At 44.0% G+C, this 57,671-nt stretch carries 51 protein-coding genes, 2 tRNA genes and 1 other RNA gene (1 of these 54 running past the window's edge); 45 read left to right on the forward strand and 9 right to left on the reverse strand.

The genetic code is table 11. The annotated features are described in order from the left end of the window. The 10 genes from EXA13_RS14910 to luxS all read left to right on the forward strand — a co-directional run bounded on the left by EXA13_RS14910 (nt 1) and on the right by luxS (nt 10,589). Nucleotides 1–77 (forward strand) — tRNA-Arg (locus EXA13_RS14910). A gap of 70 nt (nt 78–147) precedes the next feature. Beyond that, nucleotides 148–224: transfer RNA gene (locus tag EXA13_RS14915), tRNA-Arg, on the forward strand. Between the two features lie 367 nt (nt 225–591). Beyond that, nucleotides 592–846 (forward strand): oxaloacetate decarboxylase subunit gamma, encoded by a 255-nt coding sequence (locus tag EXA13_RS14920; protein WP_238133860.1) that lies wholly within the window; start codon nt 592–594, stop codon nt 844–846. Nucleotides 847–868: 22 nt separating this feature from the next. Continuing rightward, on the forward strand, nt 869–2,650 hold the full coding sequence (oadA, locus tag EXA13_RS14925) for a sodium-extruding oxaloacetate decarboxylase subunit alpha (protein WP_238133861.1): 1,782 nt from the start codon (nt 869–871) through the stop codon (nt 2,648–2,650). 9 nt (nt 2,651–2,659) lie between these two features. Beyond that, the gene (locus EXA13_RS14930; protein WP_238133862.1) at nt 2,660–3,790 is read left to right on the forward strand and encodes a sodium ion-translocating decarboxylase subunit beta; all 1,131 of its coding nucleotides are present in this window, start codon (nt 2,660–2,662) and stop codon (nt 3,788–3,790) included. A 110-nt stretch (nt 3,791–3,900) separates the two neighbouring features. Then, a complete protein-coding gene (locus tag EXA13_RS14935) occupies nt 3,901–4,851 on the forward strand; it encodes an NADP-dependent oxidoreductase (protein WP_238133863.1) in 951 nt (316 codons plus the stop codon). A gap of 2 nt (nt 4,852–4,853) precedes the next feature. After that, nucleotides 4,854–5,306 carry a YqaA family protein gene (locus EXA13_RS14940; RefSeq protein ID WP_238133864.1) on the forward strand — a complete coding sequence of 151 codons (453 nt, stop codon included), beginning with the start codon at nt 4,854–4,856 and terminating at the stop codon, nt 5,304–5,306. A 9-nt stretch (nt 5,307–5,315) separates the two neighbouring features. Next, complete coding sequence (locus tag EXA13_RS14945) at nt 5,316–8,168, forward strand: M16 family metallopeptidase (RefSeq protein WP_238133865.1); 2,853 nt, start codon at nt 5,316–5,318, stop codon at nt 8,166–8,168. A gap of 220 nt (nt 8,169–8,388) precedes the next feature. Then, the gene (gshA, locus tag EXA13_RS14950; protein WP_238133866.1) at nt 8,389–9,957 is read left to right on the forward strand and encodes a glutamate--cysteine ligase; all 1,569 of its coding nucleotides are present in this window, start codon (nt 8,389–8,391) and stop codon (nt 9,955–9,957) included. Nucleotides 9,958–10,070: 113 nt separating this feature from the next. Then, on the forward strand, nt 10,071–10,589 hold the full coding sequence (gene luxS / locus EXA13_RS14955) for an S-ribosylhomocysteine lyase (RefSeq protein ID WP_238133867.1): 519 nt from the start codon (nt 10,071–10,073) through the stop codon (nt 10,587–10,589). 67 nt (nt 10,590–10,656) lie between these two features. Here the strand turns inward: luxS and EXA13_RS14960 are convergent, their stop codons facing one another. Next, nucleotides 10,657–11,934, reverse strand: coding sequence for an HlyC/CorC family transporter (locus tag EXA13_RS14960; RefSeq protein ID WP_238133868.1), 1,278 nt, complete (start codon nt 11,932–11,934; stop codon nt 10,657–10,659). A gap of 49 nt (nt 11,935–11,983) precedes the next feature. Further along, nucleotides 11,984–12,778 carry a cytochrome C assembly family protein gene (locus tag EXA13_RS14965; RefSeq protein WP_238133869.1) on the reverse strand — a complete coding sequence of 265 codons (795 nt, stop codon included), beginning with the start codon at nt 12,776–12,778 and terminating at the stop codon, nt 11,984–11,986. A gap of 212 nt (nt 12,779–12,990) precedes the next feature. Here EXA13_RS14965 and ffh point away from each other — a divergent pair, with 212 nt between their 5' ends. From ffh to rplS, 5 genes are all read left to right on the forward strand, one after another. Beyond that, a complete protein-coding gene (gene ffh / locus EXA13_RS14970; RefSeq protein WP_238133870.1) occupies nt 12,991–14,367 on the forward strand; it encodes a signal recognition particle protein in 1,377 nt (458 codons plus the stop codon). Nucleotides 14,368–14,600: 233 nt separating this feature from the next. Beyond that, nucleotides 14,601–14,849, forward strand: a complete 249-nt coding sequence (gene rpsP, locus EXA13_RS14975; RefSeq protein ID WP_078925563.1) for a 30S ribosomal protein S16 — start codon at nt 14,601–14,603, stop codon at nt 14,847–14,849. An 18-nt stretch (nt 14,850–14,867) separates the two neighbouring features. Beyond that, nucleotides 14,868–15,422, forward strand: a complete 555-nt coding sequence (rimM, locus tag EXA13_RS14980) for a ribosome maturation factor RimM (RefSeq protein WP_238133871.1) — start codon at nt 14,868–14,870, stop codon at nt 15,420–15,422. Between the two features lie 26 nt (nt 15,423–15,448). Further along, nucleotides 15,449–16,192 carry a tRNA (guanosine(37)-N1)-methyltransferase TrmD gene (gene trmD / locus EXA13_RS14985; protein WP_238133872.1) on the forward strand — a complete coding sequence of 248 codons (744 nt, stop codon included), beginning with the start codon at nt 15,449–15,451 and terminating at the stop codon, nt 16,190–16,192. A 41-nt stretch (nt 16,193–16,233) separates the two neighbouring features. Beyond that, complete coding sequence (gene rplS, locus EXA13_RS14990; protein ID WP_238133873.1) at nt 16,234–16,587, forward strand: 50S ribosomal protein L19; 354 nt, start codon at nt 16,234–16,236, stop codon at nt 16,585–16,587. Between the two features lie 101 nt (nt 16,588–16,688). On the opposite strand, the gene degS is transcribed toward rplS, so the two are convergent. The 3 genes from degS to zapG all read right to left on the reverse strand — a co-directional run bounded on the left by degS (nt 16,689) and on the right by zapG (nt 19,956). Then, nucleotides 16,689–17,750, reverse strand: a complete 1,062-nt coding sequence (degS, locus tag EXA13_RS14995) for an outer membrane-stress sensor serine endopeptidase DegS (protein ID WP_238133874.1) — start codon at nt 17,748–17,750, stop codon at nt 16,689–16,691. A 235-nt stretch (nt 17,751–17,985) separates the two neighbouring features. Beyond that, entirely contained in the window at nt 17,986–19,353 is a 1,368-nt protein-coding gene (locus EXA13_RS15000) for a Do family serine endopeptidase (protein WP_238133875.1), read from the reverse strand. Between the two features lie 150 nt (nt 19,354–19,503). After that, a complete protein-coding gene (zapG, locus tag EXA13_RS15005) occupies nt 19,504–19,956 on the reverse strand; it encodes a Z-ring associated protein ZapG (RefSeq protein WP_238133876.1) in 453 nt (150 codons plus the stop codon). 151 nt (nt 19,957–20,107) lie between these two features. On the opposite strand from zapG, the gene zapE reads away from it, so the two are divergent. The 8 genes from zapE to sspB all read left to right on the forward strand — a co-directional run bounded on the left by zapE (nt 20,108) and on the right by sspB (nt 26,442). Further along, nucleotides 20,108–21,211 (forward strand): cell division protein ZapE, encoded by a 1,104-nt coding sequence (zapE, locus tag EXA13_RS15010; protein ID WP_238133877.1) that lies wholly within the window; start codon nt 20,108–20,110, stop codon nt 21,209–21,211. A gap of 221 nt (nt 21,212–21,432) precedes the next feature. Then, nucleotides 21,433–21,861 (forward strand): 50S ribosomal protein L13, encoded by a 429-nt coding sequence (gene rplM / locus EXA13_RS15015; RefSeq protein ID WP_238133878.1) that lies wholly within the window; start codon nt 21,433–21,435, stop codon nt 21,859–21,861. Nucleotides 21,862–21,876: 15 nt separating this feature from the next. Continuing rightward, nucleotides 21,877–22,269: a 30S ribosomal protein S9 gene (gene rpsI, locus EXA13_RS15020; RefSeq protein ID WP_238133879.1), complete on the forward strand. Its 393-nt coding sequence runs from the start codon at nt 21,877–21,879 to the stop codon at nt 22,267–22,269. Nucleotides 22,270–22,653: 384 nt separating this feature from the next. Further along, nucleotides 22,654–23,247 carry a ubiquinol-cytochrome c reductase iron-sulfur subunit gene (gene petA / locus EXA13_RS15025; protein WP_238133880.1) on the forward strand — a complete coding sequence of 198 codons (594 nt, stop codon included), beginning with the start codon at nt 22,654–22,656 and terminating at the stop codon, nt 23,245–23,247. Further along, on the forward strand, nt 23,247–24,512 hold the full coding sequence (locus tag EXA13_RS15030; RefSeq protein WP_238133881.1) for a cytochrome b: 1,266 nt from the start codon (nt 23,247–23,249) through the stop codon (nt 24,510–24,512). Before petA ends, EXA13_RS15030 begins: the two co-directional genes overlap by 1 nt. Continuing rightward, the gene (locus EXA13_RS15035) at nt 24,509–25,246 is read left to right on the forward strand and encodes a cytochrome c1 (protein WP_238133882.1); all 738 of its coding nucleotides are present in this window, start codon (nt 24,509–24,511) and stop codon (nt 25,244–25,246) included. Before EXA13_RS15030 ends, EXA13_RS15035 begins: the two co-directional genes overlap by 4 nt. Before the next feature lie 100 nt (nt 25,247–25,346). Beyond that, nucleotides 25,347–25,982, forward strand: coding sequence for a stringent starvation protein SspA (gene sspA / locus EXA13_RS15040; protein ID WP_238133883.1), 636 nt, complete (start codon nt 25,347–25,349; stop codon nt 25,980–25,982). Nucleotides 25,983–25,992: 10 nt separating this feature from the next. Beyond that, nucleotides 25,993–26,442, forward strand: coding sequence for a ClpXP protease specificity-enhancing factor (gene sspB / locus EXA13_RS15045; protein ID WP_238133884.1), 450 nt, complete (start codon nt 25,993–25,995; stop codon nt 26,440–26,442). 73 nt (nt 26,443–26,515) lie between these two features. Here the strand turns inward: sspB and EXA13_RS15050 are convergent, their stop codons facing one another. Genes EXA13_RS15050 through EXA13_RS15065 form a run of 4 tightly spaced genes read right to left on the reverse strand, consistent with a single transcriptional unit; the run spans nt 26,516 to nt 29,858 of the window. After that, nucleotides 26,516–27,100: a BON domain-containing protein gene (locus EXA13_RS15050; RefSeq protein WP_238133885.1), complete on the reverse strand. Its 585-nt coding sequence runs from the start codon at nt 27,098–27,100 to the stop codon at nt 26,516–26,518. A gap of 3 nt (nt 27,101–27,103) precedes the next feature. After that, complete coding sequence (locus EXA13_RS15055) at nt 27,104–27,694, reverse strand: phosphoheptose isomerase (protein ID WP_078925579.1); 591 nt, start codon at nt 27,692–27,694, stop codon at nt 27,104–27,106. Nucleotides 27,695–27,697: 3 nt separating this feature from the next. After that, on the reverse strand, nt 27,698–28,066 hold the full coding sequence (locus tag EXA13_RS15060; RefSeq protein WP_238133905.1) for a YraN family protein: 369 nt from the start codon (nt 28,064–28,066) through the stop codon (nt 27,698–27,700). Next, nucleotides 28,053–29,858 carry a penicillin-binding protein activator gene (locus EXA13_RS15065; RefSeq protein WP_238133906.1) on the reverse strand — a complete coding sequence of 602 codons (1,806 nt, stop codon included), beginning with the start codon at nt 29,856–29,858 and terminating at the stop codon, nt 28,053–28,055. Before EXA13_RS15065 ends, EXA13_RS15060 begins: the two co-directional genes overlap by 14 nt. A 69-nt stretch (nt 29,859–29,927) precedes the next feature. Between EXA13_RS15065 and rsmI the strand changes: the two genes are divergently transcribed. The 22 genes from rsmI to EXA13_RS15175 form a co-directional block, all read left to right on the forward strand. Next, nucleotides 29,928–30,791: a 16S rRNA (cytidine(1402)-2'-O)-methyltransferase gene (gene rsmI, locus EXA13_RS15070; protein WP_238133886.1), complete on the forward strand. Its 864-nt coding sequence runs from the start codon at nt 29,928–29,930 to the stop codon at nt 30,789–30,791. Nucleotides 30,792–30,881: 90 nt separating this feature from the next. Beyond that, nucleotides 30,882–31,278, forward strand: an RNA gene (gene rnpB / locus EXA13_RS15075) — RNase P RNA component class A. A 185-nt stretch (nt 31,279–31,463) separates the two neighbouring features. Beyond that, nucleotides 31,464–32,414, forward strand: coding sequence for a 16S rRNA (cytosine(1402)-N(4))-methyltransferase RsmH (rsmH, locus tag EXA13_RS15080; protein WP_238133887.1), 951 nt, complete (start codon nt 31,464–31,466; stop codon nt 32,412–32,414). Nucleotides 32,415–32,422: 8 nt separating this feature from the next. Then, a complete protein-coding gene (gene ftsL / locus EXA13_RS15085; protein ID WP_238133888.1) occupies nt 32,423–32,740 on the forward strand; it encodes a cell division protein FtsL in 318 nt (105 codons plus the stop codon). Continuing rightward, complete coding sequence (locus tag EXA13_RS15090; protein WP_238133889.1) at nt 32,737–34,476, forward strand: penicillin-binding transpeptidase domain-containing protein; 1,740 nt, start codon at nt 32,737–32,739, stop codon at nt 34,474–34,476. The genes ftsL and EXA13_RS15090 overlap by 4 nt, the downstream gene beginning before the upstream one ends. 41 nt (nt 34,477–34,517) lie before the next feature. Next, a complete protein-coding gene (gene murE, locus EXA13_RS15095) occupies nt 34,518–35,996 on the forward strand; it encodes a UDP-N-acetylmuramoyl-L-alanyl-D-glutamate--2,6-diaminopimelate ligase (RefSeq protein WP_238133890.1) in 1,479 nt (492 codons plus the stop codon). A 2-nt stretch (nt 35,997–35,998) separates the two neighbouring features. Further along, a complete protein-coding gene (gene murF, locus EXA13_RS15100; protein WP_238133891.1) occupies nt 35,999–37,360 on the forward strand; it encodes a UDP-N-acetylmuramoyl-tripeptide--D-alanyl-D-alanine ligase in 1,362 nt (453 codons plus the stop codon). Further along, entirely contained in the window at nt 37,357–38,439 is a 1,083-nt protein-coding gene (gene mraY, locus EXA13_RS15105; protein ID WP_238133892.1) for a phospho-N-acetylmuramoyl-pentapeptide-transferase, read from the forward strand. The genes murF and mraY overlap by 4 nt, the downstream gene beginning before the upstream one ends. A 23-nt stretch (nt 38,440–38,462) precedes the next feature. Beyond that, entirely contained in the window at nt 38,463–39,797 is a 1,335-nt protein-coding gene (gene murD, locus EXA13_RS15110; protein WP_238133907.1) for a UDP-N-acetylmuramoyl-L-alanine--D-glutamate ligase, read from the forward strand. 5 nt (nt 39,798–39,802) lie between these two features. Further along, the gene (ftsW, locus tag EXA13_RS15115) at nt 39,803–40,993 is read left to right on the forward strand and encodes a cell division protein FtsW (protein ID WP_238133893.1); all 1,191 of its coding nucleotides are present in this window, start codon (nt 39,803–39,805) and stop codon (nt 40,991–40,993) included. After that, complete coding sequence (gene murG, locus EXA13_RS15120) at nt 40,980–42,050, forward strand: undecaprenyldiphospho-muramoylpentapeptide beta-N-acetylglucosaminyltransferase (RefSeq protein WP_238133908.1); 1,071 nt, start codon at nt 40,980–40,982, stop codon at nt 42,048–42,050. The genes ftsW and murG overlap by 14 nt, the downstream gene beginning before the upstream one ends. Nucleotides 42,051–42,060: 10 nt before the next feature. Next, nucleotides 42,061–43,524: a UDP-N-acetylmuramate--L-alanine ligase gene (gene murC, locus EXA13_RS15125; RefSeq protein WP_238133894.1), complete on the forward strand. Its 1,464-nt coding sequence runs from the start codon at nt 42,061–42,063 to the stop codon at nt 43,522–43,524. Between the two features lie 189 nt (nt 43,525–43,713). Next, on the forward strand, nt 43,714–44,460 hold the full coding sequence (locus EXA13_RS15130; protein ID WP_430794495.1) for a cell division protein FtsQ/DivIB: 747 nt from the start codon (nt 43,714–43,716) through the stop codon (nt 44,458–44,460). A 14-nt stretch (nt 44,461–44,474) separates the two neighbouring features. Further along, on the forward strand, nt 44,475–45,737 hold the full coding sequence (gene ftsA, locus EXA13_RS15135) for a cell division protein FtsA (protein ID WP_238133896.1): 1,263 nt from the start codon (nt 44,475–44,477) through the stop codon (nt 45,735–45,737). A gap of 29 nt (nt 45,738–45,766) precedes the next feature. Further along, nucleotides 45,767–46,975 (forward strand): cell division protein FtsZ, encoded by a 1,209-nt coding sequence (gene ftsZ / locus EXA13_RS15140; RefSeq protein WP_238133897.1) that lies wholly within the window; start codon nt 45,767–45,769, stop codon nt 46,973–46,975. A 95-nt stretch (nt 46,976–47,070) separates the two neighbouring features. Further along, nucleotides 47,071–47,988 carry a UDP-3-O-acyl-N-acetylglucosamine deacetylase gene (lpxC, locus tag EXA13_RS15145; RefSeq protein ID WP_238133898.1) on the forward strand — a complete coding sequence of 306 codons (918 nt, stop codon included), beginning with the start codon at nt 47,071–47,073 and terminating at the stop codon, nt 47,986–47,988. 350 nt (nt 47,989–48,338) lie between these two features. Beyond that, a complete protein-coding gene (gene secA / locus EXA13_RS15150; protein WP_238133899.1) occupies nt 48,339–51,050 on the forward strand; it encodes a preprotein translocase subunit SecA in 2,712 nt (903 codons plus the stop codon). A gap of 156 nt (nt 51,051–51,206) precedes the next feature. Then, on the forward strand, nt 51,207–51,605 hold the full coding sequence (gene mutT / locus EXA13_RS15155) for an 8-oxo-dGTP diphosphatase MutT (RefSeq protein ID WP_238133909.1): 399 nt from the start codon (nt 51,207–51,209) through the stop codon (nt 51,603–51,605). A 95-nt stretch (nt 51,606–51,700) separates the two neighbouring features. Continuing rightward, entirely contained in the window at nt 51,701–52,510 is an 810-nt protein-coding gene (gene dapB / locus EXA13_RS15160; protein ID WP_238133900.1) for a 4-hydroxy-tetrahydrodipicolinate reductase, read from the forward strand. Between the two features lie 481 nt (nt 52,511–52,991). Then, nucleotides 52,992–54,131 carry a glutamine-hydrolyzing carbamoyl-phosphate synthase small subunit gene (gene carA, locus EXA13_RS15165; RefSeq protein ID WP_238133901.1) on the forward strand — a complete coding sequence of 380 codons (1,140 nt, stop codon included), beginning with the start codon at nt 52,992–52,994 and terminating at the stop codon, nt 54,129–54,131. A 16-nt stretch (nt 54,132–54,147) separates the two neighbouring features. Then, a complete protein-coding gene (carB, locus tag EXA13_RS15170; RefSeq protein ID WP_238133902.1) occupies nt 54,148–57,378 on the forward strand; it encodes a carbamoyl-phosphate synthase large subunit in 3,231 nt (1,076 codons plus the stop codon). A gap of 163 nt (nt 57,379–57,541) precedes the next feature. Beyond that, nucleotides 57,542–57,671: the 5' portion of a TSUP family transporter gene (locus EXA13_RS15175; RefSeq protein WP_238133903.1), read on the forward strand. 650 nt of this gene lie beyond the right edge of the window; only the first 130 of its 780 coding nucleotides appear in the window; the start codon lies at nt 57,542–57,544; the stop codon falls past the right edge of the window.

A 57,671-nucleotide genomic window follows, 5' to 3' on the forward strand; every position in this document is an offset into this window, starting at 1 on the left:
GCGTCCTTAGCTCAGCTGGATAGAGTACCTGGCTACGAACCAGGCGGTCGGAGGTTCGAATCCTCCAGGACGCGCCACCTTTAAGGTAAGTGATTACCCTGATGATTTAAGACTTTGTATTAAAGTTTAGAATGATCAAAACCCTGCGCGCTCATAGCTCAGCTGGATAGAGTACCTGGCTACGAACCAGGCGGTCGGAGGTTCGAATCCTCCTGAGCGCGCCATTTTATAAAACCTCGCAATTTAGCGAGGTTTTTTTATTTACAAATGCGTAGCATTTTTCCCATTTTAAATTTACAACTTATTGTTTTTATTCGTCAGTTCTCCTTTTATTAGCTTCATCTCAAATTTCATATCAAATTCCGATTAATCTATTCATATTCACTAAAAACGTATGAGTTTTTTAACTCAATTACATGACATTTTGTGATTTGTATGACGGTTCTTTCACTTGATTGCTCTGATTTGTCTAAAGACTCTTAAACAAAATTGACAATTTTTCACAAGTCGAGATAATCCTCTTGGCTTTGTCTAGATCGTAATTTTTTATCTCAGACAATTGCTGTCAGGATGACACAGAAAGGAAGCAACATGACAAATATTGGAAGCCTGCTTGTAGATGCGGCAACCCTGATGATTACAGGGATGGTCGTCGTATTTCTATTTTTAACCATTTTGGTTTATCTCGTTCGGTTAATGTCTAAATTGGTGCCGCAAGAAGTACCTCAACCGATAGCCAGTCCTAAAAAATCGATTCAACCCACCTCTGCTGCAGTTCACCCACGGGTAGTGGCAGCTATTTCTGCAGCTGTACATCAATACCGACATTCAGCTGCTAAGTCGTAAGAATTAAAAGGAGTTAATGAGCATGTCTAAAGCACTTGCTATTACCGATGTGGTGTTAAGAGACGCCCATCAGTCATTGTTTGCGACGCGTATGCGTCTTGAAGATATGTTGCCTATTGCGGCAGAGTTGGACAAAATCGGCTATTGGTCGCTAGAAACATGGGGTGGTGCAACCTTTGATGCGTGTATTCGATATTTAGGTGAAGATCCATGGGAGCGTTTACGTGCACTGAAAAAAGCAATGCCAAATACCCCGATGCAGATGTTATTGCGAGGGCAGAATCTGCTGGGATATCGTCATTATGCCGACGATGTGGTTGAGAAATTTGTTGAACGTGCGCACGCTAATGGTATGGATGTCTTTCGTATTTTTGATGCAATGAATGATGTGCGTAACTTTGAGCAAGCGATCAAAGCCACGGTCAATGTTGGTGCGCATGCACAAGGAACGCTCTCTTATACGACGAGCCCTGTTCATAATACTGAAACTTGGGTTGATTTAGCAAAACGACTAGAAGATCTCGGTTGCCATTCTCTTTGTATTAAGGACATGTCTGGGCTTCTGAAACCTTATGAAGCAGAAGAGTTGGTGTCACGCATCAAAGCATCGTGTGATGTTCCTTTGGCTCTGCACTGCCATGCAACAACCGGATTATCAACAGCAACGGCAATAAAAGCGGTAGAAGCTGGGGTTGATATTCTGGATACGGCTATTTCGTCCATGAGTCAAACCTATGGCCATACTCCTACGGAAACCGTGGTTGCTATGTTGCAGGGAACAGAGCAGGATACGCAACTTAACCTTGAACAACTTGCTCCTATCGCGGCTTATTTCCGTGAAGTTCGTAAGAAATATGCCAAGTTTGAAGGTCAACTGAAAGGTGTCGACTCACGAATCTTGATCGCTCAAGTGCCAGGTGGAATGTTGACGAATATGGAAAGTCAGCTGAAAGAACAAGGTGCTGCCGATCGTCTTGATGATGTATTGCAAGAAATTCCTCGAGTACGTCAAGATCTTGGTTATATCCCACTGGTGACACCTACTTCACAAATCGTCGGTACTCAAGCGGTCATTAATGTTTTAACTGGCGAGCGTTATAAAAGTATCACGAAAGAAACGGCAGGTGTTCTTAAAGGGGAATATGGTGCAACTCCAGCGGAAGTCAATCCAGCATTACAGGCTCAAGTTTTAGATGGTAGTGAGCCCATTATTTGCCGTCCGGCTGATTTGCTGCAAGCGGAAATGAATCATTTAACCGCGGAATTGTTAGAAAAAGCCAAGGCTGAAGGGATTTCATTAGCGGAAGATACGGTGGATGATGTCCTGACTTATGCTCTTTTCCCTCAAGTCGGACTTAAATTTCTGAAAAACCGTCATAACCCCAATGCATTTGAACCCGCACCGGGATCTGAAACGGTCGAATCTGCCGAAGCTCCAGTAGTAAAAGGTTCTGTACCGAGTATCGAAACCTACAGTGTCAAAGTTGACGGACAAGTTTATCAAGTAGAAGTGGGTCCCCAAGGCCAAATTAGCTCGGTGACCGCTAGTCAGTCTACAGCGACAACCTCTGCTCCTGTTCCGGCCTCAGCAGCTGAAGCTGTGCCCGCTCCTCTTGCTGGAAATATTTTTAAGGTTCAAGTTCAACCTGGAACTGAAGTGGTTGAAGGTGATGTGCTGGTTATTTTAGAAGCGATGAAGATGGAAACAGAAGTTCGGGCTGCGCGTAGTGGTGTTGTTCAAGAACTGCATGTTAAGGAAGGGGATGCAGTGACAGTCGGTGCGCCGATCTTAAGTTTGGCATAAGGGTGTAACATGGACGGATTATTGACCCTGTGGCAGGAAACAGGGATTGCTAACTTTGAGCTTGGCCAAATCATTATGATTTTTGTCGGCTGCGTATTGCTATTTTTAGCGATACGCAAAGGTTTTGAGCCTTTATTGTTATTACCGATAGGGTTTGGGGCCATTTTGGCAAATATTCCTAATGCTGGTTTTACTGAACCGGGTGGGTTGTTGTACTACGTGTACTACATTGGTATCGAATCGGGGATTTTTCCTTTGCTGATTTTTATGGGCGTGGGAGCAATGACTGATTTTGGGGCCTTAATTGCCAACCCTAAAACCTTGTGGCTAGGAGCCGCTGCGCAGTTTGGTATTTTTGCCACATTATTTGGTGCAATTATGCTTAACTATGTGCCTGGAATGGAGTTTTCGATGGCTGATGCTTCGTCGATAGCAATTATCGGTGGTGCTGATGGCCCAACTGCAATTTTCTTAGCGAGCCAACTTTCACCGAAGTTGCTGGGAGCGATTGCGGTGGCCGCATATAGTTACATGGCATTGGTTCCTATCATTCAGCCACCGATCATGAAAGCGTTGACGACACCACAAGAGCGACAGATCAAAATGGCGCAATTACGCCATGTTGGCAAAGCAGAGAAAATTATTTTCCCTATGTTGGTATTATTAATGGCGATTTTGTTTTTGCCATCGGCCACTCCACTGGTCGGGATGTTCTGCTTGGGGAATTTGATGCGTGAAGCGGGTGTGGTCGATCGTTTATCAAAAACGGCGCAGAATGAACTGATTAACATCGTGACTATCTTTTTAGGTCTTGGGGTGGGGTCAAAACTTCAAGCGGATCAATTCCTCAATATTTCTACTTTAGGTATTTTATTGCTCGGTGCTGTTGCCTTCAGTATTGGGACTGCTGGTGGTGTCTTAATGGCGAAGGTTCTGAACAAATTTTCTAAAGAAGATATTAACCCATTAATTGGCGCTGCTGGAGTTTCGGCTGTGCCAATGGCTGCGCGTGTTGTCAATAAAGTTGGTTTGGAGGCTAACCCACAAAACTTTCTATTGATGCATGCCATGGGACCAAACGTTGCTGGGGTTTTAGGTTCAGCTGTTGCGGCTGGGGTTTTATTGGCCTTAGTTGGTTAACTGGGCGTTAATTTTAAGGCTTATGGTTAACGACTAGTAATAAAATGGTATATATTCAAGGGGATGCTTCGGCATCCCTTTTTTCATTGCCAGCAATAGGGACCTAGAATATGGACAATAAGCAGATCGTCATTACCCAATTTGGTGGGCCAGAAGTGCTCGCGATTCAGTCATCCGTGATTCCTGAGCCTCTGGAAGGCGAAGTTCTGGTGAAGGTGGCTTTTGCGAGTATTAACCCTATTGATGTGAAGACTCGCGCTGGGCTTGGCTGGGCAGCGGCACAAAATAAAGATAAATTGCCATGGGTGCCAGGGTATGACATTGCTGGACAAGTGATAAAAGTTGGATCAGGTGTGACGACGTTAGCCGAAGGGATGAATGTGGCTGGGTTCATTGGATTTCCGATCCGTGGTGGTGGCTATAGTCAATACCTTTCTCTTCCGGAAAAAGAGCTCAGCATAGTTCCTGATTCCGTCACATTAGAAGCAGCGGCAGCATTACCTCTTGCAGGGCAAACGGCAGCACAAGCACTGAGTAAAGCCCAAATTAAAGAGGGTGAGCGAGTTCTTATTTTAGCTGGAGCTGGCGGTGTTGGGCATATTGCATTACAAATTGCATTGGCAGCGAAAGCGGAAGTATATACAACCTGTAGTGAAGCGAACCTTGATTATCTAGCGACTCTTGGGGCGCATGCGATAAACTACCAATTTGCACCAGTATCACAACGGTTAGAAGCTGTGGATGTCTTGATTGATTTGGTCGGAGGTGAGGCCGCATTAGATGCACTTAAGTGCCTTAATGATCATGCTCGTGTTGTGAGTGTGCCAACACTCAGTGCGGAATTGATCTGTGAAAAAGCGAAGATGTTAGGTTTTGAAGCTACAGGTATGCTGGTTGATCCTAACCCTGAACAACTGGATACCATGCTATATATGGTGAGTGTTGGGTTATTAAAGGTGGAAATTCAGCACATTTATTCTATGGATCACATTTGTCAAGCTCATGAGCAGATGGAAACTGGGCATACACGCGGTAAAATTTTACTTGATATGCAGAATTAGCCTTGTTTGATCTTTATTTTGCCCAAGGGGCTCAGTTTTTTTCAGATTCTGCGCTTTGGGTTTTATTTTCTGTCAGTTTTCTTAGTGCCACTCTTTTACCGGGTGGCTCTGAGGCGGCATTGATCGCCACTTTTGCGATTCAGACATTCTCTCCTATTACTATTATCGCTATTGCTACCTTAGGTAACACACTGGGGGGAATGACGAACTATTGGCTAGGTCGGTTGTTACCTAATCGAACTCAACAAGAAAAACAGGGTCATAAAGCATTACAATGGCTACATAAACATGGCTATTGGGCATTATTATTGAGTTGGTTACCTTTGATTGGGGATCCTCTTTGTTTAGCAGCTGGGTGGTTAAGAATGAAAAGCTTACCGGTATTGAGCATGATTATGCTTGGGAAGGCTTTTCGTTATGCCACGTTGGGTGCCTTTTTTTATGGTTTTTTCTAAGGAGTTGTGATGAAAAAACTTTGGGTAGGTGTGGTTGCACTTCTTACGCTATACGGTTGTTCATCTTCAAGAACATTACCATTTTTCTCATCTTTACCGGCGGGCGTCACGTTAATAGAGCAAGTGGATGCTAAGCCAGATAAGGTGATGATTCCTTATAGTAAATATCAGCTTGAGAATGGCTTGACGGTTATTCTATCACCGGATCATTCCGATCCTCTTGTGCATGTGGATGTGACTTATCATGTCGGTTCGGCAAGGGAAGAAGTGGGTAAATCAGGATTTGCTCATTTTTTTGAACATATGATGTTTCAGGGCTCTAAGCATGTTGCGGATCAAGAACATTTTCGTTTGATCACAGAAGCGGGTGGGGAGTTAAACGGAACCACGAATCGTGATCGAACGAATTATTTTCAAACGGTGCCATCGAACCAGTTAGAAAAAGTATTGTGGCTAGAGTCGGATCGTATGGGCTTTTTACTTGATGCCGTTTCTCAGCGTAAATTTGAAATTCAGCGGGATACGGTTAAAAACGAGCGAGCTCAAAATTATGATAATCGTCCATATGGTTTGATTTGGGAAAAAATGTCAGAAGCTCTTTACCCAGAAGGGCACCCTTATTCTTGGCAAACAATAGGTTATGTTGAAGACTTAGATCGAGTGGATGTAAATGATCTTAAAGCCTTCTTTTTACGTTGGTATGGGCCAAATAATGCGGTATTGACCATCGGTGGTGATATTGATGTCACTCAAACACTGGAGTGGGTGAACCGTTATTTTGGGTCGATACCAAAAGGCCCACAAGTGAAGAGTGCGCCAAAAGATCCTGCTCATTTGAAGCAAGATCGTTTCATTACTCTTGAAGATCGTATTCAACAGCCGATGGTTGTGATTGGCTGGCCAACAGCGTATCAGGGAGCTGAGCAACAAGCTTCTTTAGATACGTTAGCGCAAGTGTTAGGAAGTGGTAGCAACAGTTTACTTTATCAAAACTTAGTGAAAACGCAGCAAGCGGTCGATGCTGGCGCCTTTCAAGATTGTGCAGAGCTGGCGTGTACGTTTTATGTTTATGCTATGGCTCCATCAGGGAAGCCGTCACACTTAGCGCCGTTGTATCAAGCTTTGGTGGATACTTTACAACAGTTCTCCCAGCAAGGGGTGAGTGAGTCACGTTTAGAACAAATCACCGGACAGGCCGAAGCAAATGCGGTTTTTGCCTTGCAAAGTGTACGAGGTAAAGTGAGTCAATTAGCCAGTAATCAAACATTTTATGGTCAACCAGATCGAATAGAACAGCAACTGTATCAACTAAGATTGGTCTCTCCTGATTCCGTTAACCAAGTTTTCCAGCAATATATTGAACATCAACCGAAAGTCACATTAAGTGTGGTGCCAAAAGGGAAAGCGGAGTGGGCGGTTCATCGGGCGACATTTGTTACTCCGAAACGACAACTGCCGGATTACCAGAAAATTACCGAAGATCAGCTCGCGTATCGTCAGGTTAACGATGCATTTGATCGCTCAATAATGCCTGATGTCGCCCAACCGGTTCAGGCGCAGATGCCTCCTCTCTATGATTGGTATTTTGATAATGGGGCTGAGTTATTGGGTACGAAGATGACTGAAACTCCGACGGTGTTGATGGAGATTCGACTTCCTGCGGGAGAGCGCCATGTTGAGCTCGGAAAAGAAGGGCTCGCTAATTTAACGGCCGCTTTGTTAGAGCAAGATTCGGCGAAACGCAGTGTAGAAGAGATTCAGGCTGAACTCGATAAACTGGGATCTGTGATTCGTATCCATGCAGGAGCATATTCTACGAATGTTGTGATTTCTAGTTTGAAAAAGCATCTGCCAGAAACCTTAGCCGTGGTGGATGAGATGTTGTTAACCCCTGGGTTTAGTGAACGAGATTTTACCTTGATTCAACAACAAATGGCACAAGGCATCGTGTACCAACATCAGCAACCTAGTTGGCTGGCCTCCCAAGCCACCCGACAAGTGTTGTTTGGCCACTCAATTTTTGCTCGTTCAAGTGAAGGGACACAAGCTTCTATTGCCTCACTTACCTTAGACGATGTTCAGGCTTTCTATCGTCAACATTACACGCCAAATGGCGCACAGATTGTGGTTGTGGGGGATATTGATCGCCAAGAGGTCATAAAACAACTGTCATTTTTTGCCGCTTGGAAAGGTGAGCCAGCTCCGATGCTTCATCCACAAGTCGTCCCTAGTTTAGCCGAACAAAAAATCTATGTCGTCGATAAACCCGGTGCACCGCAAAGTGTGGTTCGTTTGGTTCGCAAAGGTTTACCTTTTGATGCGACTGGTGAGTTATATCTAAGCCAATTAGCTAACTTTAATTTGGCTGGAAACTTTAATAGTCGAATCAATCAAAATTTGCGTGAAGATAAAGGCTATACCTATGGAGCCAGTGGATATTTTTCTAGTAATAGAGAAGTGGGCGCAGTGATCTTCCATGCGCAAGTAAGGGCCAACGTCACGCTAGAAGCGATTAAGGAAATTAATCAAGAATTGGCGAATTTTAGTCAGCAAGGTTTAACGGAGGATGAGATGGACTTTTTGCGTCTTGCCGTTGGACAGCAAGATGCTTTGAGCTATGAGACTCCCTCTCAAAAGGCTCAACTTATTAGTCAGATTTTAACCTATCATTTGGATCGTGATTATTTACAGCAGCGTAATCAACTGGTTAATCATGTTGATAAAGCAACGTTGAATCAGTTAGCGAAGAAATGGTTTCAACCTCAGGATTACCAAATTATCGTGGTAGGGGATATGAAAAATTTAAAACCACAATTAGAAAAGTTAGCAATTCCTATAGAAGAGCTTGAAATCATCCGTTAGAGTACGCATATACCCAAGTAACTGCACAGGGAAAGGTATTCATTTGGCTGTTTCCTGCTCATAACGAGACACGATTGCACTCGATGAGTTGCACTAGGAAAAGTGAGTGAGTTACTCAACGCTAGGCCATGAAGGAAGCCATGGTCTAGCATTATTGTCTGCGAGTAACGAGTTACGCTCAGCTTCATTTCGAACCTAACCAATATAAGCGAATCTCATTTTGACTAATTTTGCTGCGCGACTTAAACGAGTTGCTAATCAACCTGAAGTATTCCAACAGTTCAGCCGCGGGGTTGAGCGTGAAACCTTACGATACACTCCAGATGGAGCCATTGCTCAAACCCCTCACCCTCAAAGCTTAGGCTCGCCTCTTACACATCGTTGGATCACTACCGATTTTGCTGAATCATTACTGGAATTTATTACGCCCGTTTCCCATGATGTCGATACTTTGATGGCTCAGCTTTCGGATGTACATCATTTTGCTCAAAGTAAGATTGATAATGAAAAATTATGGCCATTATCAATGCCTTGTTATGTGGGGTGTGAAGAGGATATTCAACTGGCTCAGTATGGTTGTTCAAATACTGGACGGATGAAAACGCTTTATCGTACAGGGTTGAAACAGCGTTATGGCAGCCTGATGCAAATTATTTCTGGGGTACATTTTAACTTTTCATTTCCAGAAATATTTTGGGATGCGTTATATGGCGAACAGTCTGAAGCACAACGTCAAGAGACAAAGTCTACGGCGTATTTTTCTGTGATTCGTAACTATTATCGCTTTGGTTGGTTGATCCCTTATTTCTTTGGTGCATCTCCAGCCTTATGTTCTTCATTTATTCAAGATCGTAAAACCGATCTCCCATTTGAGGCTATTGGAAAAACTCTTTATCTTCCTTATGCGACCTCATTACGTTTAAGTGATTTAGGCTACACTAATCATGCGCAAAGCGTATTGAAAATTGGGTTTAACAGTATTGATCAATACTTAACTGGGCTTAATCAAGCGATTCGAACCCCTTCGGAAGCGTTTGCTAAGATTGGCGTGAAAGTGAACGGAGAATACCGCCAACTCAACAGCAATATTCTACAAATTGAAAATGAGTTGTATGCGCCGATTCGTCCTAAACGAGTGGCTCAATCGGGTGAGAAACCATCGGATGCGTTAGCGCGAGCCGGGGTCGAATATATTGAAGTGCGCTCACTGGATGTGAACCCATTTAGCCCGATCGGTATTACTGAACAGCAAGTCCGTTTCTTGGATCTTTTCCTGACATGGACCGCATTATCCGATTCGGATCCGATGGATAATTGTGAATTGGAATGCTGGCGTGATAACTGGCGCAAAGTCGTATTAGAAGGCCGAAAACCAGGGCTTGAGCTACAAATTGGTTGTCATGGTGAAAAATTAACTTTAGCCGTATGGGCAAAACGTGTTTTTGCTGATCTGACGATCATTGCTGAGCAGATGGATAACGCAAATGGTGGCACCGCTTATCAAGAGGTTTGTCAACAATTAGCAGATTGGATTGATCATCCAGAAAAAACACTATCGGCTCAAATTCTTGAACAAACACACCTGCTCGGAGGGTTGGGGAAAGTTGGACGCTATTTGGGGGAGAAATACCAAGAAATAAACCTACAACATGCGTATCAGACTTACTCATCGTTGGTCATGGAGCAAGAGGTAACTCGCTCATTGGCGGCTCAACAGACGATCGAACAGCAGGAAACTCAGAGTTTTGATGACTTTCTGCAAACCTATTTTCGTTATATAGAAGAATAGCAGCACTGGGAATAAGAGAAATATCCAGTCAGATCGCTATTCTAATGTCAGTCGATTGATGTCAGGATAGCGATAGCATTCTCGGTTAGGGATGTATCCAAGGAGAGAAGAACATGCCATTACTAGACAGCTTTACGGTTGACCATACCCGCATGCACGCCCCTGCAGTACGAGTGGCCAAGGCTATGCAAACGCCAAAAGGCGATACCATTACGGTGTTTGATTTGCGTTTTACGTTACCCAATAAAGACATTTTATCTGAAAAAGGGATTCATACGCTGGAGCATTTATATGCTGGATTCATGCGGGATCACCTTAATAGCGATATTGTCGAAATTATTGATATTTCGCCAATGGGGTGCCGAACGGGTTTTTATATGAGCTTAATCGGTACACCGAGTGAAGAGCAGGTAGCCAGCGCATGGTTAGCTGCAATGAATGATGTACTTAAGGTGGAAAGCCAAGATAAGATTCCAGAGTTAAATGAGTATCAATGTGGAACGGCAGCCATGCATTCTTTATCTGAAGCAAAAGCGATCGCCCAGCAAGTTATTCAGGCGGGTATTCAAGTAAATAAAAATGATGAGCTTGCCCTGCCTGAAGTGATGCTTCAGTCATTAAAAGTCGATTGATTGATAAGGATAGAAAAAGGCTTGGTTATTGATAACCAAGCCTTTTTTATGAGAATAGGAAAGGTATTTATTTGCTCTTTTTCACTTTACGTGGGAAAACTCGTACCAGCTTGATTCGATTTTCTTCCAACTCAATAATTTCCATCGGGTGGCTTGCTACTTTCACACTTAAATGGCTTTCCGGGATCTCTTCAAGGTGTTCTAAAATTAAACCATTCAATGTTCTTGGACCATCGGTCGGCAGTTTCCACTTCAAACTCTTGTTGATATCTCGAATATTCGCACTGCCTTCAATTAAGAAACTGCCATCACCTTGTGGTGTGATTTCCTCTGCCAAACTGGGGGACATCGAGGTCGTAAATTCACCGACAATCTCTTCGAGAATATCTTCTAATGTGACCAAACCGATAATGTCGCCATATTCATCAACAATCAGTCCAATACGCTCTTTATTACGTTGAAACTTAAGTAACTGTACATTCAGTGGGGTGCCTTCTGGAATAAAGTAGACTTCATCTGCCGCTCGAAACAACGTCTCTTTATTGAATTCATTTTTTTCTAGCATCAAGCGAGCGGCTTCTCGCAAACGAAGCATGCCAACGGCTTCATCAATATTATCTCGATATAGGACAACTCGGCCATGTGGTGAGTGTGTTAACTGTCGGATGATGGACTTCCAATCATCATTAATATTAATACCGGTGATTTCATTTCGAGGAATCATAATATCGTTCACCGTAACATGCTCAAGATCGAGAATGGAGAGCAACATATCTTGGTGGCGACGAGGAATAAGGCGTCCCGCCTCATTGACTATAGTACGTAATTCATCGGAACTAAGTGGATCTTCTCCCCCGTGTTTTGCTCTTACACCGAGTAGGCGTAAGAAGCCATTCGTGATTAAGTTAACAAAAATCACTAAAGGGGCCATCAGCTTCATTAAGATACTGAGCACAATGCTGCTAGCGTATGAGACGCGTTCTGGATAGAGCGCCGCTAATGTTTTTGGAGTCACTTCTGCAAAGACTAATACCACTAAGGTGAGTGCCCCAGTTGCAATGGCAACCCCAATATTGCCATACAAACGCATTCCAATAATGGTGGCAATGGCTGAAGCAAGAATATTAACCAGATTATTACCGATTAAAATAAGGCCAATTAAGCGGTCTGGGCGGCCGAGTAACCGTTCAACTCGTTTGGCTCCTTTATGTCCGGTACTTGCCAAATGCTTTAAGCGGTAACGGTTAAGAGCCATCATGCCTGTTTCAGAACCTGAAAAGTAAGCTGAAATAACGATAAGACACGCGAGTAGCGCAAATAAGATACCCGTTGAGATGTCGTCCAAAACGCACTGTTTCCTTATATAGAATTAAAATGAGCGATCATGATTGACCTTAATTGAGAATAATTTCTCTGACAAAACGGCTGCCAAAATAGGCCAAGGTTAATAGTGTGGCCCCGGCAATTGCAAACCAAGTCACTTTACGTCCTCGCCAGCCTTTCTGATAATGTCCCCACAATAAAAGGGAATATACAATCCAGGCGATAAAAGACAAGATACCTTTGTGTGCTTTTCCTTGCGCAAACATATCTTGAACAAAGAGCAGGCCCGTCAGGAGAGTGCCAGTTAATAGTAGGTTACCTATCAAAATGATTTTAAAGAGCTGCCGTTCAACCATCATCAGTGGAGGAAGGTTTGGGTTAATGGATAAGCCTTTTTTCTTTTTTAATTTATAATCAAGCCAAGCCAGTTGTAGTGCATAGAGCGCCCCGATTGACAATGTTGAATAGGAAAAGAGAGCAAAAGAAATATGTACCATTAATTTCGGGTCATTTTCTAAATGGGTGATAAAGGTGCTAGGGAGAAAAGCAGCGAGGGATAAGTTGATCGCTGAAAAGCTATATACCACGGGAAGTAAAAACCACAAACGTGCTTTGAACATCGCTAAACTCATGACCAGAGCAATAATAAAGCTGATCAGTGATGCCACATTAAGAATGCTCAGATTTTGGCCTGAACCATGCAAAATTAACCCCACGAGTAACCAGGCGTGAAAAAACAGCCCCAATGTAGCACTAATAAAAACGGTTTTTGCTTTGACGCCAGTTTGATTGACCAGGCCCGGAACAATGGTTGCAATCGATAAAAAATATAAAGTAGCGGCAACAATAGCGATTAGGTTATCCATACTTGTCACAAAATTGGTTGCTCAATTGAAGAATTATACCCTGCTAAGGCTCAATGAGCTACGTTGGATCGTTATCGTTTTTAAGAGTTGAGATATTGAAATATAACCCAATCTTATAAAGAAACCTGCTCGTGACTCTGCAATGGGTATGCCTAGCCATTTGGCTAAGGTATACTCAAGCGTATTGATCGCCTAATCGCGAAGAGAAAAACATGTTTGAGAATTTAACAGATCGATTATCCAAAACGCTGAAAAATATCAGTGGTAAAGGTCGTCTTACTGAAGACAACATTAAAGAAACCTTACGTGAAGTCCGCATGGCCTTGCTCGAGGCTGATGTCGCATTGCCTGTGGTGCGTGAATTCGTTAGTCGAGTGAAAGAGAGTGCGGTTGGTGTTGAGGTTTCTAAATCCCTAACACCGGGGCAAGAATTTATTAAGATTGTCCGTCAAGAGCTAGAAGCCGTGATGGGGGCGGCGAATGAAGCCTTGAATTTAGCCGCCCAACCGCCAGCCGTAATTTTAATGGCGGGTTTGCAAGGCGCCGGTAAAACGACCAGTGTGGGTAAACTTTCTAAATTGCTTAAAGAACGCGATAAGAAAAAAGTGCTGGTGGTGTCTGCGGACGTGTATCGCCCGGCGGCGATTAAACAGTTGGAAACATTAGCCAATGATCTTGAGGTCGACTTCTTCCCCTCATCAGCTGATCAAAACCCTATTGATATAGCCACGGCTGCGGTCGAGCATGCTAAGAAGAAATTTTATGATGTATTGATCGTCGATACCGCAGGGCGCTTAGCGGTTGATGAACAGATGATGGGTGAAATTCAAGCACTGCATCAATCCATCAACCCTGTCGAAACCTTATTTGTGGTTGATGCTATGACTGGGCAAGATGCGGCGAACACCGCGAAAGCCTTTGGCGATGCATTACCATTGACTGGGGTTATTCTTACTAAGGTTGACGGTGATGCCCGTGGTGGTGCGGCGTTATCTGTTCGTCATATCACAGGTAAACCCATTAAATTCTTAGGTGTTGGTGAAAAAACGGATGCCTTGGAACCTTTTCATCCTGATCGTGTTGCTTCTCGTATTTTGGGAATGGGGGATGTGTTATCGCTGATTGAAGATTTGCAGCGTAACGTAGACCATGAAAAGGCTGAAAAGCTGGCGAAAAAATTCAAAGAGAAAAAGGGTTTTGATTTAGAAGATTTTCGTGAACAGCTCGGACAAATGCAAAATATGGGCGGTATGATGGGAATGTTGGACAAGCTTCCTGGTATGTCACAGCTTCCTGCCGGTGTGAAAGATAAAGTGGATGATCGGATGTTCAAACAGATGGAAGCCATCATTAATTCGATGACCATGAAAGAACGTCAGAACCCGGAGTTAATCAAAGGCTCTCGTAAGAAACGGATCGCGGCAGGTTCTGGAACCCAAGTTCAAGATATAAACCGATTGCTTAAACAATTTACCCAAATGCAAAAAATGATGAAAAAAATACAGAAGGGTGGCATGAAAGGCATGATGCGTAATATGCAAGGGATGATGGGCGGTGGTTTTGGTGGAGGTGGCTTCTTTGGCCGCTAAGCTTGGGCAAGAAACTTCAGAGAGACTTTATTTTCAGTATGATTTATCAAACTGCTAGCAAGCTCACAGTAATCACTGATGGGATTTGGTGGTGAAAAAGTAGCTAAACCCCTTGCAAAGCCTCGGAATAAGAGTAAAATTCCGAGGCTTTATTTTGGCACGAGACCCCAAACTGTTTTTAATCGAATAGTTTCTGGGGTTAATTTTATTTTTGAGAAAGCAAAGAGGACGACATGGTAACCATTCGTTTGGCACGTCACGGCGCTAAAAAGCGTCCATTTTATCAAATCGTTGTAGCAGACAGCCGCAACTCTTCAACTGGCCGTTTCATCGAGAAAGTAGGTTTCTTTAACCCTACTGCAACAGGTCAAGAAGAAGGCCTACGTGTAGATCTAGATCGCGTGAACCATTGGGTATCACAAGGCGCATCTTTATCTGATCGCGTAGCTAAACTAGTAAAAGACGCTCAAAAAGCGGCTTAATTCAATAGTGACTAGTTTATGTCGATGGAAGGCAAAAAAATAATGAGCAAGCAAAGCGAAAAGATTGTTGTAGGTAAGTTTGGTGCTTCTTATGGCATTCGTGGCTGGCTTAAAGTTTTGTCCTACACAGACAATGCTGAAAGCATTTTTGATTATAGCCCTTGGTTTGTTAACCAAAAGGGCGAATGGGTGGAATACAAAGTAGAAAGTTGGAAACGCCATAACAAAGGCTTGTTAGCAAAACTTCAAGGGCTTGATGTTCGCGAAGATGCAAACCTACTGACTAACTTTGAAATTTCAATTAACCCAGCGGCATTACCTGAATTGTCAGAAGATGAATTCTACTGGCGGGAATTGTTTGGCATGCGAGTGGTAACAACACAAGGTTATGATCTTGGTGAAGTTATCGATATGTTAGAAACTGGCTCCAACGATGTTTTGGTAGTGAAAGCAAATCTAAAAGATGCTTTTGGACAAAAGGAACGATTAATTCCGTTTCTTGAAGAGCAAGTGATCAAACAGATTGATCGCACCGCTCAACGGATCGAAGTTGACTGGGATCCTGCGTTTTAACTCTAAATCGATAAGGCGAAGAACACATGTGGGTTGGCATTATTAGCCTATTTCCTGAAATGTTCCGTAGCGTGACGGATTTTGGAGTAACAGGCCAAGCGGTAAAAAAAGGCTTATTATCTATTCAAAGTTGGAATCCTCGTGATTTCACCGACGACAAACGTCGAACTGTAGATGATAAACCGTACGGTGGTGGTCCTGGCATGTTAATGATGGTGCAACCTTTGCGTGATGCCATTCATGCCGCGAAAGCAGCCGCCCCGGGTAAGACGAAAGTGATTTATCTCTCTCCTCAAGGTCGAAAACTTGACCAGCAAGGAGTGGAAGAGTTGGCTAACAATGATAATTTATTACTCATTTGTGGCCGCTATGAAGGGATAGATGAACGTATTATAGAATCAGAAGTTGATGAAGAATGGTCAATTGGTGATTTTGTAATGACGGGTGGGGAAATCCCAGCGATGACGTTGATCGACTCTGTTTCTCGGTTTATACCGGGAGTCTTAGGCGATTTTGCGTCAGCAGAAGAAGATTCTTTTGCTAATGGCTTATTAGATTGCCCACACTATACGCGTCCTGAAGTATTGGATGGCAAAACAGTACCTTCGGTACTGATGTCTGGAAATCATCAGGATATTCGTCACTGGCGACAAAAACAGTCGTTAGGCCGAACTTGGCTAAGAAGACCGGAGCTCCTGGAAAACCTAGCTCTGACTGACGAACAGGAACAATTATTGGCAGAGTTTATCAAAGAAACTCATCACCAATAACCTATTAAATTTAGTATCAGTTTATTCTAGGAATTTTAAAAATGAGTAATATCATCAAGGCTCTAGAACAAGAGCAAATGAAACAAGACCTACCTAAGTTCGCACCAGGTGACACTGTTGTTGTTCAAGTTAAGGTAAAAGAAGGTGACCGTGAGCGTCTACAGGCGTATGAAGGCGTTGTAATCGCAATCCGTAACCGTGGTCTACACTCAGCATTTACCGTTCGTAAGATCTCTAACGGTGAAGGTGTTGAGCGTACGTTCCAAACTCACTCTCCAGTTGTTGATAGCATTGAAGTGAAGCGCCGTGGTGCAGTACGTCGTGCCAAATTGTACTACCTACGCGATCGCTCTGGTAAAGCTGCTCGTATCAAAGAGAAGCTTACTAAGAAATAATGTTAGAACTCGCGTTCTCATAGAAAACGGAGCCAGATGGCTCCGTTTTTTTATTCGTCAATTTTGAGGATAGCAGTTTGGTCGATAAAATTGAGAGGGGCTTATTCTCTGATATCTTCTGCGATAGTGACTGGTAGGGTAATTTCTTCACCTTTACGCAATAAGGTGAACTCGACCACACTACCGGGGCGTAAGTCGGTGACGGTATCCATCACGCTTTGTCGGCCATTAATTTTGTGCCCATCAATTTTCAAAATAATATCACGAACCATAAACCCTGCTTTTGCGGCTGGGCCATTGGGATCAACCCCTAAAACTACAATGCCACCAATATGTTCACTACCGAGTAACCGAGATGTGACAGAATTAATGTCCTGCCCATCAACCCCTATATAGCCTCGGATAACACGCCCATCAGCAATGATTTTCCCCATAATTTTATTGGCGAGTTCGAATGGGATCGCAAATGAAATACCATAGGTTTCAAGATCCGTGGCTTGCTGGAAAGACGCCGTATTAATCCCGACTAACTCACCTTGAGTATTGACTAATGCTCCGCCCGAATTTCCTTCATTGATAGCTGCATCGGTTTGGATAAAGGCTTGTCTTCCATCAGCACTGATGGATGAACGACCTGTCGCTGAAATAATACCAAACGTTGTGGTTTGCCCTAAGTTATAAGGGTTACCGATGGCTAAGACGACATCGCCCACTTTGGCTTGGTAGTGTGGGTTTTGTGGGATAACCGGTAAATTGTTACCTTCTATTTGTAATATAGCAATATCTGTGCGGCGATCTTGTCCGACTAATTGAGCGGCTGCCACGCGGCCATCTTGCAGCGCGACAATAATTTGATCTGCTTGAGCAATGACATGATAGTTGGTAATCAGGTAGCCTTTTTCATTTACAATGACTCCTGAACCTAGCCCTTGTGTTGACAGTTTGCTTCGGTCATTTTCGGAGTATTTTCGGCTATAGATATTGACAACAGCAGGAGCTGCTCGTCGCACTGCTTCATTAAAAGAGAGTTGTAATGAGCCTATATTGGTTGGAGCTTCACTGGGTTGGGGGAAAATATGTGAGCGTAAAGAGGGAACAGCAAGAATCACTACGATAGCAGCGAGCAGGCCAAACCCAACAGAGCGAACCAGAAATTTCAACATATTTTTCCCAAAATCGATAAATTAAGTCACAAGACGAGCTTAACCCATTAATGGGTCATGACGTCAATAAACACAGGCTAGTACAACCAATAACCCATCAGGCGTTATGTTATTCTCAACCCTCCTTGCTAGGCAGTCATAACCTAACATTGAGAGTGAAGAATAACATTGCCTTGAAAAATAACAAAAGGGCAGTCTCTCTGCCCTTTATTCGTTTTATTAATTTATAGATCCGTTAGCGAACAACAAGATAAATAGTACGATCACCTCGTTGAATATTAAGCGCTAATATGGAAGGAGACTGGTCCAAAATTTCTCGTAACTCAGCAATATTTCTGATTCGTTTACGGTTAACTCCGATAATAATGTCGTCTTTTTGAATTTGATAAGCCTCTGCCGGTGAACCTTTTTCAACTTGAGTGACTTTGACTCCTTGAATGGTATCACTTGCTGTCGTATTTGTTAGCTCGGCACCCGTTAGCCCTTGGTGTAGGCTTTCTGCTTTAGTTTTACTATTGGCTTGTTCATCTAATGTCACCTTGTAGGTCTTTTCTTTGCCATCTCGGATGACACCCAGTTTGACTTGCTTACCTGCACCTAAGGTTGCAATGGTGGCTCTTAGTTCAGAGAAAGTCTCTACTTTTCTACCATTAATTGAAACGATGATATCACCGGCCTTGAGGCCTGCTTTGTCGGCAGCGCTATCGGGAACCACTTGGCTGACAAAGGCTCCTTTACTGGATTCATACCCTAAGGCATCGGCAAGTTCAGAGGAAACTTCACCACCTTGTACCCCTAGCATACCGCGTTTTACTTCACCGAATTCTAAAATTTGGTCGGTAAGGTTTTTCATCATATTGGCTGGAATGGCAAAACCAATCCCGACATTGCCGCCATTGGGGCCTAGAATGGCGGTGTTGATACCGATCAATTCACCTTTGAGGTTAACTAACGCACCACCAGAGTTACCACTGTTGATCGCAGCATCGGTCTGAATGAAGTTTTCAAAATTCTCAATATTTAATCCACTGCGTCCAAGGGCTGAAATAATACCGGAAGTGACTGTTTGACCAAGCCCAAAAGGGTTACCGATAGCTACAGCAAAATCGCCTACCCGGAGTGTATCTGAGTCTGCAATTGGCATTTGAGTGAGAGACTTGGCTTTACTGAGTTTGAGCAGAGCAATATCAGCCATTTGATCGCCTCCCACCAGTTCGGCATCAAATTCTCGACCATCATGTAGCTGAACTCGAATTTTTTCTGCACCATTAATGACGTGGTAATTGGTGACCACATGACCTTTTTGGGCGTCAATAATAACCCCGGATCCTAATCCCCGAAATGGGCGCTCTTGGAGCTGCTCGGTAGGGAAGTCTGGACCAAAGAAAAAGCGAAACTGATCGGGAAGGCGCTGGCGAGAAACCTGAGTGCCTTCAACGGCAATGCTGACAACTGCTGGCGTGATTTTTTCCAGCATTGGCGCGAGGCTGGGCAACTGTTCACCTTGTACAGAGAGAGGTAACGCGGCACTGACCTGTAATGGGGTGATGAGGGAACTGAAGCTTAATGTTAATGCTGTTAAAACAAGCAAAGGTTTTTTCATCGTAACACTCCTCAATGGATTAAAGCCTGATGTCATTGATATGTGTCTTTCTATAAAAAACTTCAACAGGCTGAATGAGAGTTATGACTTAAAAACCTTTGCAAAGTTCATTGCTTTTGTTGAATCTTTGCGACCCTTTTTTAAAGAAACCTAGTTCGTTTTACTGCTAATAACCTCTGAAGAGTGAAGGATGGCTTTCTCTTCATTTTTTAGTAACCCCGTAGCACCTAAGGCATAATCTTTCGGGGGCTGATCTACATCTTCTTCATTACTTTCTGATGGTGGTGTGTCTTTATTCTGTTGTGCGATTTTTTTCAAGAACGGATTATCTTGCTCTGGCAGATTAGAAAGTAGGTCAGAGGAGGTTTTCGCCATATGCTGATACAGCTTGGTATAGTCTTTTCCTAGAGTATCGAGCATTTCAGCAGTATGAGCGAAGTGATCCGCCAACTCTTGACGTTGCTGCTCCATGGCAAATTTTGCGTTATCTAATTCTTTTTGTAGAGATTTCTGATTCTTATAGTGTGGTGTGGTAAGACGAGCAATGACAACCCCAACCACCATCCCCACTAATAGCCCGACAACGGCATATATCCAAGGCATAACGACTCCTTATTGTTGTTATTTAACATGTTTTTTACTGGCTGGTTACACATGCTTCAGGGACATGTTACTATGAGTGCTCTATTGGATAAAGCAAAATGCATGTGCGCTAGATGGCAGTTTCCACCCTTTATAGATGTAGTAGACAGTCATGACACCGAAACAACAATATGAAGAAGATTTAAAACGCTCAGGTTTTCAACAAGATGATGCACAAGCTCGAGCAGTCGAAGCTTTGGACTTGCTTTATCATCAGTTAATTGAGTTTTTTTCTCAACCAGTGGTAAGACCTTCCCTTTGGTTGCAATGGATCGGAAAAAAAACGCCGCCACTTCAAGTTCCCAAAGGGCTCTATTTTTGGGGGGGCGTTGGGCGAGGGAAAACGTATTTAATGGATACCTTTTTTGATGCGCTCCCCAGTGACAAAAAGATGCGAGTCCATTTTCATCGTTTTATGTACCGAGTGCACGATGAACTAAAATTATTACAAGAGGTGAGCGATCCTCTCGAATTGGTTGCGGATAAATTTAGTCAAGAAGCAACCGTAATTTGCTTTGATGAATTTTTTGTGTCAGACATTACCGATGCGATGATTTTAGCAACATTACTGCAAGCCTTATTTAAACGTGGGGTTGTGTTAGTGGCAACCTCCAATATTCCCCCACAAGATTTGTATCGAAATGGTCTTCAGCGAGCTCGTTTTCTTCCTGCGATTGACTTAATAGAAGCACATTGCCTCATTCTTAATGTTGAGAGTGGCATTGATTATCGTTTAAGAACCTTGACTCAAGCAGAGATTTATCACTATCCCCTTGATCAGAAAGCACAAGACAATCTGAACCATTATTATAACCAGTTGACTGATGCTAATAAGAGCTCACGGACTGAAATCGAGATTAATCACCGTCAGTTACCAGTTATCCATGCTTGTGATGGGGTTCTGTTTGCCTCCTTTGCCCAACTATGCCAAACCGCCCGTAGTCAAAATGATTATATTGAACTATCACGTCTTTATCATACGGTGTTATTGGCTGAGGTGATGCAAATGGGGCCATTATCTGATGATGCTGCCCGACGTTTTATCGCTTTGGTGGATGAGTTTTACGAACGTCACGTTAAATTGATTATCTCAGCACAAGTTCCGCTGGATGAATTGTATACAGAAGGACGACTCGGTTTTGAATTTAAGCGTTGTCAATCACGATTAATTGAAATGCAAAGCCATGATTACTTAGCAAAACCACATTTACCTTAATGGTGACCCCAAAAGGCATATAGGGAGAAATTTTTGTGATTTTACACAAAAAGAGGTGATTTTTTCTGCGCTCTTCTCTATAATCCTGCGACCCACCGTTACTGCAGGTCTTTTTAGGCCGAGAGTGCCATCCACTCGAAGGGGTGATGTCTGGGCTCTTAGACAGTGGGAGCAAATGTGCTCCTTTAAGTGTAAATTTTAATTAACGGGTTATTATTAGCATGAAAACTTTCGTTGCTAAACCAGAAACTGTAAAACGCGACTGGTATATTGTAGACGCTGAAGGTAAAACTCTTGGTCGTCTAGCAAGTGAAATTGCATCTCGTCTACGTGGCAAACACAAAGCTGAATACACTCCACACGTTGACACTGGTGATTACATCATCGTTGTTAATGCGGAGAAAGTTGCTGTAACTGGTAACAAGGCTAAAGACAAAATGTACCACCGTCACTCTGAGTTCCCAGGTGGCCTAAAATCTTTCAGTTTTGAAAAACTGATTGAACGTAAGCCTGAAATGGTACTTGAGCTAGCGGTTAAAGGTATGCTTCCACGTGGTCCTCTAGGCCGAGCTATGTACCGTAAGCTAAAAGTTTACGCTGGCGCTGAGCACAACCATGCTGCTCAACAACCAAAAGTACTAGACATCTAATTGGGGATTTCGGAAATGGCAGAGAATCAATACTACGGCACTGGCCGTCGCAAAAGCTCAGCTGCGCGTGTTTTCATTAAACCAGGCAGCGGCAACATCGTAATCAACAAGCGTAGCCTTGATGAATACTTCGGTCGTCCAACTTCTCGTATGGTTGTTAAACAACCTCTAGAGTTAGTTGAAATGACAGAGAAACTAGATCTATACATCACTGTTAAAGGTGGTGGTATTTCTGGTCAAGCAGGTGCTATCCGTCACGGTATCACTCGCGCTCTTATGGAATACGATGAATCTTTACGTCCTGCTCTACGTGCCGCTGGCTACGTTACTCGTGACGCTCGTTGCGTTGAACGTAAGAAAGTTGGTCTACGTAAAGCACGTCGTCGTCCACAGTTCTCTAAGCGTTAATCTTTTCAAGGTTATTGCTTTCCAACTTCGGTTGGAATTGTGGTTCAAAAGCCCGGTATTATACCGGGCTTTTTTGTTTCTTTTTTTTGAATATCCATTTGCTATCTGCAACATTTTGTTGCCACTCTGTATCGTTATTGAACCCATCTTCAGCATTATTTGTTTTTAGCCCTTCTTAATGGAGGCTTGAGATAAAAAACCTCTTTTGTGACCGCACATACGAATTATTTGATGAATGTTAATAAAAGGTAGCTTTATCTTGTCAAAAAGTGGGGTTTTATTTATCATTTGCTATCAAATAAATACAACTAATTAGTATTTTGTTAGCCATGCTCTTAATCGGAATAACAGCAATCCATAAGGAGCAAGTGGGAGAATGTCTGGATGAGCAATGCGCCTTTGAATAACGGTCGCAGACGGTTCTTAACGGCAACAACAGCAGTTGTCGGTGGTTTAGGAGCTGTTGCAGTGGCTGTGCCTTTTATTAAATCTTGGAACCCAAGTGCAAAAGCAAAAGCGGCAGGAGCCCCTGTCGAAGTTGATGTCGGTAAACTTGAAGAAGGGCAAATGGTTCGTGTGGAATGGCGAGGAAATCCAGTGTGGGTTGTTCGTCGTTCGAAAACGGTCGTTGATGGCCTGAAAAATCATGATAAACAGTTGCGTGACCCAAGCTCTCAAGAAGAGCAGCAACCAGATTATGCCCAAAATACGCATCGTTCAATTAAGCCTGAATATTTTGTTGCAGTAGGTATTTGCACCCATCTTGGGTGTTCACCCACTTATTTACCAGACTCATTTAATGAGCAAGTTAAAGGCGTTAGATCGGGCTTTTTCTGTCCTTGCCATGGCTCTAAGTTTGATATGGCAGGCCGTGTGTTCCAAAGTGTACCAGCGCCACTGAATCTGGTTGTTCCTAAGCATATGTATCTTAGCGAGACCAGAATTATTATCGGCCTAGATGAAACCGGGGAGGCATAATGCAAGCGCTACTTGATTGGGTGGAAAAACGCATACCGGCCATGAATGCGTATAAAAAACACCTTTCTGAATATCCGATGCCAAAGAACTTTAACTTTTGGTATCTATTCGGTTCTTTAGCCATGCTGGTGCTGGTTAACCAACTTTTAACGGGTATCTGGCTTACAATGAACTATGTTCCTTCCGGTGATGGTGCTTTTGCATCGGTTGAATATATTATGCGAGATGTCGAATACGGTTGGTTATTACGCTATATGCATTCTACCGGGGCATCGGCTTTTTTTGTGGTGATCTATCTGCATATGTTCCGCGGTTTGATTTATGGTTCATACCAAAAACCGCGTGAATTATTGTGGATCTTTGGCATGCTTATCTTCCTTGTACTGATGGCTGAAGCTTTTATGGGCTATTTGTTACCTTGGGGGCAAATGTCTTACTGGGGCGCACAGGTCATTATTTCTCTATTTGGTGCAATTCCGGTTATTGGGGATGATCTTACTTTATGGATTCGAGGGGACTATGTGATCTCTGGAGCGACGCTTAACCGTTTCTTTGCTTTACATGTCATCGCATTACCGATCGTATTACTGCTACTGATTGTATTACATATATTGGCTTTGCATGAAGTGGGGTCAAATAATCCAGACGGCATTGAAACCAAATTACCCAAAGGATCGATGGGTGAAGGTTATCAGCCTCAGTTTAAATTTCATGAATACTATACGAAGAAATACGACATTATTGACTCGATTCCTTTTCACCCTTATGGGACGGTGAAAGATCTTATTGGTGTCGCGGGCTTCTTATTCTTATTCTGTTATGTTTTGTTTTTTAATCCAGAGATGGGGGGGTATTTTCTTGAGCCACCTAACTTTGAAGCTGCTAACCCATTAAAAACGCCGGAGCATATTGCACCAGTCTGGTATTTCACACCATTTTACGCCATTTTACGTGCCGTTCCTGATAAGTTACTCGGTGTCATTGCGATGGGAGCATCAATTATCGTTTTGTTCTTATTGCCATGGTTGGATCGATGTAAAGTCCGTTCATATCGCTATCGTAGTAAGTTCCATTTGTTCAATATTATCCAGTTCACCATCAGCTTTATTGCTTTGGGGATGTTAGGGGCTTTACCCGCAACGCCAACATATACATTGCTGGCTCAGCTATTTAGCTTGGGGTATTTCATGTTCTTTGTTTTGCTGTTTTTCTACAGTAAAAATGAAGCAACGAAGCCATTACCAATAAGGGTGACATTCAAATGAAAAAATGGATTGTAATGTTGTTTGCACTGTTACCATCATTAGCGATGGCTGCCGGGGCTATCGTTCCTCTGGATAAAGCGCATAACGATTTACGTGATAAGGCTTCACTGCAAAATGGGGCGAAGCTGTTTATGAACTACTGTTTTGGCTGCCATGCCACACAATATCAACGCTATGAGCGGGTGGCGGATGATCTCGGCATTCCCCATGATTTAATGAGAGAGTATTTGATTTTTGATCCGCAAACCAAGATCGGTGAGCTCATGATCAATGCGATTCCTGAAAAATCAGCAGCACAATGGTTTGGTGCTCCACCACCAGATTTAACCTTGGTGGCTCGGGTTCGTGGTGTGGATTGGTTATATACGTATTTACGCTCTTTTTATGTCGATCCTAGCCGACCTTTTGGTGTCAATAATATCGTCTTTCCCAGTGTAGGTATGCCTCATGTGTTAGAAACACTACAAGGAACACCTGAGCCTATTTTTGAAACCCATATTGTCGATGGAGAAGAAGTTCAAACGGTGGTTGGTGTTAAGTCTAAAGGCAACGGTGAACTGAACCCAGAAGAGTATGATAATGCGGTTCGTGACTTGGTGAATTTCTTAGAATATTCCGGTGAGCCAGTCAAGTTAGAGAGACAAACACTCGGTTGGTGGGTGATGGGCTTTTTAGTCTTATTCGCCATTGTCGTGGTAGCTTTGAAGAAAGAGTATTGGCGTGATGTGCACTAATTATGCTATTATGCCGTGCTAATTCTCGATTCATCGAATCATCAATGGAGGCTTAGCCTCCATTGTTTTTTATATTTGTAAGTGTGTGCTGGAGGGCTCCATGGCTGTAGCTGCCAATAAACGTTCTGTGATGACTCTATTTTCAAGTGCATCTGATATGTATAGCCATCAGGTACGTATTGTGCTGGCTGAAAAAGGTGTCAGTGTTGAAGTTGAGCTGGTTGACGAAGATAACCTACCAGGTGAACTGATTGAACTGAACCCATACAAGTCGGTCCCTACTCTGGTTGACCGTGAGCTTGCGCTTTATGATTCAAAAATCATTATGGAATACTTGGATGAACGTTTTCCTCATCCACCTTTAATGCCGGTTTACCCTGTTGCTCGTGGTAATAGCCGTCTAATGATTTATCGCATTGAAAGAAACTGGTATTCATTGGCTGAAAAAGTAGTCAATGGTAATGCGAGTGAAGCGGAAGCAGCACGTAACAAATTACGTAATGATCTTCTGACTCTTGCTCCTGTATTTGCTGAATATGAATACTTTATGAGTGAAGAGTTTAGCCTGATTGACTGCTACTTAGCGCCTCTACTATGGCGTTTACCGGTTTTAGGTATTGAATTGATTGGCCCTGGCTCAAAAGAGCTTAAAGTCTATATGAATCGCGTATTTGAACGTGACTCATTCCTTGCTTCGCTAACAGAAGCAGAGCGTGAGATGCGCCTGTCTCGTTAATGGGTGTGTGATGAATATTGAACAAATGACACCTCGCCGACCATTTATGCTACGTGCATTTTATGATTGGTTGCTGGAGAATGAATTAACCCCTCATCTTGTCGTTGATGCGACTTTAAATGGTGTTCGTGTTCCGATGGAATATGTGCAAGATGGGCAAATCATTTTAAATGTCGCGCCTCGTGCTGTGGGTAATTTAGAACTGGGTAATGATGAAGTCACGTTCAGTGCTCGGTTTGGCGGTCGTCCCCATTTAGTGATCGTTCCACTGTATGCGGTTCAAGCCATTTATGCGCGTGAAAATGGGGCTGGAACCATGTTTGATCCAGAACCTGCATATCAGCAAGCGCTTGATCAAGTTTATAGTGAGGAATCGTTTGAGGATGTTAGCGGTGAGACCACATCAACAGATGAACCGCCTAAGCCTCAAGGTAGACCAAGTCTGCGTGTCGTTAAATAGAGTTGATTGTTAAATAAAAAAAGCAGCGTAATCGCTGCTTTTTTATTGGTCAGTCAGAGTTGGGTTGACTGGTTTAATCGGCATACTCAAATGCTTTTATCACCTGTCTGACCCCGGAGACATGTCGAGCAACATCAGTAGCAATATCGGCATGTTCGCGGGTGATATAGCCAAATAAAAAGACTTCTCTATCTTCGGTGATAACAGAGACTTTGACTCCGCTCAGCTCTGACTTTGCTAACAATGCCGATTTTACTTTAGTTGTTATCCAGCTATCGTTACTGATTTCACCAAAAGAGAGCGGGGTTTTTATTTTGACTTGGTTGTGTAATTTCTCGACCCCTTTTACCTGTTCTGCTTGTTCAATAAAAGTATCTAATAATTCAGAATTTTGAGACTGTCCGATTAATACGACTGAGCCACGAAATGCATAGGCTGTTATGCGCATTTCACCCCGATACGGCGGTTTGTTACTTAAGCCTGTGATTTCTAAAGCTAGATTTTTATCTTGCCAGATTTCAGATGTGGTACGGGGGTCTGTGGCAATGTTCACGGTTGTCGCAGCGCCTGCCACAAAAAGTCCAGCGCATCCAGACAACATCGGTAGAAGTAGGAGAAGTGGCAGTAGAGAGAAGCGAGAAAACCGCAAGTTTTTCATTATTTACTCTTCGTGGGCTGGGAATAACACTTGGTCAATAAGATCGCATAAACAATGAAGTGTTACCATATGAACTTCATGAATGCGTGCTGTCCGATGTGATGGTATCCGAATTTCCACATCATTTTCGCCTAATAATCCGGCCATTTCGCCCCCATCTTTACCTGTTAAAGCGATGATGGTCATATCTCGTGTCACCGCTGCTTCCATGGCTTTAATGATATTTTTGCTGTTACCACTGGTTGAGAGCACCAGCAAAATATCTCCGGCTTGCCCAAATGCTCTTACTTGTTTGGAGAAAATCTCTTGGTAGTGGTAGTCATTGGCAACTGCGGTTAACGTGGTGTTATCTGCGGTCAAAGCCATCGCTGGGAGGCTTGGGCGTTCTGTTTCAAACCGATTAAGTAGGCAAGAAGCAAATTGTTGAGCGTTTGCTGCTGAGCCACCATTGCCACAGCATAAAATCTTTTGTCCATTGAGTAGGCTGGCAACCATTACTTGTGCGGCATGCATAATGGCATCAGGTAACGCTTCTGCTGCGGCAATTTGAATTTGAATACTTTCAGTAAAACTATCTTTAATGCTGTCAAGCATGGATTATCCTTGGGTAATTGCGTTTTTTATCCACTCGATATGTTGGCCATGTTGATGAATGGCAACTACATCAAAACGAAAGTCAGTGCTCTCGGCATGGTAACCTCGCTTGAGCATCCACCAATTGGCAGCTTTAATCAAGCGAGCTTGTTTGTGGAAGGTGACGGCTTCTGCCGCATGCCCATGGTTTTGATTCTTGCGATATTTGACTTCAACAAATACAAAACAAGATCCATCTTGCATGACCAGATCTAATTCACCTCCACGTGCGTGGAAATTTTTCTCTAAAAAACTTAGCCCTTGGCGACTTAAATAATCGGCCGCCAATTGCTCATAATGTTGTCCGGTTTCTCTATGGCTAAAGAGCCCCATGTTCTGACCAGCTAATTTCACGCTGTACGACACACTGCTCATCGATTCCAAGCAAGCCAGTTTGACCCTGAATCGTATAGCCTTGGACTACTTTCATCTGAGGGAGTTCCACCATCAATTGATAGGCATCCATTCCTAGCGCCTGTAAGCGACGATCGGCATTGGAAGACTTAGGCCATAGCTGTTCAACTTGCTTAGCGATAGTTTGTGTGGGTTGGATAAGTAGCGGAATATCACTATAGGTGATGCCCGAAAGGTCTTCAAACTGGCGCCCCCCCCCATTACTGGTTGAGTTGGAAAATAGCTTAGGTGGCTGTGTATCGGGGTTAATCGCAACTTCGATAAAAGGTTTGATCAAAGTGAGATCAGCACTGCTGGCGGCAATGTAAACGGCATCAATATCTCGACGGCTACGGGGTTGGCTTTCAAAATTCATGCCTAATAACGCATTCATTTGCGCAATGTTTTGTTGGCTTTCTTGCAGCCCCAAGACATCATTAATGTTGCGTTGTAGCTGGCGTTTATCTCCGAAGAGATTGGTAGCAACCGCATTTTTGCTAAATTTATGCCATTCTTGATTAAAGGCATCAACAACCCGTTCACCGTAACTGCCTTGTGGGGCCAATACTAATGGGTACTGATAACCTTGACTAAATAGGTATTTCGCGGCTTGAGCTACTTCTTGTTCTGGTGACAGCGTTAAATAACAAGTATCAGCCTGTTCATCCATATGTTCAGGGATGTTTAAGGCTAAAGTTGGAATACTCTGTCCACGTTGTTGTTGGAATGATTGCAGCTTTTCTATGTTGTCTTTGACTAAGGGACCAACAACAAAGTCAATGTTCTTTTCGTTGAGAATAGCATCAATTGATTCTAATGTTTCTGCATTGGTATCTAAAACTGTTAATGTGGCATCCGGTTGGCGCTGTGAGTCATTCATCATTGCCATAATAAAACCATCACGAATTAACTGAGCTTGCTTAGCAAAGCGGCCAGTTAAAGGCAATAAGAGAGCTGTGTGAGTCGGTTGAACCAGATCAAGTGCTAAAATATCTTGGATAGTCTGAGGTGTGTATAACGCTGCTGGATGTTGAGAGTTTTCCTGCAACCACTTTTCTAAGGTAGTTTTCAGTTGCGGTAAATCTCCGGCCAGTGTTTTGACATAAATCGTCAACTGCAACCAACCATCTAAAATGTCTTCATTAGGTTGTACTGAAAACTTAGTAATGGCGTAGCTAGAATAGCGGTTGAGGTTAATCCAGATTTGGTCTGCAATCGCTTCTTGTTGATCGGGGGAAGTTAGATCATACAGCGCTACGAGTTCCCGGCTTGAATCAAAAGAACGATTAAGGGCGGTAAAAATATCGGCTCTTAATTGGTGGTAGACCTGCCACTGTTGAGGGGCTAACGACCAGTTTGCTTTGAAGTTAAGCTGAGTTAAGGCTTGTTGATACTGCTCATGGTTGGCCAACAATTGTGCTCTGGCAAGTTGCCATTCCGCTTGCTGCGCTACGGTTAAATGTTGTTTCGATAGGCGGCGAATCAGCAGCTCCGCTTGAGTCGTATCGCCCTCTGCAACCGCAGCTTTTAACGCCATGATTAACCAGTCATTTTGCACATTATCTTGGCTGCTATCAGCCCGCATTAAATACGTTTGTGCCGTCAGTTCGGGTTGGCTGGTAATATCGACCGATTCAGGAATCGAAGAGGTCGTTGAACAAGCTGCAAGCATGATTGCTAATGCAACAGGAGTGAGTAAGCGTGTTACACTGCGTCTCTGATGGTTCTTCATAGCCATGAGTTCTTTCATTATTCCGTGTAAAATTGTCTCTATATTAATCGTTGAAGTGATGGTAAACAAATGACAGATAACAAAACCTTACTTGCTGAGGTCCCGACGCTCTATATCGTTCCTACGCCTATTGGCAACTTAGGGGATATTACCCAGCGGGCGCTCGATGTGCTTTCTCGTGTTGATGTTATCGCAGCGGAAGATACACGTCATACTGGCAAATTACTGGCTCACTTCAATATTCAAACGAAGACGTTCGCCTTGCATGATCACAATGAACAACAAAAAGCTCAAGTATTAGTTGATAAATTATTGTCAGGTCTTTCTATTGCTCTTGTTTCCGATGCGGGAACCCCTCTTATTAGTGATCCAGGTTATCATTTAGTGACTCAATGTCGTCAAGCGGGTGTTAAAGTTGTCCCGCTTCCAGGGGCTTGTGCTGTGATTACTGCGCTAAGTGCTTCCGGTTTACCTTCTGACCGGTTCAGTTTTGAAGGATTTCTTCCGGCCAAAAGTAAGGGGCGTAAAGATAAATTTTTAGAAGTAGCGAAAGCAGAACGAACCTGCATTTTTTATGAGTCTCCACATCGTATTACGGAATCTTTGCAAGATATGTTAGAGATTCTTGGTCCAGATCGTCAGGTTGTGCTTGCTCGTGAACTGACCAAAACCTTTGAAACGATCCAAGGGTTACCGCTTGGTGAACTGATTGCATGGATGGAAGAAGATGAAAACCGTAAACGTGGAGAGATGGTACTGCTTGTTCATGGTTATCGAGAAGAAAAAGAGGATGCTCTACCGGATGAAGCATTAAGAACGTTGGCCATTTTAACCAAAGAGTTACCACTAAAAAAAGCGGCCGCGTTATCGGCAGAAATTTATAATTTGAAAAAAAATGCCTTGTATAAATGGGGGCTGGATAATTTAGCTTAGTGGTGCTTTTTTGAGCGGTTAAACTAATATCTGGCAGATGCTTGGATTGTTGCTAGACAGCCCTTCTGGTTATCTATAGAATCCGTGCCCGGAGTTGACTGGGTAGTCGCTGCCTTATTGACGTCCCTTAACCTAGTGTTAGGGAGACTGATAAGGGGGAGGAAAGTCCGGGCTCCATAGAGCAGGGTGCCAGGTAACGCCTGGGGGGCGCAAGCCTACGACAAGTGCAGCAGAGAGAAGACCGCCGATGGCCCCTTTTTGGGGATCAGGTAAGGGTGAAAGGGTGCGGTAAGAGCGCACCGTGCGTCTGGCAACAGTTCGTAGCAAGGTAAACTCCACCCGGAGCAAGACCAAATAGGCTTCCACATAGCGTTGCTCGCGTTAGGAGGCGGGTAGGTTGCTTGAGCCAGTGAGTGATTGCTGGCCTAGAGGAATGGCTACTACCGCGCAAGCGGAACAGAACCCGGCTTATATGTCGACTCCACCTATTCAGACCCATTATAGCCTTCCGGTTATAATGGGTTTTTTGCTTTTTATTGACTTAGCCGATAGTAAAACCATTAAACTTAGCGCAATGTCACGTCCTATCTATGCTTATGGGTAGCAGTGAAGTGGGAAATCGGTACACTAACTTATCATCAAGACCGCTTAATTGAGCGAAACGAGAATATTATGACTGAATCTTTCCAACACATTTCGGTGTTGCTTCATGAATCCATAGCCGGGCTCGCCATTAAACCTGATGGTATTTATATCGATGGGACTTTTGGGCGTGGTGGGCATAGCCGAACCATTTTATCTCAACTTGGAGAGAACGGACGCTTATACAGTATTGATCGAGATCCACAAGCCATCGCGGAAGCGAAAAAAATAGAGGATCCACGTTTTACCATTATTCATGGCCCCTTCTCTGGCATTGCAGAGTATGTGCAGCAATATGGATTGCAAGGCAAAGTGGATGGGGTGCTGTTTGATTTAGGCGTTTCTTCTCCGCAACTTGATGATGCCGAGCGGGGGTTTAGCTTTATGAAAGATGGCCCGTTGGATATGCGAATGGATCCCAGTTCAGGCATTCCGGTTTCTCAATGGTTACTGGAAGCCGATCTTGATGATATCACTTGGGTGATTCGTGAATTCGGTGAAGATAAACATGCTAGGCGTATTGCCAAAGCCATTGTTGCCTATCGAGAGGATGCCGATAACGAACCTCTGACGCGAACCAGCCAATTGGCGAAACTCATTTCAGAAGCGGCTCCAAAAAGTTTTAAAGAGAAAAAACACCCTGCTACGCGAGCATTTCAAGCGTTTCGTATTTACATTAATAGTGAACTTGAAGAGATTGATACCGCTTTACAGGGGGCGGCAAGCATTTTAGCGCCTCAAGGCCGCCTTTCCGTGATCAGTTTTCACTCGCTAGAAGATAGAATGGTAAAACGTTTTATGCGCAAAGAGAGCAAAGGCCCAGAAGTGCCACATGGCATCCCGCTTACAGAGGCCCAAATTCGTGCATTGGGTAGTGCAAAATTGAAAACAGTGGGTAAAGCAATAAAACCGTCGGAACAAGAGGTGGCTTTAAACCCCCGTTCACGAAGTTCGGTTTTACGTATTGCAGAAAAACTGTAAATCTCGTTATGTCTTCATCTAAGCCCAACCTCACCAAATTGATTGTACTCGACCTATTAACGGTAGGCCGAGTCCCCCTCCTGCTTCTTTTTATTATTTTTGCCAGTGCTATGGGGGTGGTTTTTACGACTCACCATACGCGGCAAGCGATCACTGAGAAAAATGTGGCGTTGCAGCAGCGCGATCATCTGGATAACGAATGGCGAAATTTAATTTTGGAAGAGACTGCTTTATCTGAGCATAGCCGGGTGCAGGATTTAGCCAGAAGAGAGCTGGAGATGAAGCGACCGGATGCGGATAAAGAGGTTATGATTGAATTAAAATGACCAGAAAACCCTTAAAGAAAAAAGCACAACCTGCCCAGACGGCGCGGAAGAGCGAACCCTCTTCTCCGGTTTTCATTCGCTGGCGATTCTTCTTAATTATTTTTTTTGTGCTACTGGTATTTGGCGTATTGGTGAGCCGGCTGGCATTTATTCAAATTATTGAGCCAGATAATTTGATTCGTGAAGGTGATTTGCGTTCAATTCGAGCCCAGACCTTACATTCTGCTCGTGGCATTATTTCCGATCGTAACGGTGAAGCACTAGCGGTCAGTGTTCCTGTCGAAGCCGTGTGGGCTGACCCTGTTACCATATTTAAGCAAGGTGGTTTGATTGAGAAAGATCGGTGGCATGCATTAGCCGATGTGCTTGGTCTTGATCGACAAGAGATGCTAAAAAAAATCGAAAGTAATCAAACCCGTCGATTTATTTATTTACAGCGTCAAGTCAGCCCTGCGATGGCCAAATACATCCGGGAACTCAAATTGTCCGGCGTTGGCCTTAAGTCAGAATCTCGCCGTTATTATCCTGCAGGAGAAGTCAGTGCTCACCTTATAGGGGTGACCGGTATTGATGGCCATGGTTTAGAAGGGGTTGAGCGTAGCTATGATAAATGGCTCACTGGCGAGGCAGGAAAGAGCATTATTCGTAAAGACCGCTATGGACGTGTGGTTGAAAATATCGCGTTAGAAGAGCGAGAAGAAGGTAAACCATTACAGCTCACTATTGATCAACGCTTACAAGCGATCGCTTTTCGAGCGGTAAAACAAGCGATGGCGGATTATCGAGCTACGTCTGCGTCGGCGGTTATGTTGGATGTTAAAACCGGAGCGGTGTTAGCGATGGTTAATGCACCGTCATACAACCCCAATAACCGTAGTGATTGGCAAAGTTTTAAGATGCGAAATCGAGTCATTACCGATGCGTTTGAGCCAGGCTCTACCGTGAAGCCTTTTGTGGTTTTGGCTGCTTTGGTTAATGGCATTGCTAATGAGAAAACCATCATTGATACCGGTGATGGCGTGATGCAACTGGGAGGTAGCCGAGTGCGTGATACCTCGAAAGTTGGAAAAGCCAATTTACAAATGATTTTGAAAAAATCCAGTAATATTGGTGTTGCGAAACTGGCATTAGACATGCCACTGGAAGCCCTACTTGGTATGTATGGTTCGGTGGGGTTAGGCGAAATGTCTGGCCTTAATTTAGTCGGTGAAAGTAGTGGTATTTTTCCCAATCGTCGTCGCTGGTCACAGTTTGAAATCGCCACATTGGCCTTTGGCTATGGGATTTCCATTACCCCCATTCAGTTAGCGCATGCTTATGCTACCTTAGGCAATTTAGGGGTTTACCAACCCATTCATATTATTGATAGCAATCAGCAAAATTTATCGCACCGTATTGTTGAAGAGCACTACGCCAAACAAGTATTAGACATGCTAGAAACGGTGACGCAACCGGGGGGGACTGCCGTTAAAGCGGCGGTGCCAGGCTATCGTATCGCCGCTAAATCTGGTACATCACGCAAGGCTATCGCCGGAGGGTATAGTGATGAATATTTTGCTTATACCGCAGGGGTCGCGCCGGTGAGTGACCCTCGTATTTCATTAGTGGTGATGGTGAATGAACCCCAAGGGGATTCTTATTACGGTGGTGCGGTCGCTGGCCCCGTATTTTCTGAAATCATGAAAGGGGCGTTACAGATCTTAAATATTGCTCCTGATGAAAACCGCTTCCAATAACCAGTAAGCCATTTAACGATGATCAGTAATGTGGAATAACCATGAATACTTGCCACTCTTTAGCTCAGTTACTTGCTCCTTGGCTCTTTATCAATGATTCACGTTTAGAATCTTGTTTTGTCCAGCAGTTACAGCTGGATAGCCGCCATGTTCAGCCTGGTGATACATTTATTGCCATTCAAGGGCATACCATTGATGGGCGGAAATTCATCGATAAAGCCATTGAGCAAGGGGCGAATTCGGTATTAGCTCAAGCGAGTGAATCCTTTCCTCATGGCCACCTCGAATTTAGAGGTTTGGTCCCGGTTCTTTTTATTCATGCATTGCCTGAGGTTTTATCTGAACTGGCGGGGCGGGTGTATGGTGGGCATCATAATCAGGTGATCGCGGTTACGGGGACCAATGGTAAAACCACCATTAGCCAGTTAATTGCTCAATGGCTTGAGGCGACAGGGAAACAAGCGGCCGTGATGGGGACAACCGGTAATGGTTTTTTATCGTCATTGCAAGCCACGCATAACACCACGGGAAATGCCGTTGAAGTTCAGGCTATGCTGCGCCAGTTAGCAGAAGATGGAGCTCGCTATACGGCAATGGAAGTCTCATCACATGGCCTAGTTCAGGGACGAGTTAAAGCGGTGCCTTTTGTGGCTGGGATCTTTTCCAATTTAAGCCGTGATCACCTTGATTATCACGGTACGATGGCGGCTTATGCAGAGGCCAAGCTTTCTCTGTTTACTGAACACCGTTGCCAACAAGCCATTATTAATATTGATGATCCGGTGGGAGCCAAGTGGGGAGAGATGCTCCCTCATGCGATTGGTGTTTCACTCTATACCCAACCGACGACAGAGAAAGCATTGTGGGCTACTTCCGTTCATTATGCTGAAAATGGTATTTCGATCGATTTTTCTGGTAGTTGGGGAGAAGGGCATCTGAAGGTGCCGTTAATCGGTGAATTCAATGCGGGAAATGTGTTGCTTGCATTAGCTACCTTACTGAGCTTGGGCATCGATAAACACACCTTACTTGAGACGGCAACTCAACTACGACCAGTCATTGGACGAATGGAACTGTTTCATGCCCCAGGCAAAGCTCAAGTTGTGGTGGATTACGCACATACTCCCGATGCGTTAGAAAAAGCTTTACAGGCATTACGTGTTCATTGCCGCGGAAAATTGTGGGCGATTTTTGGTTGTGGAGGCGATCGAGATAAAGGTAAGCGCCCTATGATGGCTGCGATTGCTGAACAGTTTGCGGATGAAGTGATCTTAACCGATGACAACCCGCGCAGTGAATCTCCGGATGACATTATTCAAGATATGTTGACTGGGTTAACGCGCCAACAGGCTTATGTCGAACACGATCGCTTTAAAGCATTAGAATATGCTCTGCAACAAGCCTTCGACGATGACATTATTTTACTGGCGGGAAAAGGGCATGAAGAATACCAAATTCTCGCTCACCAGACGGTTCACTATTCCGATCGAGAATCGGCACGCATTTTATTGGAGCGTTGATCATGATAGCAACTAATCTTGAGACACTTTGTTCCGTGTTAAAGGCTCAGTTAATTGGAGAAAGTCGTTCCATTGCTTCCGTCTCCACCGATACTCGCCAAATTGGTCAGCAAGCACTCTTCGTGGCATTAGTCGGTGAGCGGTTTGATGCCCACCAGTTTGCTCAACAGGCAGTAGAGGCGGGCGCTTGTGCACTGCTTGTTGAACGTCCGTTGCCGGTCGATGTTCCCCAGCTAGTGGTCAATAATACGAAACAAGCACTCGGACAACTGGCTGCATGGGTGCATCAACAGTGTCAAACATCAACGGTTGCGATTACTGGAAGCTGTGGTAAGACGACAGTAAAAGAGATGACGGCCAGTATTTTATCAGTAAAAGGACAGGTTCTGTTTACCGCTGGTAACTTTAATAATGAGGTGGGAGTGCCATTAACCTTGTTACGCTCCACTCCGCAAGATGATTTTGCTGTGATCGAGTTGGGAGCTAATCATCAAGGTGAAATCGCCTATACAGTAGGGTTGGTCAAACCCGATGTGGCTTTAGTGAATAATGTGGCCGCCGCACATTTGGAAGGCTTTGGTTCACTTGATGGAGTAAAAAAAGCCAAAGGTGAAATTTATCAAGGGTTAGCGGAAGGTAAAACCGCCGTAGTGAACTTAGATAGCCATGGGGAATCGTCTTGGGATGAGGTTTTGGCCAATAAATGTGTAAAAACATTTTCTGTTAGCCAACCGTCAGCTGACTTTTTTGCTCGGGATATTGTATTAAATGATGAGGGTAAAGCGTGTTTCACTTTAGTGACTCCACAGGGGGATACCCCGGTCTCTTTAACCATTATTGGGCAACATAACGTTGCCAATGCATTGGCCGCGAGTGCTTTAGCCATGGAAATGGGGGCGAGCCTTGATGAAGTTAAATATGGGCTTGAACATCTATTAGCCATTAAAGGCAGAGTTGATGTAACCCCTCTGTCTTCGAATATTCGGCTCATTGATGATAGTTACAATGCCAGTGTGCCGGCGATGAAAGCGGCCATTGATTTATTGGGTTCTTTTTCTGGGGTTCGTTGGTTAATTTTGGGCAATATGGCTGAGTTAGGTGAGGAAAGTCTTGCACTTCATCAGCAAGTCGGTGAACATGCTGCCCCGTTCCAATTTGATTATGTTTTGACGTACGGACAAGATGCGCGAGTGATTAGCCAATGCTGTCATGGCCAGCATTTCGATACTCATCAAGATATGTTTATGTTTATTGAGCAGCAACTCGAACAACAATCAGAACGCTCTCATGTTCTGCTCGTCAAAGGGGCGAACAGTTCAGGAATGAGTCATATTGTTGCCGCTCTCAAGGAGAAATACTCATGATTATTTGGCTTGCCGAGTTACTCCAGCCATATTTTTCGTTTTTTCGATTATTCGAATATTTATCATTTCGTGCCATTGTCAGCATTTTGACTGCATTAGGCTTATCGTTGTGGATGGGACCTCGTCTGATCAAACGATTACAGCTATTACAAATTGGTCAAGTGGTCCGTAATGATGGCCCCGAGTCTCATTTTAGTAAGCGGGGAACGCCCACTATGGGGGGCGTGATGATTTTAGCCTCGATCATCACTACTGTATTATTGTGGACGGATTTGGCTAACCCTTATGTTTGGGCCGTATTGGCGGTATTAACGGGTTACGGTGTGGTTGGTTTTGTGGATGATTACCGCAAAGTGGTGCGTAAAAATACTGATGGGCTTATTGCCCGTTGGAAATATTTTTGGCAATCCGCGATTGCATTAGTGGTTGCGTTTGCTTTGTATGCTCATGGGCAAGATACTGCAGCGACCCAACTGGTGGTGCCTTTCTTTAAAGATGTCATGCCTCAACTTGGCGTGCTCTATATTGTGTTGACCTATTTTGTCATCGTCGGGACCAGTAATGCTGTAAACCTGACCGATGGGCTAGATGGGCTAGCCATTATGCCAACTGTTTTGGTGGCCGCCGCTTTTGGTGCGATTGCTTGGGCGACGGGTAATGTTCAGTTTGCCAATTATTTACATATTCCTTATATCCCTTATACCTCTGAGCTCGTTGTCGTTTGTACGGCAATGGTCGGCGCAGGGCTTGGTTTCTTGTGGTTTAATACGTATCCCGCTCAAGTGTTTATGGGAGATGTTGGCTCGTTAGCATTAGGCGGAGCTCTGGGGACTATCGCAGTTTTGGTTCGACAGGAGTTTGTGCTGGTGATCATGGGCGGAGTGTTTGTGATGGAAACGGTATCTGTCATTTTACAGGTTGGTTCTTATAAACTGCGTGGACAACGTATTTTCCGTATGGCCCCGATTCATCACCATTATGAATTGAAAGGATGGCCGGAGCCACGAGTGATCGTACGTTTTTGGATTATTTCTATTGTATTGGTTTTGATCGGTTTAGCGACGTTGAAAGTCCGCTAAGCAAATTTGGGTAGCAAATGAAAATGGATCGTTGGCAAGGCATTCAGCATGTTGTGGTCGTTGGGCTCGGTATTACCGGGCTCTCTGTCGTTAATTATCTACGTCGCCACCACCCCTCTGTTTCAGTAAAAGTGATGGACACTCGAGAGGCGCCACCTGGGCAAGATCAGCTTACCAACGCTATCCCTCTTCACTGTGGAAGCTGGCATTCACAGTGGTTACTTGAAGCGGATTTAATTGTCACTAATCCAGGTATTGCATTGGCAACCCCAGAGATACAGCAGGCTCTTAAGCAAGGTATTCCGGTTGTCGGGGATATTGAACTGTTTGCTTGGCATGTGGATAAGCCTGTGATTGCGATTACGGGCTCTAATGGCAAAAGTACCGTGACCGATTTAACGGGAGTGTTGGCGAAAGCCGCCGGTATTGTAACGGCAGTTGGCGGTAATATTGGCGTTCCCGCCCTAGATTTGTTGGCACAAGACGCGGATCTTTATGTATTGGAACTGTCGAGTTTTCAATTAGAAACAACAGCAAATTTAGCGTTGGTTGCTGGGGCTTTCTTGAATTTATCAGAAGATCATATGGATCGATATGTGGGAATGGAAGCGTACCGACAAGCCAAATTGCGTATTTTCCAGCATGCTAAAACGGCGATTGTGAATGCGGATGATAAACAAACATTTCCTGAACATTGTTCCTCAACTCAGATAACTTTTGGGCTAAATAACTCTTTGGCTGACTACCGGGTGGCTTCTTATCAAGGGCAAGAGTGGTTATTGGCAAAAGGCGAGCCCGTTTTGCCAGTGGCGGAGTTGAGCTTAGTTGGCCGTCATAACGTTGCCAATGTATTAACCGTGCTGGCGTTATTGGATGCCGCTCATGTGGATTATCTGAGCGCATTACCAGCCTTGAAGTCTTACACTGGGTTGACACATCGTTGCCAACTGGTTGTAGATAATGATGGTATTCGCTGGGTTAATGATTCTAAAGCAACCAATGTGGCCAGTACACTGGCGGCCTTATCAGGTTTGGATATTTCTGGACGTTTGTTCCTATTGGTTGGTGGTGTTGGGAAAGGGGCCGATTTTAGTGCTCTTAAACCAGCATTAGCTCAGTTACCGGTAAGATTGTGCTGTTTTGGACGAGATGGTGATCAATTTATGTCTCTGCATCCTTCCGCACAATTCTTTACAACCATGGACGAAGCGATTCAACACATCCATCCAGAGCTGAAATCTGGAGATATGGTGCTGCTTTCTCCTGCTTGTGCAAGCTTTGATCAATTTAAACATTTTATGGCCCGAGGCGATGCTTTTGCTGCATTGGCTAAGCAGTACGCATCTGTGAAAAGGTAATTATTTTGGCTTTCTCAACCTCATATCATGCTGTGATCCGTTGGTTAAAAACACCGTCTCCTCAAGCGTTGTTTGATCGCCAACTGGTCTGGTTAGCTTTGGGGTTGATGTTGATTGGCTTAGTTATGGTGACCTCCGCCTCCTTTCCAATCAGTTCTCGTCTGACTGATCAGCCATTTCACTTTATGTTTCGTCATGGCATTTTTTTGCTGTTGGCGCTATTGACTTCTTCTGTTGTGTTACAGGTCCCAGTTGAACGGTGGATGCGTTATAGCTCTGTGCTGCTTGCAGTATCATTTTTCTTACTCATTATTGTCTTGGTCGCGGGTAAATCGGTAAATGATGCTTCTCGTTGGATACCTCTAGGGTTATTTAACTTACAACCAGCAGAAGTGGCGAAGCTTTCTTTGTTTATTTTTATGGCTGGCTATCTAGTACGTAAGCAAGATGAGGTGCGGGAAACCTTTTTTGGTGGTTTCATGAAACCCATTATGGTGTTTGGTGCACTGGCAGTATTACTGTTAGGACAACCCGATTTAGGTACCGTTATTGTGATGTTAGTCACCTTATTTGGTATGTTGTTTATCGCTGGAGCCAAATTATCGCAATTTCTTGCTTTGATGGTGGCGGGAATTTTAGCCGTTCTCGCTTTGATTGCAGCAGAGCCTTACCGTATTCGTCGTGTGACTTCTTTTCTTGACCCTTGGGATGACCCTTTTGGTAGTGGTTATCAGTTAACTCAGTCATTGATGGCCTTTGGTCGAGGTGAGTGGTTTGGACAAGGCTTAGGGAATTCTATACAAAAGTTAGAGTACTTGCCTGAAGCTCATACCGATTTTGTTTTTGCTGTGATGGCTGAAGAGTTAGGTTTTGTGGGCGTTGTTCTGGTGCTTGCTTTAATTTTTAGCTTGGTACTGAAAGCGTTATTGATTGGTAAAAAAGCCTTTGAACACGATCTGCAATTTGGTGGGTATTTAGCGTTTGGTATTGGTATTTGGTTTGCGTTTCAAACATTAGTCAATGTTGGTGCGGCAGCCGGCATGGTACCGACCAAAGGATTAACCTTACCGCTGATCAGTTACGGTGGGTCTAGCCTGATTATCATGTCTGTTGCTGTTTCCATTTTACTGCGTATCGATCATGAGTGTCGGCTCCTCCATACAAGAAAAGAAAAAAAGAATGATGAAGAAGAATAAACGATTAATGGTGATGGCTGGGGGAACGGGGGGGCATGTTTTTCCCGGGCTTGCCGTTGCCAAGCAGCTACAGCAACAAGGCTGGGAAATTCGTTGGCTAGGAACCGCCGATCGTATGGAAGCAGAGCTAGTGCCTAAGCATGGCATTGAGATTGATTTTATTCGTGTGAAAGGGTTACGTGGACAAGGGGTATTACGCTTACTAACCGCGCCTTGGCAAATTATTAATGCGATTTTTCAGGCTCGCCGCCATTTAAAAGCATGGCAACCTGATGCTGTGCTGGGGATGGGTGGTTATGTGAGTGGGCCTGGTGGCATTGCCGCTTGGTTACAAGGTATTCCGGTTATTCTGCATGAACAAAATGCCGTGGCTGGGCTGACTAATCGTTGGTTAGCTAAAATAGCGACGCAGGTTTTCCAAGCCTTTGAGGGGGCTTTTGTGGGAGTTCCTGTTGTGGGTAACCCTGTACGTACAGATGTTACTCAATTGCTGGAACCTGTACAACGTTTAGCCACAAGACAAGGGCCTATTCGTATTTTAGTCATGGGAGGCAGCCAAGGGGCGCGGATTTTAAACCAAACCATGCCTAGAGCGATGGCTCGTTTAGGTGAGGGGTATCAAATTCGCCATCAGGCCGGCAAGCATAATCAGAAAGAAGTCGAAGAGGCTTATGCTCTAAATGGGGTAGATCAAGTCGATGTTTTTGAATTTATCGATGATGTGGCTCAAGCTTATGCTTGGGCAGATCTCATCGTTTGTCGCTCTGGCGCTTTAACGGTCTCTGAAATATCGGCGGCAGGTGTTGCGGCTATCTTTGTTCCTTTCATGCATAAAGATCGCCAACAAGCTCTCAATGCGGATCATCTTGTTGCTTGTCACGCTGCATTAATGATTGAGCAGCCAGAACTGACGGCCGAAAGCATGGCGAATACGATTAAAGCGCTAGATCATCAGCAGCTATTGATGATGGCACAGAAGGCAAGAGCGGCCGCTAAGTTGAATGCCGATAAAGTTGTGGCTGAGGCTATTATGACCATCACCACTAACAAACAATGAGAAACAATGAATGACAGTTAAACATACCCAAGATCTGGCACAAATTCGTGCTCTGATTCCGGAAATGCGCCGAGTAAAAAGCATCCACTTTATTGGAATTGGTGGTGCTGGTATGAGTGGTATCGCAGAAGTGTTACTCAATGAAGGTTATACCATTACAGGATCAGATTTGGCCGCTAATGCCGTGACAGAGCGTCTGACCAGTAAAGGGGCCATTATCTATATTGGTCATCAAGCGGAGAACGTTCATCATGCGAGTGTGGTGGTGGTATCAACGGCTATCAATGAGCATAATCCTGAAATTATAGCAGCACGTGAAAAGCGAATCCCGATTGTTCGTCGAGCTGAAATGTTGGCTGAATTGATGCGTTTTCGACACGGAATTGCAGTTGCTGGGACGCATGGTAAAACAACGACAACCGCATTAGTCACTCAAATATATTCTGAAGCAGGATTAGATCCTACCTTTGTTAATGGTGGTTTGGTAAAAAGTGCAGGGACCAATGCCCGCTTGGGGTCGAGCCGGATCTTAATCGCTGAAGCTGATGAAAGTGATGCCTCTTTTCTCTATTTGCAGCCGATGGTAACCATCGTCACCAATATTGAAGCTGATCATATGGATACTTATGGCGGAGATTTCGAAACACTTAAACAGACCTTTATTGATTTTCTGCACAACCTTCCATTTTATGGTCAAGCGGTATTGTGCCTAGATGATCCTGTGGTGAGTGAAATTATTCCACGCATCAGCCGCCAGGTAATTACCTATGGTTTTTCAGCTCAAGCGGATGTTCGAATTGAAAACTATCATCAACAGGGACAGCAGGGTAAGTTCACCATCGTCCGTAAAGGAAAAGAAAACTTAGATATTACTCTCAATATTCCGGGACGTCATAATGCACTCAATGCTGCTGCGGCTATTGCTGTTGCGACTGAAGATGAAATTGATGATAACGTCATTTTACGAGCGATGATCAATACTCAAGGAACGGGGCGTCGATTTGATCATCTTGGTGAATTTGAGAGTGGTAAAGGAAACGTTATGTTGGTGGATGATTATGGGCATCATCCAACCGAAGTGGATGTCACCATCAAAGCTGCCCGCAGCGGTTGGGCTGAAAAACGGCTAGTTATGATTTTTCAACCTCATCGTTATACTCGAACTCGGGATCTGTATGATGATTTTGCTAACGTACTAGAACAAGTCGATGTTCTAGTCATGTTGGAGGTTTATTCTGCGGGCGAGAAAGCCATCGCAGGCGCAGATGGACGCTCTCTGTGTCGAGCCATTCGTAGCCGAGGCAAAATTGATCCGATCTTCGTTCCAGAAACGAAAGCTTTACCGTCGGTACTAGCCAATATTCTGCAAGATGGTGACTTAGTATTGACGCAAGGGGCCGGGGATATTGGTAAAATTGCCCGCCAATTAGCTGAGCTAAAATTGGATATTGAACAGATGCAAGAGCATAAATAAGTTGCATAACTGAAGCAATGCAGCAATTTAGTGACTATTTATCGTCAATTTCTGTATTTGAGTATTTGATACTTTCCATCACCTCAGTATAATTCAGAGGTTAAAGCCAATGCTTTTACCTCTATTGTAAAATAAATAGGGAATCACATTGCCAATCAACATCAGGATCATCGGACTTTGATTAACTACATGTTAACCGAAAGTCGCCGCTTTTCCGCTTCATCTAGAGTAAGACAACACACCGCAGGTGGCTGTTTTTTCTTGATGGTGCTGCTGTTGCTTGGCGCTTTGCTGTACTCAACGATCAGTTGGATGTGGGATGAACATCGTCTTCCACTTTCTAAGCTCGTTTTACAAGGGGACTTACAATATGTATCGACCTTTGATGTGCAGCGAGCGTTTGCTCAACTCGAGCATATTGGCACATTTATGTCGCAAGATATTGATGCCTTACAAAGCCGAGCACAAGAGATCCCTTGGGTGGCTCATGCATCAATCAGAAAACAGTGGCCAGATACCATCAAGGTATTCTTAACCGAGCATCAAGTGGCGGCGATTTGGAATGGAAATACACTATTGGATGATAAAGGGGTTATCTTCAATGGTGATATAGGCATGGTCAAACAAGAATACGTCAAGCTCTATGGGCCTGATGACAGTGCGACAGAAGTGCTCGCCGCATGGCGAAAATATAACCCTGATTTTCAAAAAGTTGGGCTAAACATATCCTCATTAGTACTTAATGAGCGTCGAGCTTGGCAGATTATATTGGATAACGGTATCCGATTAGAGATAGGAAAAGAATCCTTAGATGAGCGCATTGCGCGCTTTTTTCTGCTCTATAAGCAGCTGGGTCGTGATACTGAACGAGTGAGTTATATCGATCTTAGATATGACACTGGTGCAGCGGTAGGTTGGTTTTTAGAGCAAGAGTGACAAAGAGAGTACAAATGACGAAAATGGCCAGTGACAGTCTTGTTGTCGGGTTAGATATTGGAACCGCTACCGTATCTGCGTTAGTGGGGGAAATTCTTCCTGATGGTCAAATCAATATTATCGGTGCAGGCAGTAGTCCTTCTCGCGGCATGGATAAAGGTGGCGTCAATGATCTCGAGTCGGTCGTCAAATCGGTTCAACGCGCCATTGACCAAGCTGAGTTGATGGCGGAATGTCAAATTAGCCATGTCTATTTATCCATTTCTGGCAGGCATATTGCTAGCAGAATTGAGAAAGGCATGGGAACTATCTCTGATGAGGAAGTTTCTCAAGAAGATATGGATCGTGCCATTCATACGGCGAAATCGATCAAAATTGGAGATGAGCAGCGCATTTTGCACGTCATTCCCCAAGAATTTACGATTGATTATCAAGAAGGCATAAAAAATCCACTAGGATTATCTGGTGTACGCATGGAAGTGAGCGTTCACCTTATTACTTGTCATAACGATATGGCTCGAAACATTATTAAAGCTGTTGAACGTTGCGGATTGAAAGTTGAGCAGTTAGTGTATTCAGGGTTAGCCGCCAGTCATGCAGTCATCACTGAAGATGAGCGGGAACTCGGTGTCTGTGTCATCGATATCGGTGCAGGAACAATGGATATTGCCATTTGGACCGGCGGCGCACTTCGACACACAGAGGTCCTCTCTTATGCGGGCAATGCCGTAACTAGTGATATAGCATTCGCGTTTGGTACGCCAGTTAGCGATGCAGAAGAAATCAAAGTGAAATACGGTTGTGCGCTAAGTGAGTTGGTCAGCAAGGATGATACGGTTAATGTTCCCAGTGTTGGGGGGCGGCCATCACGGAGTTTACAACGACAAACCTTGTCGGAAGTGATTGAGCCCCGCTACACTGAATTAATGGGGCTGGTTAACCAGACAATTGACACGGTTCAAGAAAAACTGCGCAAAGACGGAATTAAACATCATCTTGCTGCCGGTATCGTTTTAACGGGTGGCGCTGCGCAGATTGAAGGCGTTGTCGATTGTGCGGAACGGGTGTTTCGCAATCAAGTTAGGGTTGGTAAGCCGCTTGAAGTGAGTGGGCTTACTGATTATGTAAAAGAGCCGTATCATTCTACGGCAGTGGGTTTACTTCATTACGCAAGAGACAGTCAAATTAACGACGATACTGAATATCAAGAGCCTAAGCGCCAATCAATGTCGAGCTTATTGAGTCGTTTGCGTAACTGGATACAAAAAGAGTTTTAACCTGACAGCAGGAAAAACGGAGATAACACATGTTTGAACCGATGATGGAAATGTCTGACGATGCGGTAATTAAAGTCGTTGGGGTTGGTGGTGGCGGCGGTAACGCCGTAGAACACATGGTGCGTGAGTCCATCGAAGGCGTGGAATTCATCAGTATCAATACAGATGCACAAGCACTTCGTAAAGCAACCGTGAGTAGCGTTATTCAGATTGGTGGCGATATTACAAAAGGCTTAGGTGCAGGTGCCAATCCACAAGTTGGACGTGACGCAGCTCTCGAAGATCGAGATAGAATTAAAGAAGTTCTGTCAGGTGCCGATATGGTATTTGTCGCCGCTGGTATGGGTGGAGGTACAGGAACCGGTGCTGCTCCAGTGATTGCTGAAGTCGCCAAAGAATTAGGTATCTTAACGGTTGCTGTAGTTACAAAACCATTTAGCTTTGAAGGTAAAAAGCGTCTCGCATTTGCTGAACAAGGTATTGAAGAGTTGTCAAAGCATGTCGACTCCTTGATTACGATTCCAAATGAGAAACTGCTCAAGGTATTAGGTCGTGGAATCACTTTACTTGAAGCCTTTGCTAGCGCGAACGACGTACTAAAGAATGCAGTGCAGGGTATTGCTGAACTCATTACTCGCCCAGGTATGATTAACGTCGACTTTGCGGATGTAAGAACCGTGATGTCTGAAATGGGTCATGCCATGATGGGGAGTGGTGTCGCCAAAGGTGAAGACCGAGCGGAAGAGGCGGCAGAAATGGCCATTTCTAGCCCTCTGTTGGAAGATATCGATTTGGCGGGAGCTCGTGGTGTACTGGTAAATATTACCGCTGGTTTAGATATGCGTCTGGACGAATTTGAAACGGTTGGTAACACCGTAAAAGCGTTTGCTTCAGATAATGCTACGGTAGTTATTGGTACTTCTCTGGACCCAGATATGGCGGATGAGATTCGTGTTACTGTGGTCGCTACCGGTATCGGAAATGAGAAAAAACCCGATATTACTTTGGTGGCAGGCGGAAAAAGCAAAACAGCAGCGGTTGCTCAACCTCAGGCTGTGGCTCCGGCGGCTAAAGTGGAAGAGAGAGTGGCACAACCTTTGCAGGAAAAAGAAGTGAAAGCTCAGCCATCTTCGGCAGCAAGCAGTTCTTCTTCTGCTAGCCAAAGTGCAGCACCTAAGCCAGAGAAGGAAAGTGGGTACTTAGATATTCCGGCTTTTTTACGTCGTCAGGCTGATTAATATAGCGCCACAATTTGACACTGTTCAAAATTCTGGTAAGATTTCGGTCGGTTTTTATCGGTCGAGCTTTGTGGCATCGAAATAGAGGCAAGTAGATGATCAGACAACGTACTCTGAAAGAAATAGTGAAAACAACTGGGGTGGGTCTTCATTCCGGTCGTAAAGTCACGCTCACACTTCGCCCTGCTGCTGCAAATACAGGTATCATTTATCGTCGTACAGATGTGAATCCACCAGTCGATTTCCCGGCTGATCCAGAGTCTGTACGTGATACCATGCTTTGTACTGCATTGGTCAATGATGAAGGTATCCGTATCTCAACAGTTGAGCACTTAAATGCTGCGCTTGCCGGTATGGGTATTGACAACGTTATTATTGAAGTTGATGCTCCTGAAATTCCTATTATGGATGGAAGTGCAAGTCCATTTGTTTATCTGCTGCAACAAGCAGGTGTTGAAAAGCTGAATGCGCCTAAGCGTTTTATTCGCATCAAAAAAACCGTGCGTTTTGAAGATGGTGATAAATGGGCAGAACTTCGCCCACATAACGGCTTTAAAATGGATTTTGAAATTGAATTTAATCACCCCGCTATTGATGGTGATGAGCAACACTTAGTGTTTGATTTTTCATCTCAAGGTTTTGTGAAAGAAATCTCTCGAGCTCGAACTTTTGGGTTTATGCGTGATATTGAGTACTTACAATCACAAAACTTATGTTTGGGTGGGAGTTTTGATTGCGCGATCGTATTAGATGATTACCGTATTCTTAACGAAGAAGGCTTACGATTTGCGAATGAATTTGTCACACACAAAGTTTTGGATGCTATTGGCGATCTTTACATGTGTGGACACGCTATTGTCGGTGAATTCAGAGCGTATAAATCGGGGCATGGCCTAAATAATCAACTGCTTCGAGCCGTATTAGCGGACCAAGAAGCATGGGAATGGGCAACCTTTGAAGAAGAAGTCGGTTCGCCAGTGACTTTTGCTGAGCCTAATATCGTTATCGCCTAGTTTCTAAATACAATAAAAAAGCCAGACTTAGAGTCTGGCTTTTTTATTGCTGAAAGCGGTAATTATTTGCCTCCTTTATCGGCAAATGGGTGGTGAATTGACCTTTTGCATGATATTGGACATACAAAATGTTAAGTTGAGTGCAAACAGGCCTGATTGCAGTTGGTTCTTATGGGTAAAATTTCTTACACTAAGGGCCACATAATTTGTTTAGTGTCTTGAAAATAAAGGCCACTATCACAATATCCAAGGTACATGATTTATCTCAGTATCCTTAGTTGCAGATAGGTAGAGACTAGAGACATTAAAAGTAGATCGGGAAGATCTAAGTAAAGAGAGATTCATAAAAAATGATAACTAAGCTACTGACAAAGGTGGTTGGCAGTCGTAACGACCGCACCTTGCGCCGTTTAAGAAAGATCGTAAAAGAAATCAATAGTTTTGAGCCTGCATTTGAGGCTCTTTCAGATGATGAACTCCAGGCTAAAACGGTAGAGTTTCGTCAACGTATTGAGCAAGGTGAAACATTAGATCAATTATTGCCAGAAGCATTTGCTACTGTGCGTGAGGCGTCCAAACGTGTCTTTGGTATGCGTCATTTTGATGTCCAGCTCATTGGTGGCATGGTATTAAATGCTGGACAAATTGCAGAAATGCGGACCGGTGAAGGTAAAACTTTAACGGCCACACTCCCCGCTTATCTCAATGCTCTAGCGGGGAAAGGGGTTCATATTGTTACCGTCAATGACTATTTAGCTAAACGTGATGCGGAAACCAACCGTCCTTTATTTGAATTTTTAGGTATGACGGTGGGTATAAACGTGCCTAACATGCCTCCTCATGAGAAAAAACAAGCCTATCAAGCAGATGTTCTCTATGGAACAAACAATGAATTTGGTTTTGATTACTTGCGCGACAACATGGCATTTCGGATGGAAGATCGCGTTCAGCGTGAGCGCTTTTTCGCTGTCGTCGATGAGGTGGACTCTATCTTAATTGATGAAGCTCGTACGCCATTGATTATTTCAGGTCCTGCTGAAGACAGTTCAGAACTGTATACACGCATTAACACTCTTATTCCCAATCTCAAACAGCAAGAAAAAGAAGACTCAGAAGAATATCGAGGTGATGGTCACTATACGGTGGACGAAAAATCGAAGCAGGTTTATCTCACCGAAACGGGTCAGGAGTACGTTGAAGAGCTTCTGATCAGTAACGGAATGATGGAAGAAGGCGATACGCTTTATTCTCCTGCCAATATTAGCTTACTTCACCATGTTAATGCGGCGCTGCGTGCCCATGTCCTATTTGAAAAAAATGTCGATTACATTGTTACCGATGACGGTGAAGTGGTCATTGTTGATGAACATACTGGTCGGACTATGCCGGGGCGTCGTTGGTCTGATGGTTTGCACCAAGCGGTAGAAGCAAAAGAAGGGGTGAGTATTCAGAATGAAAACCAAACATTGGCTTCGATCACTTTCCAAAACTATTTCCGCCTTTATGAAAAATTATCGGGAATGACTGGGACTGCCGATACCGAAGCGTTTGAGTTCCAATCTATTTACGGTTTAGAAACGGTGGTAATTCCAACCAATAAACCGATGGTACGTGATGACATGCCAGATGTGGTGTACCGCACTGAAGCTGAAAAATTTGCCGCGATTATTGAAGATATTAAAGAACGTGTTGCTAAGGGGCAGCCTGTCTTGGTTGGTACTATCTCGATTGAAAAATCAGAGCTATTAGCCAATGCTCTTAAGAAAGCGAAGATCAAACATAACGTGCTTAATGCTAAGTTCCATGAAAAAGAAGCCGAAATTGTAGCTGAAGCAGGGACACCAGGCGCTGTCACAATTGCCACAAATATGGCAGGACGTGGTACAGATATTGTGTTGGGTGGTAGTTGGCAAGCAAAAGTGGAAAGTTTAACTAACCCAAGCCAAGAAGAGATCGACCAGATCAAAGCAGAATGGAAAAAAGTGCATGATCAAGTATTAGATGCTGGTGGTTTACATATCATAGGTACTGAACGTCATGAATCTCGCCGAATTGATAACCAGCTACGTGGCCGTTCTGGTCGCCAAGGGGATGCGGGGTCTTCACGCTTCTATTTATCAATGGAAGATAGCCTCCTGCGGATCTTCACTTCAGATCGTATGGCGAGCTTGATTCAAAGCGGTATGGAAGAAGGAGAAGCCATTGAGAGTAAAATGCTTTCTCGCTCTATTGAAAAAGCGCAACGGAAAGTGGAAGGGCGTAACTTTGATATTCGTAAACAATTACTTGAATATGATGATGTCGCGAACGATCAACGTAAAGTCGTGTATGAGCTACGTGATGAGCTGATGCGAGTGGATGATATCAGTGAAATGATCGAGCAAAACCGAGTAGACGTTTTCACTGCCGTAATCGACGAATATATTCCACCTCAATCTTTGGAAGACATGTGGAATATTAGTGGGTTAGAAGAGCGTTTGCGAAATGACTTTGACCTTTCCCTACCGATTCAAACTTGGCTAGATGAAGATGATAAGCTGTATGAAGAAGCGCTGCGTGAGCGAATTCTTGAACAAGCGGTAATCGTTTATCAAGAGAAAGAGCAAGCCGTAGGTGCCTCTGTTATGCGTAATTTTGAGAAATCCGTTATGCTGCAAACGCTTGATACCTTATGGAAAGAGCATTTAGCGGCCATGGATCATCTTCGTCAAGGTATTCATTTACGTGGCTATGCTCAGAAAAACCCGAAACAGGAATATAAGCGTGAATCATTTGAGCTATTTGAAGAGCTCCTTGAATCATTGAAATCTGATGTGATCACCATTTTGTCTAAGGTTCGAGTGCAGCAGCAAGAAGAAGTTGAGCGAATGGAAGCTCAGCGTCAAGCTCAAGCAGAAGAAGCGGCAAAACGTGTTCAAGCACAGCATGCTAACCTTAATGGTGAACAAGATGAAGCCACGCAGCAACCCTTAGTTCGAGACGAGAGAAAAGTTGGTCGTAACGAACCTTGCCCATGTGGCAGTGGTAAAAAATATAAGCAGTGCCACGGTAAAATTGCTTAATCGTTGAGCTGTTTACATAGCCAGTAAAAGAGCCGCATGTCGGCTCTTTTTGCTATTCATAACTAGAGAGTGCTCTCCGCACTCATCGATGCGATGTTTCTATTTACCGTGAATTTTTTTATTGCATTGTATCTGAATTGATAAAAGGAACCGATGATGAAGCGTATTCATATTGTGGCTGGAATTATCCTTAATCCTGAGCGGTCTCAATTATTTATTACTAAACGTCCCGATGATAAACATCAAGGGGGGCTATGGGAATTTCCCGGTGGAAAAGTAGAAACTGGGGAAACGATTGAGCAAGCCATGTATCGAGAATTAGAAGAAGAGGTCGGAATTGAAGTAAGCGAGCAGTCACTCTTTCAGCACCTTGAGTTTGATTATTCTGATAAATCACTCAAGTTTGATTTTATGCTGATTCATGATTTTAATCACCAGCCTTTTGGTAAAGAAGGCCAGCAAGGTAAATGGGTCGCAATTTGTGAACTTGCAGACTATTCCTTTCCAGAGGCAAATATCCCGATTGTTGAACGAGTGATGAAAGAGTTTCGCTAAGTGCTAGCCACCATCAAGGATAGTTGGTAGTTTAGAGCAATAGATTGGATAGAGAGTGTGTATAGTACACATGAAATAGAAATGGAGAAAATGCAATGGTAAGAATTGCGATTGCAGGTGCGGCTGGTCGAATGGGGCGTAATTTGGTCAAAGCCAGCTATTACCACCCAGAGACAACCGTTGGTGCAGGCTCAGAACGTCCAGAGTCTTCATTAGTTGGGGTGGATATTGGTGAGTTGTGTGGTGAAGGACGCTTTGATGTTGCTTTGGTGGATAACCTTGAGCTCGCGATTAATGACTTTGATGTGATCATCGATTTTACTGCTCCTGCCAGTACCTTAGCCAATATCGAATTATGCAAACAATATGGAAAAAAACTGGTTATTGGTACGACGGGATTTAGCGAATCAGAACGAGCAATGATCGATGAAGCAGCTGCTGTAATTCCTATCGTTATGGCCCCTAACTACAGTGTTGGTGTTAATTTGGTATTTAAGTTACTGGAAAAAGCAGCCAAAGTGATGGGAGACTATTGTGACATCGAGATCATTGAAGCTCACCATCGGTATAAAGTGGATGCACCTTCTGGGACCGCGATTGGTATGGGGGAGGCGATTGCTGGAGCGATGGGAAATCAGCTGGGTGATGTGGCAGTTTATGCGCGTGAAGGCATTACAGGTGAGCGACAACGTCATGAAATTGGTTTTGCTACTATTCGTGCCGGAGATATTGTCGGTGAGCATACCGCCATGTTTGCTGATATTGGTGAACGCATTGAAATTACGCATAAAGCCACTGATCGAATGACATTTGCTAATGGTGCAGTGAAAGCCGCAGTTTGGCTAGCGCACAAAAAGGCAGGCCTTTATACAATGACCGATGTGCTTGCTCTAAACGAATTGTAATTACATAATTATGCGCCAGCAAGGTTTGGCGCATCTATTTTTTCACATTCTTTTCTCATTAACTTTTCTTCCCTGTACTGAGCCTTTTTTATTACTATCTTTGTGGTTTATAGGTTTATTTTTCTACTTGATGGTTGAGCTGCTTATTTTTCTATGTTTTTTTTGTGGTTTATCGTTTGCGTTTTCTGTTGCTGTTTTTTTCTCTTTTGATGTTTTTTTCTAAGGTGTTTTTTTATTCACTTTAAGGGTGATAGAGAGAATTCTAGATAAAAAAGTGTTTTTTTACTTGGTTTGAGGAATTTTATGGTTGTAAAGCTCTGAATTGAGATTTTATTTATAAGCGAATATTGACAGGAATCTGGGTGAACTTTAGAATACCGCCAATTTGTCTAAAACACCCTCGAGCAAGGTTTCTAAGCGAAAAGGATGGCAAATTTGCAAATTAATTTATATTTTATGCATTTTTATTCTGGAGGTTGTCTTGAGTAAATCAGCACTGTTAGTCCTGGAAGATGGGACAGTGTTCCACGGAGTGTCCATTGGCGCTGAGGGTATTTCCGTTGGTGAAGTCGTTTTTAATACCTCGATGACGGGGTACCAAGAAATCCTCACTGACCCTTCCTATTCTCAGCAAATTGTAACTCTCACTTATCCCCACATTGGTAATACCGGAACCAATTCCGAAGACGAAGAATCCTCTTCCATTCATGCTCAAGGTTTAGTTATTCGCGATCTCCCACTGGTTGCTTCCAATTTCCGTAACGAACGCTCTCTTTCTGATTACCTCAAGTCACAAAATATTGTCGGTATTGCAGACATTGATACGCGTAAGCTGACGCGTCATTTACGTGCAAATGGAGCGCAAAACGGCTGTCTAATGGCTGGTGATAATCTTGATCAAGCGCTTGCTCTTAGTAAGGCAAAAGAGTTTCCCGGCTTAAAAGGGATGGATCTTGCAAAAGTAGTTTCAACCAAAGAAGCTTACTCTTGGAAGCAAGGCTCATGGACATTAGAAGGCGGTCTACCAGAAGCAAAAGATGACAGTGAATTGCCATATCATGTTGTTGCTTATGACTTTGGGGCGAAACGTAACATCTTACGTATGTTAGTGGATCGTGGCTGTCGTCTCACAGTTGTTCCTGCAGAAACGACGGCGCAAGAGGTGTTGGCACTCAATCCTGATGGTGTTTTTCTGTCTAATGGCCCTGGAGATCCAGAACCTTGTACATATGCCATTGAAGCGACAAAAAGCTTTTTAGATAAAGGGTTACCCATCTTTGGTATTTGTTTAGGCCACCAAATTCTAGCGCTTGCGTCTGGTGCTAAAACGGTAAAAATGAAATTTGGTCACCATGGTGCAAACCATCCTGTCAAAGATTTAACGACCAATGTGGTGATGATTACCTCTCAAAACCACGGTTTTGCGGCTGATGAAGCCACGTTGCCTGACAATGTGCAAGCAACGCATAAATCTTTATTTGATGGGACATTGCAAGGTATTTGTCGTACGGATAAACCGGCGTTTAGTTTCCAAGGTCACCCTGAAGCGAGCCCTGGCCCGCACGATGCAGCCCCGCTTTTTGACCACTTCATCGAATTGATTAAACAATACCGCGCTTAATTTGGAGTAGTAAATAATGCCAAAACGTACTGACATTCAAAGCATTCTTATCTTAGGTGCAGGTCCGATTGTTATTGGTCAGGCTTGTGAGTTTGACTACTCAGGTGCGCAAGCTTGTAAAGCGCTGCGTGAAGAAGGGTATCGAGTTATTTTAGTGAACTCTAACCCTGCGACCATCATGACAGACCCAGAGATGGCGGATGCAACGTATATTGAACCGATCCACTGGGAAGTGGTACGTAAAATTATCGAAAAAGAACGTCCTGATGCGATTTTGCCAACCATGGGGGGGCAAACCGCTCTGAACTGTGCTCTGGCACTGGAACAGCACGGCGTATTGGCCGAGTTCGGTGTTGAAATGATCGGAGCAACAGCGGACGCAATTGATAAAGCGGAAGACCGTTCACGCTTTGATAAAGCAATGAAATCCATTGGTCTTGAATGTCCACGTGCTGATACTGCAAAAACGATGGAAGAAGCTTACCGAGTTTTAGACATGGTCGGTTTTCCTTGCATTATCCGCCCCTCCTTTACGATGGGCGGAACGGGTGGTGGTATCGCTTATAATAAAGAAGAGTTTGATGAAATTTGTCGCCGAGGACTTGACCTTTCTCCGACCAACGAGCTGCTGATTGATGAATCACTGATCGGGTGGAAAGAGTATGAAATGGAAGTTGTGCGAGATAAAAACGACAATTGTATTATCGTCTGTGCGATTGAAAACTTTGATCCGATGGGAATTCACACGGGTGACTCAATCACGGTCGCGCCAGCACAAACCCTTACCGATAAAGAATACCAGCTCATGCGTAATGCATCGCTAGCCGTTTTGCGTGAAATTGGGGTTGAAACGGGTGGTTCGAACGTGCAGTTTGGTATTAACCCGAAAGATGGTCGTATGGTGATCATCGAGATGAACCCTCGGGTATCTCGCTCTTCGGCTTTAGCTTCAAAAGCAACGGGGTTCCCTATTGCTAAAGTGGCTGCGAAGTTAGCGGTTGGATTTACATTAGATGAGTTGATGAATGACATTACGGGTGGTGCGACGCCAGCTTCATTTGAACCCACCATTGACTACGTTGTGACCAAAATCCCACGGTTTAACTTCGAAAAATTTGCAGGGGCTAATAGCCGCTTAACCACTCAGATGAAATCGGTTGGGGAAGTGATGGCAATTGGCCGTAACCAACAAGAGTCACTACAAAAAGCGCTACGTGGCCTTGAAGTGGGTGTTAATGGCTTTGATGAAATGGTAGATCTCGATGCCCCCGATGCGTTGACTAAAATTCGTCAAGAGTTAAAAGAAGCGGGGGCGGAGCGAATTTGGTATATCGCAGATGCTTTCCGTGCTGGTCTTTCTGTTGATGGCATCTTTAACCTGACCAATATTGATCGTTGGTTCTTAGTCCAAATTGAAGAACTGGTCAAAATGGAGCAAGAGATCAAAGCGGGTGGTTTCGCTGGCTTAAATGCTGATGTCTTGCGCAAAATGAAACGCAAAGGTTTCTCTGATGCTCGTCTATCGACTTTGTTAGGGGTGGCTGAAAGTGAAATTCGTCGCTTGCGTGATCAGTTTGATATTCATCCGGTCTACAAGCGAGTGGATACATGCGCGGCTGAATTTTCTTCAGATACGGCTTATATGTATTCAACGTATGATGAAGAGTGTGAAGCGAATCCAACCGATCGTGAAAAAATCATGGTTCTCGGTGGTGGTCCAAACCGTATTGGGCAAGGTATCGAGTTTGACTACTGCTGTGTTCATGCTTCACTTGCACTACGTGAAGACGGTTATGAAACCATCATGGTTAACTGTAACCCTGAAACGGTTTCAACCGATTACGATACATCCGATCGTTTATATTTCGAACCGGTCACTTTGGAAGATGTATTAGCGATTGCTCGCGTTGAAAAACCGAAAGGGGTCATTGTTCAGTATGGTGGACAAACGCCACTGAAACTTGCTCGAGCTTTAGAGGCGGCTGGTGTACCGATTATTGGTACGAGCCCAGATGCGATTGACCGTGCGGAAGACCGTGAACGCTTCCAGCAAGCTGTTGAACGTTTGGGGCTTAAGCAGCCAGAAAATGCTACTGTAACAGCGCTTGATCAAGCAGTGGATAAAGCTAAAGAAATCGGGTTTCCTCTAGTGGTTCGCCCTTCTTATGTTTTAGGTGGGCGGGCGATGGAAATTGTTTATGATGAACAAGATCTGCGTCGCTACTTTAATGAAGCCGTCAGTGTTTCTAACGAGTCTCCGGTTCTGCTTGATCGTTTCCTTGATGATGCAACGGAAGTGGATATCGATGCGATTTGTGATGGTGAACGCGTCGTCATCGGTGGCATCATGGAACATATCGAGCAGGCTGGCGTTCACTCTGGTGACTCGGCTTGTTCATTGCCGGCCTATACACTAAGCCAAGCTATTCAAGATAAAATGCGTGAGCAAGTCGAAAAACTCGCATTTGAGCTTGGTGTGCGAGGTTTGATGAATACTCAGTTTGCTGTAAAAGATAACGAAGTCTATCTGATTGAAGTTAACCCACGTGCTGCGCGTACAGTTCCGTTTGTTTCTAAAGCAACCGGAGCTCCATTAGCGAAAATCGCTGCTCGGGTAATGGCTGGGCAATCTCTTGAACAGCAAGGGTTTACCAAAGAAATTATTCCACCGTATTACTCGGTGAAAGAAGTCGTCCTTCCTTTTAATAAGTTCCCTGGCGTTGACCCATTACTTGGTCCTGAAATGCGTTCAACCGGCGAAGTGATGGGCGTTGGTTCAACCTTCGCAGAAGCTTTTGCTAAAGCTGAGCTTGGTTGTGGCAATGTGTATCCTGAGAGTGGCCGAGCGCTATTGTCGGTTCGTGAAGAAGATAAAGAGCGAGTCGTCGATTTAGCTTCTAAGTTGATTAAGTTAGGTTATAAACTGGATGCGACACATGGTACTGCAGTCATTTTGGGTGAAGCTGGGATTAACCCTCGTCTGGTGAATAAAGTCCATGAAGGGCGTCCACATATTCTTGACCGGATCAAAAACAATGAGTACACCTACATTGTGAATACGGCAGCGGGGCGTCAAGCGATTGAAGACTCGAAAGTGTTACGCCGTGGTGCGTTAGCGGAGAAAGTTAACTATACCACTACACTGAATGCGGCTTTTGCAACCTGTATGTCTCATACTGCGGATCCGAAAGCATCCGTGACTTCTGTACAAGAGTTACATGAAAAAGTAAAAGCCAGCTTAGTGTGATAGCTCTATTGGTAAATAACAATACTGATAGGTGTTAAGCCTGTCTGACAACCTCATTGCCCGCTGAATTAAGCGGGCTTTTTTATGGTTGCTCAAGTATATTTCAACCAGTGACGTTTAATCTTCATCCCTCTGTTTACTTTGACTTACAGCTAAGGATTTTATGGATATCTCAATTGAAGTGTTAGGTTTGCTGTTTCTAGTTGCAAGCCTTGCTGGTTTTATTGATGCGATGGCGGGGGGAGGCGGTTTACTCACATTGCCAGCCTTACTTGCAGCGGGTGTACCACCGA

It is taken from the genome of Vibrio cincinnatiensis (genome assembly GCF_022113815.1).
GTDB classification, from domain to species: Bacteria; Pseudomonadota; Gammaproteobacteria; order Enterobacterales; family Vibrionaceae; genus Vibrio; species Vibrio cincinnatiensis_A.

Bases quoted from the DNA above. Each gene is read 5' to 3' on its own strand.
- zapE (WP_238133877.1), top strand. From the start codon at position 20,108: ATGACACCGAAACAACAATATGAAGAAGATTTAAAACGCTCAGGTTTT.
- EXA13_RS15060 (WP_238133905.1), bottom strand. From the start codon at position 28,066: ATGGGGCTCTTTAGCCATAGAGAAACCGGACAACATTATGAGCAATTG.
- EXA13_RS15055 (WP_078925579.1), bottom strand. From the start codon at position 27,694: ATGCTTGACAGCATTAAAGATAGTTTTACTGAAAGTATTCAAATTCAA.
- luxS (WP_238133867.1), top strand. From the start codon at position 10,071: ATGCCATTACTAGACAGCTTTACGGTTGACCATACCCGCATGCACGCC.
- EXA13_RS14945 (WP_238133865.1), top strand. From the start codon at position 5,316: ATGAAAAAACTTTGGGTAGGTGTGGTTGCACTTCTTACGCTATACGGT.
- EXA13_RS15050 (WP_238133885.1), bottom strand. From the start codon at position 27,100: ATGAAAAACTTGCGGTTTTCTCGCTTCTCTCTACTGCCACTTCTCCTA.
- murG (WP_238133908.1), top strand. From the start codon at position 40,980: ATGAAGAAGAATAAACGATTAATGGTGATGGCTGGGGGAACGGGGGGG.
- EXA13_RS14930 (WP_238133862.1), top strand. From the start codon at position 2,660: ATGGACGGATTATTGACCCTGTGGCAGGAAACAGGGATTGCTAACTTT.
- EXA13_RS15090 (WP_238133889.1), top strand. From the start codon at position 32,737: ATGACCAGAAAACCCTTAAAGAAAAAAGCACAACCTGCCCAGACGGCG.
- sspB (WP_238133884.1), top strand. From the start codon at position 25,993: ATGAATATTGAACAAATGACACCTCGCCGACCATTTATGCTACGTGCA.
- EXA13_RS14965 (WP_238133869.1), bottom strand. From the start codon at position 12,778: ATGGATAACCTAATCGCTATTGTTGCCGCTACTTTATATTTTTTATCG.
- mutT (WP_238133909.1), top strand. From the start codon at position 51,207: ATGAAGCGTATTCATATTGTGGCTGGAATTATCCTTAATCCTGAGCGG.
- secA (WP_238133899.1), top strand. From the start codon at position 48,339: ATGATAACTAAGCTACTGACAAAGGTGGTTGGCAGTCGTAACGACCGC.
- trmD (WP_238133872.1), top strand. From the start codon at position 15,449: ATGTGGGTTGGCATTATTAGCCTATTTCCTGAAATGTTCCGTAGCGTG.
- EXA13_RS15035 (WP_238133882.1), top strand. From the start codon at position 24,509: ATGAAAAAATGGATTGTAATGTTGTTTGCACTGTTACCATCATTAGCG.
- lpxC (WP_238133898.1), top strand. From the start codon at position 47,071: ATGATCAGACAACGTACTCTGAAAGAAATAGTGAAAACAACTGGGGTG.
- dapB (WP_238133900.1), top strand. From the start codon at position 51,701: ATGGTAAGAATTGCGATTGCAGGTGCGGCTGGTCGAATGGGGCGTAAT.
- rplS (WP_238133873.1), top strand. From the start codon at position 16,234: ATGAGTAATATCATCAAGGCTCTAGAACAAGAGCAAATGAAACAAGAC.
- EXA13_RS15000 (WP_238133875.1), bottom strand. From the start codon at position 19,353: ATGAAAAAACCTTTGCTTGTTTTAACAGCATTAACATTAAGCTTCAGT.
- mraY (WP_238133892.1), top strand. From the start codon at position 37,357: ATGATTATTTGGCTTGCCGAGTTACTCCAGCCATATTTTTCGTTTTTT.
- EXA13_RS14935 (WP_238133863.1), top strand. From the start codon at position 3,901: ATGGACAATAAGCAGATCGTCATTACCCAATTTGGTGGGCCAGAAGTG.
- rsmI (WP_238133886.1), top strand. From the start codon at position 29,928: ATGACAGATAACAAAACCTTACTTGCTGAGGTCCCGACGCTCTATATC.
- murF (WP_238133891.1), top strand. From the start codon at position 35,999: ATGATAGCAACTAATCTTGAGACACTTTGTTCCGTGTTAAAGGCTCAG.
- petA (WP_238133880.1), top strand. From the start codon at position 22,654: ATGAGCAATGCGCCTTTGAATAACGGTCGCAGACGGTTCTTAACGGCA.
- EXA13_RS14920 (WP_238133860.1), top strand. From the start codon at position 592: ATGACAAATATTGGAAGCCTGCTTGTAGATGCGGCAACCCTGATGATT.
- rpsI (WP_238133879.1), top strand. From the start codon at position 21,877: ATGGCAGAGAATCAATACTACGGCACTGGCCGTCGCAAAAGCTCAGCT.
- EXA13_RS15030 (WP_238133881.1), top strand. From the start codon at position 23,247: ATGCAAGCGCTACTTGATTGGGTGGAAAAACGCATACCGGCCATGAAT.
- degS (WP_238133874.1), bottom strand. From the start codon at position 17,750: ATGTTGAAATTTCTGGTTCGCTCTGTTGGGTTTGGCCTGCTCGCTGCT.
- rsmH (WP_238133887.1), top strand. From the start codon at position 31,464: ATGACTGAATCTTTCCAACACATTTCGGTGTTGCTTCATGAATCCATA.
- EXA13_RS15065 (WP_238133906.1), bottom strand. From the start codon at position 29,858: ATGAAGAACCATCAGAGACGCAGTGTAACACGCTTACTCACTCCTGTT.
- ftsZ (WP_238133897.1), top strand. From the start codon at position 45,767: ATGTTTGAACCGATGATGGAAATGTCTGACGATGCGGTAATTAAAGTC.
- rpsP (WP_078925563.1), top strand. From the start codon at position 14,601: ATGGTAACCATTCGTTTGGCACGTCACGGCGCTAAAAAGCGTCCATTT.
- oadA (WP_238133861.1), top strand. From the start codon at position 869: ATGTCTAAAGCACTTGCTATTACCGATGTGGTGTTAAGAGACGCCCAT.
- EXA13_RS15130 (WP_430794495.1), top strand. From the start codon at position 43,714: ATGTTAACCGAAAGTCGCCGCTTTTCCGCTTCATCTAGAGTAAGACAA.
- ftsA (WP_238133896.1), top strand. From the start codon at position 44,475: ATGACGAAAATGGCCAGTGACAGTCTTGTTGTCGGGTTAGATATTGGA.
- rimM (WP_238133871.1), top strand. From the start codon at position 14,868: ATGTCGATGGAAGGCAAAAAAATAATGAGCAAGCAAAGCGAAAAGATT.
- murD (WP_238133907.1), top strand. From the start codon at position 38,463: ATGGATCGTTGGCAAGGCATTCAGCATGTTGTGGTCGTTGGGCTCGGT.
- zapG (WP_238133876.1), bottom strand. From the start codon at position 19,956: ATGCCTTGGATATATGCCGTTGTCGGGCTATTAGTGGGGATGGTGGTT.
- carB (WP_238133902.1), top strand. From the start codon at position 54,148: ATGCCAAAACGTACTGACATTCAAAGCATTCTTATCTTAGGTGCAGGT.
- sspA (WP_238133883.1), top strand. From the start codon at position 25,347: ATGGCTGTAGCTGCCAATAAACGTTCTGTGATGACTCTATTTTCAAGT.
- ffh (WP_238133870.1), top strand. From the start codon at position 12,991: ATGTTTGAGAATTTAACAGATCGATTATCCAAAACGCTGAAAAATATC.
- murE (WP_238133890.1), top strand. From the start codon at position 34,518: ATGAATACTTGCCACTCTTTAGCTCAGTTACTTGCTCCTTGGCTCTTT.
- ftsL (WP_238133888.1), top strand. From the start codon at position 32,423: ATGTCTTCATCTAAGCCCAACCTCACCAAATTGATTGTACTCGACCTA.
- murC (WP_238133894.1), top strand. From the start codon at position 42,061: ATGACAGTTAAACATACCCAAGATCTGGCACAAATTCGTGCTCTGATT.
- rplM (WP_238133878.1), top strand. From the start codon at position 21,433: ATGAAAACTTTCGTTGCTAAACCAGAAACTGTAAAACGCGACTGGTAT.